This is a genomic window from Dethiosulfovibrio peptidovorans (assembly GCA_002748665.1).
In the GTDB taxonomy this organism is placed as follows: domain Bacteria; phylum Synergistota; class Synergistia; order Synergistales; family Dethiosulfovibrionaceae; genus Dethiosulfovibrio; species Dethiosulfovibrio peptidovorans_A.
This window is the reverse complement of record PDTB01000024.1, coordinates 1-57,671: the sequence shown is the minus strand read 5'-3', so window position 1 is coordinate 57,671 and position 57,671 is coordinate 1. Positions and strand designations below refer to the sequence as shown.

General features: G+C 54.0%; 51 protein-coding genes and 2 tRNA genes (1 of these 53 running past the window's edge). 50 read left to right on the top strand and 3 right to left on the bottom strand.

The features are described 5' to 3' along the window. From CSA35_07405 to CSA35_07385, 5 genes are all read left to right on the top strand, one after another. Positions 1 to 67, top strand: partial view of an aminomethyl-transferring glycine dehydrogenase gene (locus CSA35_07405; protein PIE54208.1) — the end only. Its footprint begins 1,340 nt before the window's first position; only the last 67 of its 1,407 coding nucleotides appear in the window; its start codon lies beyond the left edge, outside the window; its stop codon occupies positions 65 to 67. Then, the gene (locus tag CSA35_07400) at positions 67 to 1,644 is read left to right on the top strand and encodes a glycine dehydrogenase subunit 2 (GenBank protein PIE54207.1); all 1,578 of its coding nucleotides are present in this window, start codon (positions 67 to 69) and stop codon (positions 1,642 to 1,644) included. The genes CSA35_07405 and CSA35_07400 overlap by 1 nt, the downstream gene beginning before the upstream one ends. 3 nt (positions 1,645 to 1,647) lie before the next feature. Next, positions 1,648 to 2,835, top strand: coding sequence for an ATP-NAD kinase (locus CSA35_07395; GenBank protein PIE54206.1), 1,188 nt, complete (start codon positions 1,648 to 1,650; stop codon positions 2,833 to 2,835). A gap of 299 nt (positions 2,836 to 3,134) precedes the next feature. Next, entirely contained in the window at positions 3,135 to 4,619 is a 1,485-nt protein-coding gene (locus tag CSA35_07390; protein PIE54205.1) for a hypothetical protein, read from the top strand. A gap of 8 nt (positions 4,620 to 4,627) precedes the next feature. Next, the gene (locus CSA35_07385; GenBank protein PIE54204.1) at positions 4,628 to 5,449 is read left to right on the top strand and encodes a histidinol phosphate phosphatase; all 822 of its coding nucleotides are present in this window, start codon (positions 4,628 to 4,630) and stop codon (positions 5,447 to 5,449) included. A 251-nt stretch (positions 5,450 to 5,700) separates the two neighbouring features. Here the strand turns inward: CSA35_07385 and CSA35_07380 are convergent. Both CSA35_07380 and CSA35_07375 read right to left on the bottom strand, forming a co-directional pair. Further along, positions 5,701 to 5,776, bottom strand: a tRNA-Glu gene (locus CSA35_07380). Positions 5,777 to 5,779: 3 nt separating this feature from the next. Beyond that, positions 5,780 to 5,853: transfer RNA gene (locus tag CSA35_07375), tRNA-Gln, on the bottom strand. 441 nt (positions 5,854 to 6,294) lie between these two features. Between CSA35_07375 and CSA35_07370 the strand changes: the two genes are divergently transcribed. Genes CSA35_07370 through lptB form a run of 3 tightly spaced genes read left to right on the top strand, consistent with a single transcriptional unit; the run spans position 6,295 to position 8,207 of the window. Continuing rightward, the gene (locus CSA35_07370; GenBank protein ID PIE54203.1) at positions 6,295 to 6,720 is read left to right on the top strand and encodes a hypothetical protein; all 426 of its coding nucleotides are present in this window, start codon (positions 6,295 to 6,297) and stop codon (positions 6,718 to 6,720) included. Next, positions 6,710 to 7,456 carry a hypothetical protein gene (locus CSA35_07365; protein ID PIE54202.1) on the top strand — a complete coding sequence of 249 codons (747 nt, stop codon included), beginning with the start codon at positions 6,710 to 6,712 and terminating at the stop codon, positions 7,454 to 7,456. The genes CSA35_07370 and CSA35_07365 overlap by 11 nt, the downstream gene beginning before the upstream one ends. Then, entirely contained in the window at positions 7,446 to 8,207 is a 762-nt protein-coding gene (lptB, locus tag CSA35_07360; GenBank protein ID PIE54201.1) for an LPS export ABC transporter ATP-binding protein, read from the top strand. Before CSA35_07365 ends, lptB begins: the two co-directional genes overlap by 11 nt. Here lptB and CSA35_07355 read toward each other — a convergent pair. Further along, positions 8,197 to 8,697, bottom strand: coding sequence for a hypothetical protein (locus CSA35_07355; protein ID PIE54200.1), 501 nt, complete (start codon positions 8,695 to 8,697; stop codon positions 8,197 to 8,199). The two genes, lptB and CSA35_07355, sit on opposite strands and share 11 nt — an antisense overlap. Position 8,698: 1 nt before the next feature. On the opposite strand from CSA35_07355, the gene mviN reads away from it, so the two are divergent. The 42 genes from mviN to CSA35_07145 all read left to right on the top strand — a co-directional run. Continuing rightward, positions 8,699 to 10,255 (top strand): murein biosynthesis integral membrane protein MurJ, encoded by a 1,557-nt coding sequence (mviN, locus tag CSA35_07350; protein PIE54199.1) that lies wholly within the window; start codon positions 8,699 to 8,701, stop codon positions 10,253 to 10,255. 16 nt (positions 10,256 to 10,271) lie between these two features. After that, positions 10,272 to 10,814 carry a hypothetical protein gene (locus CSA35_07345; GenBank protein ID PIE54198.1) on the top strand — a complete coding sequence of 181 codons (543 nt, stop codon included), beginning with the start codon at positions 10,272 to 10,274 and terminating at the stop codon, positions 10,812 to 10,814. A 179-nt stretch (positions 10,815 to 10,993) separates the two neighbouring features. Then, a complete protein-coding gene (tsaD, locus tag CSA35_07340; protein PIE54224.1) occupies positions 10,994 to 12,010 on the top strand; it encodes a tRNA (adenosine(37)-N6)-threonylcarbamoyltransferase complex transferase subunit TsaD in 1,017 nt (338 codons plus the stop codon). Between the two features lie 191 nt (positions 12,011 to 12,201). Further along, positions 12,202 to 12,492 (top strand): co-chaperone GroES, encoded by a 291-nt coding sequence (locus CSA35_07335; protein ID PIE54197.1) that lies wholly within the window; start codon positions 12,202 to 12,204, stop codon positions 12,490 to 12,492. 46 nt (positions 12,493 to 12,538) lie between these two features. Then, complete coding sequence (gene groL, locus CSA35_07330; GenBank protein PIE54196.1) at positions 12,539 to 14,182, top strand: chaperonin GroEL; 1,644 nt, start codon at positions 12,539 to 12,541, stop codon at positions 14,180 to 14,182. A 157-nt stretch (positions 14,183 to 14,339) separates the two neighbouring features. After that, positions 14,340 to 15,872, top strand: a complete 1,533-nt coding sequence (locus tag CSA35_07325) for a glutamine-hydrolyzing GMP synthase (protein PIE54195.1) — start codon at positions 14,340 to 14,342, stop codon at positions 15,870 to 15,872. A 125-nt stretch (positions 15,873 to 15,997) separates the two neighbouring features. Then, on the top strand, positions 15,998 to 17,956 hold the full coding sequence (locus CSA35_07320) for a sodium-translocating pyrophosphatase (protein ID PIE54194.1): 1,959 nt from the start codon (positions 15,998 to 16,000) through the stop codon (positions 17,954 to 17,956). A 98-nt stretch (positions 17,957 to 18,054) separates the two neighbouring features. Further along, positions 18,055 to 19,785, top strand: coding sequence for a DNA primase (locus tag CSA35_07315; protein ID PIE54193.1), 1,731 nt, complete (start codon positions 18,055 to 18,057; stop codon positions 19,783 to 19,785). A 16-nt stretch (positions 19,786 to 19,801) separates the two neighbouring features. Beyond that, positions 19,802 to 20,926, top strand: coding sequence for an RNA polymerase sigma factor RpoD (gene rpoD / locus CSA35_07310; GenBank protein PIE54192.1), 1,125 nt, complete (start codon positions 19,802 to 19,804; stop codon positions 20,924 to 20,926). A 12-nt stretch (positions 20,927 to 20,938) separates the two neighbouring features. Further along, a complete protein-coding gene (locus CSA35_07305) occupies positions 20,939 to 21,229 on the top strand; it encodes an RNA-binding protein (protein ID PIE54191.1) in 291 nt (96 codons plus the stop codon). 38 nt (positions 21,230 to 21,267) lie between these two features. Continuing rightward, positions 21,268 to 22,548 carry a phosphopyruvate hydratase gene (locus tag CSA35_07300; GenBank protein PIE54190.1) on the top strand — a complete coding sequence of 427 codons (1,281 nt, stop codon included), beginning with the start codon at positions 21,268 to 21,270 and terminating at the stop codon, positions 22,546 to 22,548. A 52-nt stretch (positions 22,549 to 22,600) separates the two neighbouring features. Beyond that, the gene (locus CSA35_07295) at positions 22,601 to 23,236 is read left to right on the top strand and encodes a redox-sensing transcriptional repressor Rex (protein ID PIE54189.1); all 636 of its coding nucleotides are present in this window, start codon (positions 22,601 to 22,603) and stop codon (positions 23,234 to 23,236) included. Positions 23,237 to 23,329: 93 nt separating this feature from the next. Beyond that, positions 23,330 to 23,674, top strand: coding sequence for a preprotein translocase subunit YajC (yajC, locus tag CSA35_07290; protein ID PIE54223.1), 345 nt, complete (start codon positions 23,330 to 23,332; stop codon positions 23,672 to 23,674). Between the two features lie 96 nt (positions 23,675 to 23,770). Beyond that, on the top strand, positions 23,771 to 25,165 hold the full coding sequence (gene secD, locus CSA35_07285) for a protein translocase subunit SecD (protein PIE54188.1): 1,395 nt from the start codon (positions 23,771 to 23,773) through the stop codon (positions 25,163 to 25,165). A 16-nt stretch (positions 25,166 to 25,181) separates the two neighbouring features. After that, positions 25,182 to 26,060, top strand: a complete 879-nt coding sequence (gene secF / locus CSA35_07280; protein PIE54222.1) for a protein translocase subunit SecF — start codon at positions 25,182 to 25,184, stop codon at positions 26,058 to 26,060. Between the two features lie 107 nt (positions 26,061 to 26,167). Next, positions 26,168 to 27,814, top strand: coding sequence for a single-stranded DNA exonuclease RecJ (locus CSA35_07275; protein ID PIE54187.1), 1,647 nt, complete (start codon positions 26,168 to 26,170; stop codon positions 27,812 to 27,814). A gap of 13 nt (positions 27,815 to 27,827) precedes the next feature. Then, a complete protein-coding gene (locus tag CSA35_07270) occupies positions 27,828 to 30,089 on the top strand; it encodes a (p)ppGpp synthetase (protein PIE54186.1) in 2,262 nt (753 codons plus the stop codon). A 3-nt stretch (positions 30,090 to 30,092) separates the two neighbouring features. After that, positions 30,093 to 30,542 (top strand): D-tyrosyl-tRNA(Tyr) deacylase, encoded by a 450-nt coding sequence (locus tag CSA35_07265; protein PIE54185.1) that lies wholly within the window; start codon positions 30,093 to 30,095, stop codon positions 30,540 to 30,542. 2 nt (positions 30,543 to 30,544) lie between these two features. After that, positions 30,545 to 31,171, top strand: coding sequence for an MBL fold metallo-hydrolase (locus tag CSA35_07260; protein PIE54184.1), 627 nt, complete (start codon positions 30,545 to 30,547; stop codon positions 31,169 to 31,171). Continuing rightward, entirely contained in the window at positions 31,165 to 31,824 is a 660-nt protein-coding gene (locus CSA35_07255) for a DNA repair protein RadC (GenBank protein ID PIE54183.1), read from the top strand. Before CSA35_07260 ends, CSA35_07255 begins: the two co-directional genes overlap by 7 nt. A 27-nt stretch (positions 31,825 to 31,851) precedes the next feature. Continuing rightward, positions 31,852 to 32,898: a rod shape-determining protein gene (locus CSA35_07250; protein PIE54182.1), complete on the top strand. Its 1,047-nt coding sequence runs from the start codon at positions 31,852 to 31,854 to the stop codon at positions 32,896 to 32,898. 22 nt (positions 32,899 to 32,920) lie between these two features. Continuing rightward, the gene (locus CSA35_07245; GenBank protein ID PIE54181.1) at positions 32,921 to 33,709 is read left to right on the top strand and encodes a rod shape-determining protein MreC; all 789 of its coding nucleotides are present in this window, start codon (positions 32,921 to 32,923) and stop codon (positions 33,707 to 33,709) included. After that, complete coding sequence (locus CSA35_07240) at positions 33,706 to 34,170, top strand: hypothetical protein (protein PIE54180.1); 465 nt, start codon at positions 33,706 to 33,708, stop codon at positions 34,168 to 34,170. The genes CSA35_07245 and CSA35_07240 overlap by 4 nt, the downstream gene beginning before the upstream one ends. Further along, the gene (gene mrdA / locus CSA35_07235) at positions 34,163 to 35,914 is read left to right on the top strand and encodes a penicillin-binding protein 2 (protein ID PIE54179.1); all 1,752 of its coding nucleotides are present in this window, start codon (positions 34,163 to 34,165) and stop codon (positions 35,912 to 35,914) included. The genes CSA35_07240 and mrdA overlap by 8 nt, the downstream gene beginning before the upstream one ends. Position 35,915: 1 nt before the next feature. Beyond that, a complete protein-coding gene (gene minC, locus CSA35_07230) occupies positions 35,916 to 36,608 on the top strand; it encodes a septum site-determining protein MinC (protein ID PIE54178.1) in 693 nt (230 codons plus the stop codon). After that, positions 36,580 to 37,449 carry a septum site-determining protein MinD gene (minD, locus tag CSA35_07225; GenBank protein PIE54177.1) on the top strand — a complete coding sequence of 290 codons (870 nt, stop codon included), beginning with the start codon at positions 36,580 to 36,582 and terminating at the stop codon, positions 37,447 to 37,449. Before minC ends, minD begins: the two co-directional genes overlap by 29 nt. A gap of 11 nt (positions 37,450 to 37,460) precedes the next feature. Further along, a complete protein-coding gene (minE, locus tag CSA35_07220; protein ID PIE54221.1) occupies positions 37,461 to 37,736 on the top strand; it encodes a cell division topological specificity factor MinE in 276 nt (91 codons plus the stop codon). Further along, positions 37,729 to 38,850, top strand: coding sequence for a rod shape-determining protein RodA (locus CSA35_07215; protein PIE54176.1), 1,122 nt, complete (start codon positions 37,729 to 37,731; stop codon positions 38,848 to 38,850). Before minE ends, CSA35_07215 begins: the two co-directional genes overlap by 8 nt. 28 nt (positions 38,851 to 38,878) lie before the next feature. Further along, positions 38,879 to 40,702, top strand: a complete 1,824-nt coding sequence (locus CSA35_07210) for a B12-binding domain-containing radical SAM protein (GenBank protein ID PIE54175.1) — start codon at positions 38,879 to 38,881, stop codon at positions 40,700 to 40,702. Then, positions 40,703 to 41,326, top strand: a complete 624-nt coding sequence (locus CSA35_07205; protein ID PIE54174.1) for a radical SAM protein — start codon at positions 40,703 to 40,705, stop codon at positions 41,324 to 41,326. A 14-nt stretch (positions 41,327 to 41,340) separates the two neighbouring features. Beyond that, positions 41,341 to 42,843 (top strand): ribonuclease E, encoded by a 1,503-nt coding sequence (locus CSA35_07200; protein ID PIE54173.1) that lies wholly within the window; start codon positions 41,341 to 41,343, stop codon positions 42,841 to 42,843. Then, positions 42,818 to 46,231, top strand: a complete 3,414-nt coding sequence (smc, locus tag CSA35_07195) for a chromosome segregation protein SMC (GenBank protein ID PIE54172.1) — start codon at positions 42,818 to 42,820, stop codon at positions 46,229 to 46,231. The genes CSA35_07200 and smc overlap by 26 nt, the downstream gene beginning before the upstream one ends. After that, positions 46,228 to 46,965 carry a methyltransferase gene (locus CSA35_07190; GenBank protein PIE54171.1) on the top strand — a complete coding sequence of 246 codons (738 nt, stop codon included), beginning with the start codon at positions 46,228 to 46,230 and terminating at the stop codon, positions 46,963 to 46,965. Before smc ends, CSA35_07190 begins: the two co-directional genes overlap by 4 nt. Next, the gene (rsmI, locus tag CSA35_07185) at positions 46,956 to 47,771 is read left to right on the top strand and encodes a 16S rRNA (cytidine(1402)-2'-O)-methyltransferase (protein PIE54170.1); all 816 of its coding nucleotides are present in this window, start codon (positions 46,956 to 46,958) and stop codon (positions 47,769 to 47,771) included. Before CSA35_07190 ends, rsmI begins: the two co-directional genes overlap by 10 nt. A gap of 53 nt (positions 47,772 to 47,824) precedes the next feature. Next, a complete protein-coding gene (locus CSA35_07180) occupies positions 47,825 to 49,765 on the top strand; it encodes a methionine--tRNA ligase (protein PIE54220.1) in 1,941 nt (646 codons plus the stop codon). A gap of 74 nt (positions 49,766 to 49,839) precedes the next feature. Beyond that, positions 49,840 to 50,625: a hydrolase TatD gene (locus tag CSA35_07175; protein ID PIE54169.1), complete on the top strand. Its 786-nt coding sequence runs from the start codon at positions 49,840 to 49,842 to the stop codon at positions 50,623 to 50,625. Further along, positions 50,625 to 51,740, top strand: coding sequence for a tRNA guanosine(34) transglycosylase Tgt (locus CSA35_07170; GenBank protein ID PIE54168.1), 1,116 nt, complete (start codon positions 50,625 to 50,627; stop codon positions 51,738 to 51,740). Before CSA35_07175 ends, CSA35_07170 begins: the two co-directional genes overlap by 1 nt. Then, positions 51,740 to 52,723 (top strand): threonylcarbamoyl-AMP synthase, encoded by a 984-nt coding sequence (locus CSA35_07165; GenBank protein ID PIE54167.1) that lies wholly within the window; start codon positions 51,740 to 51,742, stop codon positions 52,721 to 52,723. Before CSA35_07170 ends, CSA35_07165 begins: the two co-directional genes overlap by 1 nt. A gap of 49 nt (positions 52,724 to 52,772) precedes the next feature. Continuing rightward, positions 52,773 to 53,207 (top strand): transcriptional regulator, encoded by a 435-nt coding sequence (locus tag CSA35_07160; protein PIE54166.1) that lies wholly within the window; start codon positions 52,773 to 52,775, stop codon positions 53,205 to 53,207. Between the two features lie 160 nt (positions 53,208 to 53,367). Beyond that, the gene (gene rny / locus CSA35_07155) at positions 53,368 to 54,906 is read left to right on the top strand and encodes a ribonuclease Y (protein ID PIE54165.1); all 1,539 of its coding nucleotides are present in this window, start codon (positions 53,368 to 53,370) and stop codon (positions 54,904 to 54,906) included. A gap of 4 nt (positions 54,907 to 54,910) precedes the next feature. Next, the gene (locus CSA35_07150) at positions 54,911 to 55,696 is read left to right on the top strand and encodes a TIGR00282 family metallophosphoesterase (protein ID PIE54164.1); all 786 of its coding nucleotides are present in this window, start codon (positions 54,911 to 54,913) and stop codon (positions 55,694 to 55,696) included. A gap of 703 nt (positions 55,697 to 56,399) precedes the next feature. Beyond that, a partial coding sequence (locus CSA35_07145) for a hypothetical protein (protein PIE54163.1) occupies positions 56,400 to 57,671 on the top strand: 1,272 nt, incomplete at its 3' end.

Genomic DNA, 57,671 nt, shown 5'->3' with positions numbered 1-57,671 from the left:
GCAAGACATAGAGAGGCTTGCTGACGAACTTGAAAAGATCGTAGCCGATGGAGGGAGGAGCCAATAATGGAGAGAGCCGCCAGAGATCAGATATTTCACCAGGCCCGGTGGAACGAGCCTATCGTGTTTGAACTCAGCGAACCGGGACAGAGAGGAATTATCGTACCCGAGGTGGGGGCAGATATGGAGGCCTCTGTAGGTGATGGAGTGTCGTCCATTCCGTCGTCGGTTCGTCGGGACGATCTTCCAGATCTGCCCGAGCTTGGGCAGCTCCAGGTTCTCCGTCATTTCAACCATCTGGCACAAGAGAATTTGGGCGTAGATCTCAATATCGATATCGGTCAGGGAACATGTACGATGAAGTACAGCCCAAAGGTGAACGAATCCTTTGTCTCCTCTCCCAAGATGGCCGATATTCATCCTCTTCAGGATGAGACCACGGTCCAGGGAGCGCTGGAAATCATGTACCGTCTTGGCGAATTTTTTAAGGAGATATCGGGCCTTGATTACTTTAGTCTTCAACCCGGAGGCGGCTCCCATGGGGCGTTGGCTATGGCGTCCATGGTACGCGCTTATTTCAAGGATCAGGGGCAAGAGGATGTCCGTGATCAGGTGATCACCACTTTCTTCTCTCATCCGGCCGACGCAGCCGTACCTATCGTGAAGGGGTATTCGGTGACGGTTGTTCCTCCTGACGAATACGGTCTGCCTGATCTTGAGGCCTTTAAGGCGGCTTTGTCCGAACGAACTGCGGCCATCTTCTTCACCAACCCTGAAGACACGGGTATTTTTAACAGTAGAATCACGGAATTCACCAGGTTGGCGAAGGAGGTCGGTGCCCTTCGATGCTACGATCAGGCCAATGCCAACGGACTTTTGGGTATCACCCGAGCCAGAGAGGCTGATTTCGATATCTCCTTTTTTAACCTACATAAAACCTTCTCATCGCCCCACGGATGTGGCGGGCCAGCTACCGGTCTTGTCGCTGCGAGAGAGTTTCTCCGGGAGTATCTCCCCGCCCCTGTCGTGATCCGACGAATGGACGGGGAATATGGGCTGGATTGGGATCTTCCCAGGAGTTGTGGAAAGGTCAAGTCCTTTTATGGTACGCTGCCGGCTATCGTCCGGGCCTACGCCTGGATTATGAGCCTGGGAGCTGACGGCCTGAGGGAGGTCTCCCGTGTCGCCGTTTTGAACAATAACTATGTTATGAAGAGATTACTGGCCATACGGGGCTGCTCCATGTCATTCCCAGATCACGCTCCCAGAGTCGAGCAGGTTCGCTATAGTTGGGAGAAGCTCAAGGAGGAGACGGGGTTTGGAACCGGAGATGTCCAACGTCGGACCGCCGATTTCGGGACACACTACTGGTCCAGTCACGAGCCATGGGTCATCCCCGAGCCGTTCACCATCGAACCCAGCGAGTCCTACTCTAAGGCCGATCTCGACAGGTACTGCGATATTCTGACCCGTATAGCCAGCGAGTGTTATTCCGACCCTGAGGTTATACGACATGCGCCTCACAATAGCTCCATCCATCACGTGGATCACGACGTTCTGGACGATCCTGAGCGTTGGGCCATCACGTGGAGATCGTACAGGAAGAAATACGACGGATATTTTGAAAAAAAAGACGACCGTTGATATATGGGGCCCCGGTGTGGAGTTTGTCTCCACGACGGGGCCCTCTTTGTCGTCGGGGAGGATGAATTCGTGAAGATCGGGCTGATCGTGAATCCCATCGCAGGACTGGGGGGTACTGTCGCTCTGAAAGGGACCGATGGAGACGGCAATTCTCGTCGAGCTCGGGAGTTGGGGGCATCCCCCATGGCCTCCGTACGAGCGTCTCTCGCCATCACTACGGCTGTCAGGGAGAGTTCCGGCATTCCCGTCGCCTGGATGACCTCCTCGGGAAGTATGGGGGGGCAAATCCTGGACTCTCTCGGTATCGTTCCTGACCTGTCCGTCCCCGTGGACGAGCCGTCGTCCAGGGAGGATACCCTGAGAAGTGCGGCGATCATGGCTGAGAGAGGAGCAGATCTCTTAGTTATCGTTGGAGGTGATGGAACGGCTCGAGATGTCTGTTCCGTGATTGGTCAGTCGATTTCGGTCATAGGTGTTCCCGCTGGCGTCAAGATTCACTCTGGGGTTTTTGCTCGAACACCTCTTCTGGCCGGAGAGCTTCTGGGCAGAATTTTAAGAGGTTATGACGTGGAGTATGGCCTCTCCGAGGTAATGGACATCGACGAAAAGGTCTTTCGAGCGGGAAGGCTTGACGTCAGGCTTTTCGGATATCTCTCTGTTCCGGTGGAGCCTCGAGCGATGCAGGTGAGAAAATCGGGAAGACATCAAGATACTGCGGCTTTTGCTCTTGATGAACTGGCGGCAGCGATGATCGAACTCATGGAGGATGGGGCTCTCTATCTTATGGGGTCGGGGTCGACGGTTAAAGCCGTGACAGACCGGCTCGGTTGCCCGGGAACCCTTCTGGGCATTGACGCCGTTTTGAACGGTGAGACCGTCGCTTTGGATATGACCACCGGAGATATCGTGGAATGTATGAAGCGCCACCAAAATCGAACCCATATCGTCGTAAGCCCTATCGGTGGGCAGGGATTTCTCTTTGGTCGAGGTAACCAGCAATTCAGCCCTGCGGTGATCCGTTCCGTAGGGAGGAATCGAATCCACGTGATTGCCGCTCCCAGTAAGATGACAGAGCTATTCGGTCGCCCCTTCAGTGTGGACACGGGAGATCTTCAGCTTGATCGGTATCTCCAGGGTATGTACAGGGTTCTTACCGGATACGGCCGCTACCTCATGTGGCCTATTCGGTGAAAAGGGAACCGTTCGTCTCGTGTGGAGAAAAGCGAGAAAGGAGGTGTCGTCCTCTGGAGTCTGGATATGGTTTATAGGTGGCTTTGCCGCTGCTTGTAGTGTTGGTTCGGCTCGCATCAAGAATTGTGCTGTGGGCTGGATACAGATGGCGGAGTGTTTTGAGAAGCGAACCACCTTCCTTGAGCATCTCTTGAATAGTTCTATGTTAAATTTTAGGGTAGGGGGTCGATGTTTCGTTTTGCCGCCTATATTTTCGTGCATTTTATTAAAAAAATCGACTTGAAGAGGAGGGGGATACGATGACCGATTTGTTAAAAAATAAACGGATAAAACGTAAACCGACTCGAGCGGAAGCGATATCTACCGTGCTTTTCCTTCTGGTAACTTTCGGTGCAGGTGCCGCATACGGGTTGAATTATGTGCCGCTTATGGTCGTTGTGGCCGCCTATTCGGCGATTATCAGTTACCGATGTGGCTACACTTGGAGCGAAATGGAAAGTGCCGTTGGTACTCGTATCGGAAGATCTGTGCCAGTTATCATGATTCTGCTCGCTATCGGTTTTATGCTGGGCGGCTTGATGTTTTCGGGGACCTTGCCTATGCTGATTTACTATGGCCTGCAGATCATCTCACCCCGTTGGATTGCTCTGTGTGCGTTTATGCTTTGTGCTGTATTTTCAACCGTTACGGGCACATCAAATGGCTCGGCGTCGACGGCCGGACTGGCAATGATGGGGTTGGCCCTGGCTATGCAGAACGTCAATCTCGGTCTTGTCGCCGGTGCCTGTTATGCCGGTTCTCAATTTGGAGACAAGCTATCGCCTCTGTCGGATACCACCGTTCTAGCATCGCTCGTGACGGATAACGACATTTTCGATCACATCGTCAACATGGCTAAGACGGTCGTTCCTGCGGCTCTTATCGCAATCGGAATCTACGTATTTCTTGGCATGAGAGCACCTGCAAGCGGTGACGTCGTAAGCAAGGATTCCGTGGAGTTGCTTGCCACACTGAGCCAGATGTTTAAGTTCGGCCCCACACTGTTGATCCCTGTTCTTTTCCTGCTGTGGGGGTCTTTTACCCGTAAGCCATCGGCGCTGATCCTTTTCGGCGCTGGGTTTATTGCAGTCGTTATCGGTGTTCTCTATCAAGGATTTTCGCCTCGTGACGCTGTCAACGTGCTGTATGGCGGCTTTAAATCCAAGATGGTTCTGGCTATTCATCCTGACTTCGATATCTCGACGATGAGCTCTGCCGCTAAAACCCTCCTTGAGCGTGGGGGTATTAGCGACATGAATAAGACGTTTGTGGCTACGTGGTTGTGCTTCTGGTTTGCAGCCATTGCTGAACAGTGCGGATGTCTTGATGTCTTGCTCGACTGTCTCACCGGTTTTGTAAAAAACGCAGGCTCGCTTATTCTCACTACGGGAGTTTCAATGGTCGTATTGACGGCGATCGGCGGATCTTCCACCGTTTCGCTGTTGATCGGTGGCAGTATGTTCAAAACCAAATTTAAAGAGATGGGGGTCAATACTCTGAATTTATCGCGCACCTTGGAGGACTTCGGTACAGGCACTTCAGGTTTCTTCCCATGGACCTCTTCGGGAATCCTGTACTCGGGTGTGCTTTTTACAAGCAACTTCACCATGTTTAGGTATGCCTTTTTCAGCTGGCTTGTCTGGATGCTTGCTATTCTATACGCGTTCACCGGTATCTGTATGCGCGTCACGCCGACGAAAAAACAGCTTGAGCATGAGGCACAGTTAGCGGAAGCTGATGTTTAGTCGGTAGTTTGATCATGTATAACGACGTACACGTTCATACGTTTTTTTCCAGTGATTCAGAGGTCGCAGTTGAGGAGCAAATTGAGCGCGCCATCCACATGGGTATGGAGTATATCTGCATTACCGATCATCAGGATTACGACTATCCGGAGTGGAAAAACTACACCTATCAGGTCGGTGAAAATGCGGATATTGGTGCTTATTACGACTATATGAGTGTTGTGCGCGATCGCTATGTTGGGCGCATCAATATGCTTATTGGTATGGAATTTGGGTTGCAGCCGCATCTCGGCCCTGTATACGACGAGGTGTATGAAAAATATCCTTTTGACATGTGCATAGGTTCCACACACGTGTACGAAGGACGCGACACAGAAGATCAGACTCTGTATTCAGGACGCTCCAAGGAAGAATCCGTCCGTGCGTATTTTGTGGAAGAGATGAAAAACCTCTCAGTGACTCATGGTTACGACACGGTCGGACACCTTGACTATGTGTTGCGAGATATCCCCGGCAAGAACAAAGATTTTTCATATAAACGTTATGCCGATATTCTTGATGAACTGCTTCTTTTGCTGATTAATCGCTACAAGGCCATTGAGCTGAACACGAAACCACTTGTGGTCGGTATGCGTGACTCCAGCCCTGGGCGTGAGGTGTTCAAGCGCTATCGGGAGCTTGGGGGAGAGCTCGTCACTCTGGGATCGGATGCTCATTTTCCTGAGCGAATTGGTGCTTGTTTTGATATCGCAACGGACATTCTTAAAGATGCTGGGTTTAAGTATTACTGTGTGTATAAGAAACACGAACCTCTTTTTTTCCCGCTGTAATTGTTTTTTTCGGTCCTGCCTCGCGTATGCGTGATGGGACCGATTTTTGTCTGGGGACGTCGTGCCTGTACGATTTCTGGGATAATCTAGTGTCGTTATATGTTCTGGAGTTTAGAACAGAGGTAGAAAAGACCTAGAAAAACATCTGGAATGGAGATCAAAGGCGTTCTATCGTCTCCAAAGATTTTGTGTAGATTTCAGAGCATAAATAAAGTCTTCCAACGATGCCCGTTGGAAGACTTTTGCTGTCATGGCAGTCCCTAGGGGATTCGAACCCCTGTTACCGGGCTGAGAACCCGGCGTCCTAGGCCACTAGACGAAGGGACCAGTTGGCTGGGGAACAGGGATTCGAACCCCGATTTCTTGATCCAGAGTCAAGCGTCCTGCCGTTGGACGATTCCCCAGTGCGGAAAGTATGATATCATGAGATTTCTGAAGGTGCAACCCTTTGAAATATCAGCTTCCCACAAACTAGAGCTTTTTTAGCTCGACCATTTTTAGTTTCAGACTTGCAGTTCCATAGGAGATGTCTGTACATCTTTATCTAATCTTGGGCAAGCAAAATAGTGCGATTTTTTCATAAGCGAATGTATCTGGTGAGAACCTGGACCCCGACGCAACGTATGACGGACTTATCTATTGGGACTTTGTCTGTAATATAAGGGCTTTTTGTTGAATGTATTTCTTTGTGCGTGTGACCTGCCTGTGGTTTTTGTGTGTCGAGTTTTTGAAAAAACAGGAGTGTAGGACGTTTCCTCTAAATATAATATAAATCTGTACATATGAGGTCTTTTGAGCCTGTGAAGCGATAATCTTGATCCGAGCGGAAGGAGGGGCTGTGGCGTATGGAGAGAGAGAGAACGATTCGCCTTGAGGGGTATTTTCTGAATGTCTTGGCTGTCGAGATAGTAAACTACGAGAAAATTGCCCATGTCTTCGACGAAATGGAGGCAGCCAGAGCTGCCGTGGATCCGATAGTCGTGGATATCAGAAAACTGAACGCTGGATATATACGGCGTCATAGGGTCCCTAAAGATGGGCAAGCTCCTTTCGTGGTCTATTGTCGCATCCGGAAGAAAGGGCCTCATAAAGATCTGCTGGAAAAATCTGTTTCTTTGTGGTATGGAGAGGAGATGATCTCTCGGGCTATAAAACGGATAGTCCAACGAGGTTTTTACACCCGGCTCCAAATTGAGGAGACGGTGGAACGATTGGGTGCTCTGGGATGGAGACCTTCGGAATCAATGCAGGGGGTTGCAGATGATGACTAAGCGAATCCTGCCTCTGATCGTGTTTTCCATCCTGTGGGTTGCTCCCGTGGCGTGGGGGCAGGGATTCCAAGCCGGTAGAGTACAATTGACCGCCGACAGGATGGTTTTCGATACCGAGACAGAGTTGCTTCGGGGATCGGGACATGTGACGCTTCGAGAGGAGAGAATGTCCGTGACCTCCGATCGGTGTGAGGGGAATTACAGGAAAAACACGGCTCGTATGTGGGGGAATGTGATGGCGGACGGTGAATGGAGAGGTCAACCCCTTTCTTTTTCGTGTCAGGAGCTGAAGGCCTCTTTTTCTTCGCCGAGACGGCTGGCCATGGTTGGGTCGGTGGATGGCCATTTTGGACAGAGTCGATTAATTTGCTACGATGCTGAGCTTGTGGGGGATCGGTTTATCGCCACCAAGGTGGAACGATTTGAGGATCAATCTGAGGGAATAATCCTCTCCTGTCAGACGATCCGCGGGGCCTTGGACGATGAGGGGCTTGAGGAGTTTGAGGCTGAGGGAAGCGTTCGTTTGGAGATCGTCAACCGCAAGGATGGGAAGCTCTCTCATATCTCAGGCGGAAAGGCTGTCTATGCCCGGGGACGGGGAACTGTCGTCATGAGTGGCGGTGCCCTGGCAGTTCAGGATGGACGGCGGATCTCGGCTCAGAATGTGGTGTACTATCCGGCGACGGGGAAGATTGAGGCCAAGGGAAAGCCTCGGGTTACCTTCGATGTCGAATAAAGAAACGGAAAGAACCAGGAAGCAGGAGGGAACGATTCTTCGAGCTGAAGGACTTTCCAAAAGCTATAAACGCAGGGAGGTCGTCGCGGGGGTCAGCCTGGAGATCCCTATGGGAAGCATTGTCGGACTCCTTGGACCGAACGGTGCGGGAAAGACGACGAGCTTTTACATGGTGGTGGGGTTTGTTCGTCCTGACTCTGGTCGGGTGTTTCTGGATGATCAGGATATCACAGAGCTCCCCGTATATCGACGTGCCCGGATAGGCGTGGGCTATCTTTCCCAGGAAAGCTCGGTGTTTCGCAACCTGACTGTTCGGGAAAATCTCGATTTGGTTCTTGAAGAGCGCCGACTTCCGACGGCTCAGAGGCGCCAGATTGCTGAGCGGCTCATTGACGACCTCGGGCTTGAGGCGTTGGTGGGGGTGGCGGGGTATGCCCTGAGTGGTGGAGAGCGGCGTCGGCTTGAAATTGCCCGATGTCTGGCCATTATGCCCGATTTCCTTCTTTTGGATGAGCCTTTCAGCGGGATCGATCCCATTGCAGTGTACGATATTCAACAGATCGTCTTAGGCCTCAGAGACAAGGGGTACGGTATCATGATCACAGATCATAATGTTCGGGACACGTTGGCAATTACCGATAGAGCCTCTCTCATCCATCGCGGGAAGATCGTCATTGAGGGAGCTCCTGAGACCGTTGCCCAGAGCGAGGTGGCCCGCAAGTTCTACTTGGGCGAGCGATTTACGTGGTAACTTCCAGAAAGGGAAAACGATCCAGGTCGTCGTTTCTCAGGGCCTCAAGAACTTCCTGAGCTGAGTTTAAAACCGCTTCTGTCAAGGGTGCCCCCAGGTCAGTTCGTTGGGGCTGGATGCCGATGACCGTTACCGATACAGAGAAAGAGGCCAGCATGAGTTCCAACGGCATGTCGTGATTGCTGAAGGACACGTCGGCGGTTCGTCCCAGAGGAAGGCGTCGCACCGAACCGGGGGGAAGCCCCATATCGGCGCTGTCGACGAGGATCAGGCGTTCGGGACGTTCTCGTCGCAGGACGGCGACGTAATTTCCCGGTACGGTGAAGCATGTGTGGACGAGACCTTTCAGGGACGGATCCTGACGCAACCGCTCCGAAATCCACACGCCCACGGCGTCGTCACCGCGGAGTTCATTCCCCAGGCCCCATATCATAGGTATACTCATGCTTGCCGCCTTTCGTCTCGTTCTCTCGTCAGATCGGAGGAACACCGTGTCCAGCAGTCTCTCCCGTATGGTACGAAATGCTTTAACGATGATGATCGGAACCTTGACGAGTCGAGTCCTTGGTCTCGTTCGGGAGATCATCACCGCCGCCCTTTTTGGAGCTTCCCGAGGCCTCGATGCTTTCTACGTGGCGTACACTTTATCGAATATTGCCCGACAGTTGTTGGCCGAGGGGGCTCTATCCGCCGCTTTTGTCCCGGTGTTTACCCAAGCCATGGAGCACTCCGGTCGAGGGCGTGGCCGGGCTCTGGCGCAGCAGGCTTTGACCGTTCTGTTACTCTCCTGTCTTGCAGTGATCGTCCTTGGGATTATGATGAGCCCGTGGCTGGTGAATCTCATGGCCCCGGGGTTTGATCGGGAGAAAGCCGCCCTGGCCGTCTCCTTAACCAGGTGGATGTTTCCATACCTTCTTTTGGTCTCGGTCGCTGCTCTGGCGATGGGGGTTCTCAACAGCCTGGATCGGTTTTTCGTTCCAGCTGTAGCTCCCGCATTGTCGAACATCGCTTATATTATGGTGGTCCTGCTTGGGGCGTCAAGGATGGGTGTGTGGAGCCTCGTATGGGCGGTGCTCTTTGGGGGGCTTCTTCAGATGGCTCTCCAGGTGGGGGTGGCCTGTCAGGAGGGCATTGCCTTGGTTCCGGCTCCTCCTGATCGGGGGGACCGGGATCTTCGGCGGATGTTGGCCCTCTTTTTGCCCTATGCTGCCGGACTGTCCCTCAATCAGATCAATCCTGTCATCAGCCGGGTATTGGGGTCATTTCTTCAGGATGGTGCGATCTCAATCCTCAACTACGCCAACAGGGTGATCCAACTTCCTCTGGGGCTCGTGGTCATCGCTATATCGCAGGCTGTTCTTCCCGAGCTCTCCCGCTGCCTTCTTCGGGGAGAGGAAGCTTTTGTTCAGACCGTCAGGGACTCGGTGCGTTTTGCTCTGTTTGCTATTCTACCGATAACCTTGGGCGCCTGCCTGGTGGCCTCTCCGGTGGTTCACCTTTTATTTTATCGGGGGGCATTCGACAAGTGGGCTTGGGAGAATACAGCTCAGGTCTTAACTATGTATGCCCTGGGACTTCCGGGCATGGCATGCACTACGGTGATCATGAGGGCTCTCTATGCCAGCAAACTGCCAAAGCAGGCTATTGTCGTGACGGTATCCAGCGTGGCCGCAACACTGGGGTTCAGTGTACTCCTTCTGAGTCCTCTGGGGGTTGCCGGTCTGGCTCTGGCGTCTTCCTTGGCCTTTTCCTGTTCGGCGGGGGTCGGAATTGTTCTGCTGAGACGGAGCCTTGATCACTCCATAGAGGTTTTTCAGGTGGCTTGGGTGATTCGAATGATTGGAGCCCTCGGAGCTCTCTATCTGGGGGCGGAAACGATGACTTGCTTGTGGTCCTATCCTGTACATAGGGGGCTGGGGGTCCGTTCTCTCTGGTTCCTGATTTTTTCAGGTGTTGGCGCCTTAGCCTACCTGACAGTAGCGATGTTGATGAGGTTCCCTGAATTGGTGTGGATCAGGGAGGCTTGTACAAAGAAGAAAAAAACATGAGAAGGGGAATGATGACATGAGAAAATCAGCGATCTTTTTATGGGGGCTGCTTTGCGTGTTGATGTTTGGCTCGACTTCCCTGTTTGGGGCGACCGACTCCCAAGAGAAAATAGTTCAGGATCGCTTAGCTTCCCTTTGGGTAGAAGGGCAGGTTCTCGGCGATATGATCTTGGGAGCCAGGGGACGGATTACCCTGATCTATATGGATCGACGAGCCTGCAATGCCGTCAGAGAGCAGGGGGCCTCGTTGCCTTCATGGGTGAGTTGGAACAATCAATATGAGACCAGGGCTCGTCGAGGCGGGCGGGGTTTTTTTTTAGTTCATTATGAGGCCAAAAAAAATTGGATTTTCGATCCAACGGAGATCATTATTGGAGATTACAGACTTACCGAGGATGATGTCCTGACCAGGAAAGATTTTCAGAACGTGGGGGATTTGGCATCTGGTACGGAGGCAACCTTGGCAATCTCGGTTCCTAAGAAATCGGTGCTTCCGGGCAGGACGATCACGATCTCCTACGGAACGTTTGCAACTGAGTGGACGGTCCCAAGGAGGTGAGGTGAAAATGCACGTTTTTCAATGCGCATCCTGCGATGCCCGCTTCGAGAGCTGTAAACGAGAGAATCGATGTCCTCATTGTGGCGCGTCGGTGCTGATCCACGTGAGCGGAGAGCAGTTCAAATCCAAATCCTGTGGTGGCTCGTGCAGTGGATGCAGCGGGTGCGGACGGTGATCCTGTGTCGTTCGTAACCTTGGCCATTGAGAGCAGCTGTGACGATACGGCGGTGGCCATCCTGGAGGGGCAGAGAGTCATTCGGGCCTCTGTGTTGTCGTCTCAGGTTGAGTGCCATGCCGACTTCGGCGGTGTGGTTCCAGAGTACGCCTCCAGGATGCACCTGGAGGCGTTTCTTCCTTTAATTCATCGGGCTCTTAAGGACGGGGGAATTGTCGATCCCTCCAAGGAGATCGATCTGGTCGCTGTGACCGCTGGTCCTGGTCTCATGGGGTCGCTGTTGGTTGGGTGTATGGGAGCGAAGGGCCTGGCCCAGGCGTGGAAAACCCCTTTACTGGGAGTCAATCATCTTGAAGGGCATATTTTCGCTAATGTGGTGAACCACCCCGACCTTGAAACGCCTTTTTTGTCCCTGCTCGTCTCTGGAGGGCACACCGAGATCGTTTTGGTGGAGGACTTGGGACGATACGAGCTCCTTGGAGAGACCCGTGATGATGCTGCTGGAGAGGCCTACGATAAAGTGGCCCAACTACTGGGATTATCCTACCCCGGAGGGCCGGTTATCGATCAACTGGCTCGCTCAGGCAACCCGAAGGCATTCGAGTTCCCCGTCCCTTTAGGTAGGTCTGATAGTGTAGAGTTCAGCTTCAGTGGTCTGAAGACGGCGGTTCTCTGGCAGGTTGATCGCCTCCGATCACAGGGGGTCTCTCTTCCCCTGGAGGATATTTGTGCTTCCTTCCAGTTGGCGGTCGTGCGCTCCCTTATGGGAAAGCTTGAATTAGCTTCAAAGCTCACCGGTGTTCGATCGGTAACTTTGTCCGGAGGGGTGGCAGCTAACAGCGCCCTTCGGGAAGTGCTTCAGACCAAGAAAGGGTGGAAAACGTTTGTTCCCGATCTCTTTTATTGTACCGACAATGCCGTTATGATCGCCGCTGCTGCCTATCATGGCTGGCATCGAGGGCGACGATCTGGTCTGGAGCTGGCACCGGCTCCCTCTTGGAGCATAATCGACGGTGTTTGACCAATTGTGATTATGGAAAAAATAAGAGGTAAAACGGAGAAAAAGGCTTATTATGTCTTCTAATCCACTTTAATTGCCTCTATCCCCTGTTGAGATTTAGGAGCTTCCGCCGTATCATTCCATAAGTCGATTAGCACTCGTAGTTGTTGAGTGCTAATATCGTCAGAGATATTCTTAAGGAGGCATTTAGCGTGAATCTCAAACCACTTGCAGATCGCATCGTCGTCAAAGTCGTCACCAGTGAGGAAAAGACCAAAGGGGGTCTCTTCCTGCCTGATACGGCCAAAGAAAAGCCCCAGGAGGGCGAGGTCGTCGCCGTTGGTAGCGGAAAAGTCCTGGAGAATGGTCAGAAGCTCCCTCTTGAGCTTAAGGTCGGTGATCGGATCATCTTCAGTAAGTACGCTGGAACCGAGGTCAAGATCGATGGTGATGAGTACGTAATCTTCAGCGAGCGGGATGTCCTCGCTGTCATTGAGAAGTAGACCGGATATTTTCGGTCTGTGCGAGAAAAACGGGAGGTTTTAACAAATGGCCAAAATTCTTTCTTTCGGTGAAGAAGCCCGTCGCGCCATGGAGCGCGGCGTCGACAAGGTTACCGATACCGTCGGTGTAACTCTGGGCCCCAAGGGGCGCAACGTAGTTCTGGAGAAGAAGTTCGGCTCTCCTGCGATCACCAACGACGGCGTGACCATCGCCAAGGAGATTGAGCTGGACGATCCATACGAAAACATGGGTGCCCAGCTCGTCAAGGAGGTCGCCTCCAAGACCAACGACGTCGCCGGCGACGGAACGACCACTGCCACGGTCCTTGCTCGGGAGATTATCCACGAGGGTATGAAGAACGTCGCTGCCGGTGCCAACGGCATATTCCTTCGAAGCGGTATTGAAAAAGCTGTAGCCGTCATCACCGAGGAACTCAAGAGAAAGTCCATTCAGGTGAAGGGCAAGTCCGAGATCAGTCAGGTTGCCTCCATCTCGGCCAACGACAGTGTTGTGGGTAAGCTTATCGCTGAGGCCATGGAGAAGGTCGGCGAGGACGGCGTTATCACCGTCGAGGACAGCCAGACCATGGGGACCACCCTGGAGACCGTTGAGGGCCTCCAGTTCGACAAGGGCTATATCAGTCCTTATATGGTTACCGATCCCGAGCGGATGGAGGCGTCCCTTGAGGATGCGTATGTCCTTGTTTTCGATGCCAAGATCAGCAATATCAAGGACGTGCTTCCTATCCTGGAGAAGGTCGTCCAGACAGGTAAACCTCTTCTCCTTATCGCCGAGGACGTGGAGGGTGAAGCCCTGGCGACTCTCGTCGTCAACAAACTGCGCGGGACCATGCAGGTGGCCGCTGTCAAAGCTCCCGGATTTGGCGAGCGTCGTAAGGCCATGCTTCAGGATATCGCCATCGTCACCGGAGGCGAGGTTATTACTGCCGACTTGGGCGAGAAATTGGAGAACGTGGAGCTGTCCAAGCTGGGACAGGCCAAGAAAGTCCGGGTCACCAAGGAAGAGACGACCATCGTCGAGGGGGCTGGAAACTCCGATGATATCAGGAAACGTGCCGCTCAGATCCGTAAGGAACTTGAGGATTCCACCTCCGACTACGATAAAGAGAAACTTCAGGAGCGGCTCGCCAAAATCGTTGGGGGTGTGGCCGTGATTCAGGTTGGCTCTGCCACGGAGACCGAGCAAAAAGAGCTTAAGCTTAGGATCGATGACGCTCTGTCGGCTACCCGGGCCGCTGTTGAAGAGGGTATTGTGGCCGGTGGTGGTGTGGCACTGGTGAGCTGTATCGACGCCTTGGCTAAGGAGATCGACTCTCTGTCCGGTGATGAGAAGACCGGCGCGAGCCTGGTGCTCAAATCTCTTGCATCCCCGTTGCACCTCATTGCGACCAATGCGGGGCTTCAGGGCGATGTGGTTGTCGAGAAGGTTCGGGGGTTGGAGGACGGTTTCGGTTTGGATGCCGCCACGGGCGAGTACGTGAACATGATCAAAGCCGGTATCATCGATCCAGTCAAGGTGACCAGAAGTGCCTTGGAGAACGCCGCATCTGTGGCTAAGATGGTCCTGACCACCGAGGCCTTGATCGCTGATAAGCCTGAGGAGAAGAACGAAGGCATGGGTGGTGGAATGCCTGGTGGAATGCCCGGCGGTATGGGCGGTATGTACTAACAGTAAAATAAGCGACATCAAAAGGAACCTCCGGCTGTGCCGGGGGTTCCTTTTCCGTTATGAACGGCACTCCCTGAATCCCTTCTTTCTGGTATCATGAGTGTTGTGTACGACGAATATCTATGGCACTGGATAACGTGGGAGGACGTGAATACTCATGGATAACATCGTCATTTTGGACTGCGGCTCTCAGTTTACTCAGCTGATCGCCCGAAGAATCAGAGAGCTCAAGGTCCACAGTGAGATCCTGCCTTGGAACGTTCGTGTTCAGGATGTTCGGGCTCGAAGCCCCAAGGGGATCGTCATATCAGGTGGTCCCAGGAGCGTGTTGGAGGACGATGCGCCTGTAATCGATGGCGATATCCTGAGGATGGGTGTTCCTGTCCTTGGTCTCTGCTACGGTATGCAGTATATCTGTCGGGTTATGGGTGGCTCAGTTCGCTCATCCACCAGGAGGGAATATGGTCGGGCCCATATTGTCGTTGTCGATCGTGAAAGCCCCATCTACGATGGGGTGCCTGATCGAACCCAGGTCTGGATGAGCCACGGCGACGATGTGGAGAAAATTCCCGATGAGACGGTTCTCCTCTCTGAGACTGATGATGGGGTGGTCGCTGGTTTTCGAACCCCCGATAACTCCATCCTGGCTTTTCAGTATCATCCCGAGGTTGCCCATACGGAGCATGGCTCTGCTATGCTCTCAAACTTCCTGTTTTCCGTATGCCGTTGTTCTGGCGACTGGAATCTGGGAGATTGGATCGAGAGCTCTGTTCAGGCCATTCGATCCTCCGTTGGGGACGATACCGTGATCTGTGGCCTCTCCGGCGGTGTGGACTCATCGGTGGCCGCTGCTCTCGTATCTCGAGCACTTGGGGATCGGTTACGGTGTATTTTTGTGAACACTGGCATGATGCGAGACCGGGAGGCTCAGGAGGTTTTGGAGAGCTATCAGGCTATGGACCTGAATGTCCGTTATGTGGATGCCTCGTGCCGTTTTCTCAAGGCATTGGAGGGGATTACCGATCCTGAGCGTAAGAGAAAGGTCATCGGTGAGCTCTTCGTTCGAGTGTTCGAAGAGGAGTCCTCGAACATCTCCGGAGCTCGCTGGCTTCTTCAGGGAACCCTGTATCCTGATGTGATTGAGAGCGGTCATCAGGGCGTCTCTGCAGCGGTTATCAAGAGCCATCATAACGTGGGAGGCTTGCCGGAAGACATGGATCTCCGGGTTCTCGAGCCTCTTCGGGATCTGTTCAAGGATGAGGTTCGACACATCGGACGACTTCTGAAGGTTCCCGAGGCCATCATCTCGCGACATCCCTTCCCTGGCCCCGGACTCGCCGTTCGATGTCTGGGTGAGATCACTCAAGGGAAGCTGGATATCTTGAGGAAAGCTGACCGAATCTATCTGGGCGAGATACGAAAAGCTGGCCTGTATGACCAAATATGGCAGGCTTTTGCCGTGCTTTTGCCGGTGTACACTGTGGGGGTGATGGGCGATGATCGGACATACGCCCGGGTCCTTGCTCTTCGGGCCATCACGTCCTCCGACGGCATGACCGCTGAGTGGTTTCGATTTCCTTTGGATGTGTTGGATCGAATCTCCACCAGGATCTGCAACGAGGTCCCCGGTATCAATCGGGTTGTCTACGATATTACGAGCAAACCGCCCGCCACTGTGGAGTGGGAGTAGCCCTGTTAGCTTGTCTTTGTGCGAGGCCTTGATATAATGTTAAGTACTTTGAGGCAGTGGAATCCTCAAGGAGAGTCTTTGCGAAGATGTGTGATGGTAGAGAACGAGGAGGAGGTTTTCGTATAATGGGATACACGCTTGTTCTTGTCGGGTTGTCCGGCATCCTGGCCCTGCTCTATGCAACTGGAGCGTATCGTAAGGTCAACGGTTTCAGAGTAGATAACGAGAGGGTCAACGAGCTCTCGGAGATCATTCACCAAGGGGCTATGGCCTTTTTGAACAGGGAATATCGCTGGTTGTTTCCCTTCGTTATCGTGGTCGCTTTGCTTTTGACGTGGAAGCTGGGCCTTCCTGTTGCCTTGGCTTTCGTCCTTGGTGCCGGGTGTAGTGCTGTTGCTGGCTATATTGGCATGAACGTTGCCACCAAGTCCAATGGCAAGACTGCGTATGCCGCAACTCGGGGGACAAACGCCGCACTGAACGTGGCCTTTAAGGGCGGGAGCGTTATGGGCATGGCCGTGGTCGGCCTCGGTGTTATCGGTATCCTGATCTGTTACTTCCTGTACCGAGATCCCAGTGTCATCACGGGCTTCGGTTTTGGTGCCAGCTCCATCGCTTTGTTTGCCCGTGTGGGGGGGGGAATCTACACGAAAGCGGCCGATGTCGGAGCTGACTTGGTGGGCAAGGTCGAGGCGGGGATCCCCGAGGACGATCCCAGAAACCCGGCTACTATCGCCGACAACGTGGGTGACAATGTGGGCGACATCGCCGGCATGGGAGCTGACCTCTTTGAATCGTACGTCAACTCCATCATCGCTGCCATGGCCATCGGTGTGGTGGTAGCGGGGGCTGTTGGAGTGGCCTATCCTCTGGTTTTAGCCGGTCTTGGCATCGTGTCCGCGATTCTTGGAACGGTCGTCGTCCGGGTAAAGGAGGGGGGAAACGCCCAAGTCGCCCTTCGAAAGGGAACTTTCCTCACTGGCGGGATCATGATCGTGGGTGCGTTCCTCGCCACCAAACTCATGTTGGGCAAGATCGACCTGTTTTGGAGTGTCCTTTCAGGGATTCTTGTCGGTGTCCTCATCGGCTGGGTGACCGAGGTCTATACGTCCTCCGACTATAAGCCGGTACAAAAGATCGCTCAGGCTACCGAGACGGGGTCCGCCACCACAATCCTGTCGGGTATTGCCGTGGGGATGATCTCCACCGTGGTTCCTGTGATCATGATCTGTGTGGCCACCATGGTGAGCTACTCATTTGGAGGGCTCTTCGGAATTGCCTGTGCTGCTGTCGGCATGCTTTCCATCACTGGTATGACTCTGAGCGTGGATGCCTATGGACCCATCGCCGATAACGCTGGTGGTATTGCCGAGATGAGTAAGTTACCTCCCGAGGTCAGGAAGATCACCGATAAACTGGACGCTGTGGGGAACACGACCGCCGCTATGGGCAAGGGACTGGCTATAGGATCGGCTGCTCTTACCGCTCTTTCTCTGTTTGCTGCCTACGCTGGGGCTGTCAACCTGGAGTCTATCGACCTCAGCAATCCCACGGTCATGACCGGTCTCTTCTTGGGTGGTATGTTGCCCTTCCTCTTCAGTGCTCTGACCATTCAGGCCGTCGGAAGGGCTGCTGAACATATGATAGACGAGGTTCGCCGCCAGTTCAGGGAGATTCCGGGCATAATGGAGGGGAGCGCTCGTCCTGAGTACGAACGCTGTGTGGAGATCTCTACGGGAGCTGCCCTGAAGGAAATGATTGTTCCCGGTCTTCTCGCCATCGTTTGCCCTGTTTTGGTGGGAGTCTTCCTCGGTCCCGAGGCTTTGGGAGGCCTTCTGGGCGGTGCAATCGTCACAGGTGTTATGCTGGCTATCTTCATGTCCAACTCGGGTGGTGCTTGGGATAATGCCAAGAAATACATCGAGGAAGGGCATCACGGTGGCAAGGGGACCGAGCAACACGCTGCCGCAGTAGTTGGCGATACGGTGGGCGATCCGTTCAAGGACACCTCCGGGCCTAGCCTGAATATCCTTATCAAGCTTATGTCTGTCGTGGCCGTTGTTATGGCCCCCTTGTTCCTGTAGGGGCTCCTCCAAGTAGGCTGAGAACGTCGAGAATAATCCATGCGGGGAGGGCGAAAGCTCTCCCCGTTTTTTATTGATGAAAAAGGAGGTGATAGCCTGTGGGAGACGATGTAGGACGTATCAAAGCCCGACTTGATGTGGTGGACGTGATAGGCGAGTACGTCAGACTCACCAAAAGCGGCAAAAACTACAAGGGGCTCTGTCCTTTTCATGATGAGAGGACCCCGTCGTTTCATGTCTCCCAGGAGCGTCAGAGCTGGCATTGTTTTGGATGTGGCAAGGGAGGCGATCTGTTCAGTTTTGTTATGGAGCGAGAAGGGGTGTCGTTTCCCGAGGCTCTGGAGCTTCTGGCTCGGAGAGCGGGGGTCTCTCTTGAGGCACGTTCAGGCAAGGGAAAAACATCCAACCTGTTCGACGTTATGGAAGCAGCCTGTTCTCTCTTTCAGAAATGTCTCCATGATCGCCAGGGCTTGACCGCTCAGGGATACCTGGATCGTCGGGATGTATCTCCAGAGAGCCAAAGTTTTTTTGAGCTTGGATGGGCCCCTCCCTCCTGGAATTTTCTCACAAGGGAACTTCCGAAACGGGGAATAGCTTTGAAGCCGATGGAGCGGTGCGGTCTTGTGATCCGAAGCGAGCGGGGGCTCTATGATCGGTTTAGAGGCCGGGTAATCTTTCCGATTCGAGACATCTCCGGTCGCTTGGTCGCTTTTGGTGGTCGAATTATCGACGGCGATGGTGCCAAATATCTGAATAGCCCCGAGACGGATATCTACAGCAAGAGAAAAACCCTGTATCTGATTGACAAAGCCAGGGCAGCCATTCGGGAGAAGGGACACTCCATTCTGGTCGAGGGGTATATGGATGCCCTGAGGCTCCATATGAAAGGCTTTACGCAAACGGTGGCGACCCTTGGAACGTCTCTGACGGAGGAACAGGCCGAGGTTCTTCGTCGTCTAGCTGATCGAACCTACATCTGCTATGATGCCGACGGAGCCGGTCAGGCTGCGGCTTTACGGGGGATGTATGTCCTTCAGAAGGCGGGACTCTCCGTGTGGGTTGTCTCTCTCCCTGAGGGGGAGGATCCCGACGATCTTCTGAGTGCTTCAGGAGGAGTCGAACGGTTCGAAGGGTGTCTTAAAAAGGCTTTGCCACTCGTGGAATATCACATTCGCCTTTCGACACCTCTTATTGAGGATCCCAAGACGAGAAAGGGCGCCATCAGCGGTCTTTTTGATGGACTGGCCCAGGTGGAGCCCGTGGAGATATCGCCCCATCTTCCCCTCTTGGCGGCTCTGTTAGGTGTGCGGGAGCTGGAGGTTTTAGACGCTTTGGACTGCCGACGAAAGGATTCCCGTCCCATTCGATCGTCTTTTGCGAGCGAGGAAGAAATTCTTCCTGAGGATGAGGCTCCTCCTCCTTTGCCTGAGATCGCTGTGGTTACGTTACTTTGGGAGGAAGCATCCCTTCGAAAACGGATCTCTGCAGACAAAGTGCTGCCTTTTCTTTCCGATTCTCGGCTTAAGAGGATGGCAGGGGCTATCCTCTCGGGGGAATCTCCGGCCTTTTTGGAGAAACGTTGGCTGAGTATGAATGATACCTTTCCTCTCTTCGTCTTGGCCAAGGGCGGTTCTTACCTTGACGAGTTCGATCACGATCTTCATTGGAAGTGGAGGCATTTTTGTCAAATCCTCTATCGCCAAAAAGCTCAAATGCGGTATAATGAACTTCGTGTAAAACTTCTCAGGGGCGAGGCCGATGTTGCAGATATTCAGGAACTTGAACAGGTACGACAGCGGTTGGTGTCTCAAAAGGGTTTCCGGGCATGAAGGGGGGGGGCCACGTATGGAGCGCCTTGTCGATTCTCAGGGTGATCTGAATATCGGGATGGATGGTACCGAGGCCATGTTGGATCAGTATCTTGATAAGATCAAAAACATACTTCTGGAGGGACAGAGTAAGGGGTACGTTACCAAAGAGGATATTGAGCGGCATATGACACCCCAGAGCCTCAACGAGGCCCTGCTGAGAAGAATATACGAGAACCTTATGGCGTTGGACATCGATATCCAGGGAGCTGATAAGCCTGAGGACAATCCTATGGCTGTTTGTGCCAACTCAGAGGGTGGCGAGAATCTCATCGGTGGTAGTGATCCAGTTAGGGTGTACCTTCGGGAGATCGGTAACATCCCCCTTCTGAACCAGTCCCAGGAAGTTGAGCTGGCCAAGAGGATCGAGGCTGGTGACGGACAGGCCAAGTCCTATCTGATTGAGGCCAACCTGCGGTTGGTAGTGAGTATTGCCAAGAAATACATGGGGCGGGGAATGCTGTTTTTAGACCTGATTCAGGAGGGAAATCTGGGACTGATCCGCGCGGTTGAGAAATTTGACTACACTCGAGGCTACAAGTTCAGTACCTATGCTACGTGGTGGATTCGACAGGCCATTACCAGAGCCATCGCAGATCAGGCTCGAACCATACGGGTTCCGGTCCACATGGTGGAGACCATCAACAAGGTTATGCGCGTGTCTCGGAGTTTGGTTCAAAATCTTGGGCGGGAACCTACCGACGATGAAATTGCTGCCGAGATGGGAATTGATCCTGCCAAGGTGGTTCAGATCCGAAAGATAGCTCAGGAGCCCATATCCCTTGAGTCACCTGTGGGGGAGGAGGAAGATAGCCAGTTGGGGGATTTCATCGAAGATAAGGACATGATAAGTCCAGATGACTCCACCTCAATGGAATTTCTCAGGGGGCATTTAGAGAGCGTTCTGGAGAGCTTGACCGATCGGGAGAAGGAAGTTCTTCGACTTCGTTTCGGCTTCGAAGATGGTCAAATTTACACGTTGGAGGATGTCGGGCGTCAATTTGGTGTAACTCGCGAGCGAATTCGACAGATTGAAGCCAAGGCTTTGAGAAAGTTACGACATCCTAGCCGTAGTATTCCTCTTCGGGACTACATGTCGTAAGGGAAGGTCTCTATGGCTATCAGGATCGACCTCTATCTGAAGCTTGCCCGGCTGGTGAAACGTCGGACCGTGGCCCAGGAGATAGTCACTGTTGGAGCGGTGCGAATTAACGGGCGGAAGGTGAAACCATCCACGGTGGTTCGATCGGGAGATACGGTGGACATTGCCTTTCCTCGAAGACTCTTGATCGTTCGGGTACTGGTGGACGATGAGGCCCTTTTAAAAAGAAAAAGAGGCGCCCCCTATGCGTTGCTGGAGGATCGGCAGGTTGAGCCTGAGACCAGGCTTTGGGAGGGCGAGTGAAGCGATAGTGTTTATTTTATGGAAAGGAGCGATGAACGATGAGTACCATCATCGGGATACACGGTAGAGAGATTTTGGACTCCAGAGGGAATCCCACCGTGGAGGTGGAGGTGGGATTGGAATGCGGTATCGTGGGGCGCTCTGCTGTTCCGTCTGGAGCCTCTACCGGTAGTTTCGAGGCGGTGGAACTTCGGGATGGGGGGCATCGGTTCCTGGGCAAGGGCGTTTTAAAAGCCGTCGAGAATGTGAACGAAAAAATAGCCTCGGAGATCGTTGGAATGGATGTCTCTGAGCAAGCCTATATCGATGAGGCAATGATTGATCTGGATGGAACCGCCAATAAAGGAACCCTGGGCGCCAACGCTATCCTGGGGGTCTCTATGGCGGTGGCCCGGGCTGCGGCCGAATACTATGAAATGCCTCTGTGGGCGTATCTGGGCGGTTTAGGGCCTTTCTCCCTTCCTACTCCAATGATGAACGTCATCAACGGTGGCGCTCATGCCGACAACAACCTAGATATTCAGGAATTCATGATCATGCCCTACGGAGCTGGGAGCTTCTCCGAAGCTCTTCGAATCAACGTGGAGATCTACCATACCTTAAAATCCATGCTCAAGGCCAAGGACTACTCTACTGCCTTGGGTGACGAGGGAGGATTTGCTCCCAACCTGGAGAGTAATCGTGAGGGGTTTGATGTCTTGGTAGAGGCGATAGAGAAAGCGGGGTACTCCCCGGGAGAACAAGTAGGCATCGCTGTGGATGTGGCTGCAACCGAGATCTATTCCGATGGTCGCTACAGCTTTGCCGGTGAAGGGAAGGTCTTTACCTCTGCCGAGCTCAACGACTACTACAAAGAGCTTTGCGGTACCTACCCCGTCGTCTCCATTGAGGACGGCATGGCCGAGGACGACTGGGAGGGCTTCGCTCTGATGACCAAAACCCTTGGGGAAAGAGTACAGATCGTCGGTGATGATCTTTTTGTTACCAACAGAGTGCGTCTGAACCGGGGGATTGAGGAGAAGGCGGCTACGGCGGTGCTTATCAAGCTCAACCAGATTGGGACTTTGACAGAAACGCTGGAGGTCATCGCCCGAGCCAAAGAGGCCGGTTTTGCTACCGTGATTTCTCATCGTTCCGGGGAGACTGCCGACACGTTCATTGCCGATTTAGCCGTTGCAATCTCTGCCGGTCAGATCAAGACGGGAGCTCCTGCCAGGACTGATCGGGTTGCCAAATATAATCAACTTCTCAGGATCGAAGAGGCCGTCGGACATCACGCTCCGTATGCTGGTCGGTATGGCCTTCGGTTTGCCAGGTAGGGGCTGGGCGTAATTTGCTGTTCTATCGATTGTTTTGCGAAAGGGGAGGAGCATGAAGGTTGCTGAGCCCACTGTAGAACGTCTCATCCAGTATCGAAGACTTCTGGATCGTTTGAACTCCGAGGGCGTACACGTTGTTTCGTCCAAGGAGATGGGGGAGATGCTGGGATTGAAGGCCAGCCAGGTTCGAAAAGATCTTTCCTATTTTGGAGAAATAGGAAAGCGAGGTGTTGGGTACGACGTAGATCGTCTTCGAGAGCATATCTCAGAGATTTTGTCTCAACCCCAGAAGTGGAATATCGGTTTAGTGGGAGTGGGGCGTCTGGGAGAGGCCCTTGTGGATCACAACGCTTTTATCTCGGAAAAGTACGAAATCGTGGCCCTGTTTGACGTGGCGGAGACGAAAGTGGGGAGAGTTTTTTGGGGACGACGATGCTATCATGTCGCCGATATGCCTCGAATAATTGACGAGCTTGATATCGAGATCCTCGTTCTCACCGTTCCCAAAGATGCAGCTCAGCAGTGTGTTGATTCCGCCATCAAAGCCGGTCGAATCAAGGGTATCCTGAATTTTTCTCCCACTTCGGTGGTTGTGCCCGACGGGGTGATCGTCTACTCTGTGGATATTACGGTGGAGCTTGAAAAACTTCTGTTTTACCTGAAACACGGCGGAGTTCAGAGTGTGTAAAAGTCGGTAAAGCCATGATACAATAAGGAATCTGAGCAACGAACATATGATTAGGAGGCGGTATCATTGGGTAATGCCGGACAGGCGGGGGCCATGCAGATGTTTTTCCCTCTGGTTATCTTCGTGGTCGTTTTTTACTTCTTCATCATCAGGCCACAGAAGAAGCGCCAGAAGAAGCATGATCAGCTTTTGGGGTCTTTGAGCAGAGGTGACCGAGTGGTCACCGCAGGCGGGTTCGTCGGTACCGTACGGGAGGTCAAGGAGGACAGTCTGATTCTGGAGATCGCTGATGGCGTTAAAGCCAGGGTTCTCAAAGGGTCGATCTCCACGAAGATGGTCGATGAGGTGCCCCAGGCGGAAGCTCCAAAAGTCGAAAACAACTCCGACGATGGGGAGAAGGGGCCCCAAAAAACTGAGACTGTGGACGAGAGTCGGTAGATACTTGCCCATCGTTTTGGAGTGGGTGTCTATTAAAACATCCACTCCTTTTTCGTTGATGCTCTGTTGGGTATCACAAGGAGGTAGTGGGTTTCTATGTTAAAGAAGGATCGTTGGCGGTTAGCTTTAGTTGCCGTCGTCGTTGTGGCTGCCCTGGCGTCGGTATTTCCGATTAAGGGACGGGTTCATTTGGGGTTAGACCTCAAGGGGGGGGCTCACATTCTCCTGCAAGCCAAAGGGATACCGGAGAACCCCCTGACCAATGACAGTGTGGAACGTCTATTGGCGGTTTTGAGAAACCGAGTTGATCAGTATGGGGTCTCTGAGCCCGTTATCCAGAGAGAGGGCGAGAATCGAGTGATCGTGGACCTCCCTGGAGTTGAAAATCCCGAACAGGCTCTGGAGCTTATCGGGAAGACCGCTTTGCTGGAATTCCGGCAGGTGCTCCAGGCCACGGCTGCGCTGCCTCCTCAGGCTGAGAGGAAGAATTACGACTCCGATGAGGAATATGAGCGGGCCGTCTCCCGCTGGAACGAGGTCAAGGCCCAAAGGGACAGTCTTGAAAAGGACTTGCGGGCTCGAGCTGAAACCAAAAGTGGCGGCGTTGTGGCCGACGATGACTCTGGGAGGATATACCTTCTGGGGGAGGTCTACGTCAGCGGAAAGGATCTAAAGGGAGCTAAGGCGACCTACGACAATCTGGGACGTCCTGTAGTAAGTCTGGAGTTCAACGATACCGGAGCTAAGCTTTTCGATGCGGCTACGGAAACCAACGTGGGAAAACAGATCGCCATTGTTCTGGATGGCATGGTGGTATCGGCTCCTGTCGTGCAGGAACGGATCAGTGGAGGCTCTGCCCAGATTTCCGGTAGTTTTTCACCGGAAGAGGCCAGAAACCTGGCTATTATGCTTCGAGCCGGAGCTTTGCCCGTTCCCGTCGAGGTTCTGGAAAATCGTTCCGTGGGGCCAACCTTGGGCACTGACTCCATCAAAGCTGGTCTCAAGGCAGGCTTCATCGGCTGCGTGCTCGTCGTTTTGTTCATGCTTATCTACTACCGGGTTCTTGGTCTTGCTGCTGATGTCGCCTTGGTTGTGACTATGCTCCTCCTCTTTGCTCTTTTGATTAGCTTCAAGGCAACGCTGACCCTCCCGGGTATCGCGGGTATTATTTTGACTATTGGCATGGCCGTGGATGGAAATATCCTGATATACGAGCGAGTAAAAGAGGAGTATAGAGACGGTAAAACCCCTCTGGCTTCCTTGGATTCAGGCTTCAAAAAAGCTTTTAAAACCATTTTGGATGCCAATATCACTACCTTGATCGCTGCGGCAGTCCTCTATTATTTTGGAAGTGGACCCGTCAGAGGTTTTGCTTTGACCTTGGCCTTTGGTATCGTCGCCAGCGTCTTCAGCGCTGTTTTGGTAACCCGTGTTCTGCTACAGATCATGGTGAGCCACAACAGCATTCCTTCCCTGGCACGTCGAAGGTAACGGGAGGCCGTTGATGATGAATACGAATCTGATGTATAAGTTCAACTTTATGAGGTTTCGCCGTCAGGCCTTGGGATTGAGCGCCCTTCTCGTTCTCCTGAGTTTGGGGCTTTTGCTGACTCGGGGGCTGAATCTTGGTATTGACTTCACCGGAGGAAATCTGCTTCAGCTTGAGTTCCCCGCTCCCGTTCAGGTCAGCGAAGTCCGTGGTGTCTTGGGGCACCTTGGCCAGAGCAAGGCTGTTATTCAGGCCTACAGTGATCGAGGAGTTATCGTTCGCCTCCAGGCAGAGGAAGAGGGGGTTCGAAAGGACGTTTTAAATGCTCTTAAGGCCAAGTTCAACGGTCTGTCTGTTCTTCGATTTGAAAAGGTCGGTCCTGTTGTGGGAGAGCAGCTTCGTCGAGAAGCCTGTGTAGCGTTGCTTGTGGCTCTTCTGGGGATCCTGATCTACATAACCATCCGCTTCCAATTCCGCTTTGCTGTGGTTAGCGTAGTGGCTCTTCTTCATGACACTATAATTACCTTGGGACTGTTTAGTCTTATGGGACGAGAGATTTCCATCACCTTCATCGCCGCGATCTTGACCATCGTGGGCTACTCTCTGAACGACACCATTGTCGTTCTTGATCGGGTTCGAGAGAACTGGAAACACCTTCGGGGATGGGGTGTGGATGGCCTCATGAACGTCTCCATTAACCAGACGCTGTCTCGGACCATCAACACGTCTCTGACCACGTTTCTTCCTGTTCTGGCATTCTACATCTGGGGAGGACCGGTTCTGGCCAACTTCTCTTTTGCTCTTATGACGGGGATCGTGATAGGAACCTATAGCTCTATCTATATTGCTGGTGCCCTTCTTGATGAGTGGTTCACAGGGGTTCCTGTTTCGAAATAGACATCGTCAAGGAGGGGGGCCTTGCTGCTCCCCTCCTTCTGTCATATTCACGAAGTACGGTTTGAAGTTCTCCCACTTATGCACGTAAGAGGAGGTGTTTTGTCCGGATGCTCCCGACATGTTCTTCTCGGCAGATACAGCGACTCTCCGTTGACGATGATCCCCTTGCTCTTTCCACTCATCTCGGCTGCTCCAACCTGCTGGCTACGGTTATGCGTTCCCGCTGGGGAGACGATCCTGATAAGCTGAGCTCCTTGTTGGTTGATGACCTGCCCGGTAGTCTTCAGAATCTGGATTTGGGGCCCGATGTGGATCGGGCCCTCGAGCTTTGGAACAAAGCAGTTCCCAATCAGAAGGTGCTGGTTTATGGTGATTACGACGTGGACGGTGTGTCCTCCTCTGCACTGGCTATTGAACTCGCTGGCCTTTCTGGGGCATCCTCGGTGAGCTATTACCTTCCCCATCGGCAGAATGAGGGATATGGCGTCCACAGATGGGTGATCCAGGCTGCCGTGGTTAAAGGCTTTCAGACTCTGATCGTTGTGGATTGTGGCTCCAAAGATGTGGAGGCCATAGACCAGGCTGTCCGTTCGGGTATGACCGTGATCGTTTTCGATCATCATTCAGTGGACGGAGACGTCATAGCAATTCCAGGCTTCGTGAATCCCCAGCGAGGGGGGTGTGCAGAGGCTTGTCGCCTATGTGCCACGGCGGTCCTCTGGGCTTGGGCGTTTCGCTGTGCTGTTGCTCCCCGGGAATGGCTCTTCGATCGTCTTGACCTTGTTGCACTCGCCACGGTAGCTGATTGTATGCCCTTGGGACCGTTAAACCGTGCTTTGGTCGGCCAGGGACTTGATGTCCTTCGTAATCGGCCTCGTCCTGGCCTTTTGGAACTTTGTCAGCGGCTTTCCGTTTCGCCGGCGATCCTGGACGAGGAGACCTTGTCCATGAAACTCGTTCCCTGTCTGAATGCTGCTGGTCGTCTGGATGTGGCAGATCGGGCGCTTGATGTCGTTTTGGGGAACGGGGATGTCGCTCATTTGTATGAATTAAACCAACATCGGAAGGAAATTTCTGCAACTATCACCTCCACGATAGTACAAAAAATCGAGAGATCGATGATGCAGGTCCATTATGATGAGAGCTGGCCTGTGGGAGTCCTCAGCGCTGTGGCCAGTCGCCTTTGCTACGGATATGACCGGGCTTTTGCCCTGGCAGCTCCCTCCGGCAACGGTATTCGTGGTACGCTGCGGGTGCCTGAGGGAGGTAATGCGGTCCAGATTCTCTCGGATCTCGACAACCTTCTGGAGGGGTGGGGTGGTCACCAATACGCTGCGGGTTTTTCCGTGACTCCTGATCGTTGGGACCTCCTGACGATCGAGTTAGACCGCCGTTTGAAGGCGATTATCTCTCCGGAGAAGGTTGACGTGGTTATCGACTGGGATCCCTCTCGCTTCGATATGGGATTATGGCATGACCTCCGTCGGATCGGCCCTTTTGGGCATTCCCATCCTTTTCCAGCGTTTTTCGTGCCCCGAAGGGGCGGAGAACGGCTTCAGCCTTTGGGAAAGGGGGGGCTGCACGGCAAGATTGACGTAGGCTCCGGGACATTACTGGCCTTCAACGGTGCTCGTCAGCATTGCTCCATGGAGGATATTTACGGATGGGTCTATCGACCAAGGCTGAACGAGTGGAAGGGGCGACTGAGTCTCCAATTTGTGGTGGAAAAGATAGTTTTGGCCGATGGCGCTTAGGGGAGATGAGGCCATGAGTGAGGTGGAGCACAAGAAGTTCAGCAAAAGGAATCTCATTTCCCTTCGGGACAGTTTTATGGGGAGGTTGCCTGAGCAACAGCGATCAGTTTCGGTAAAATTTGCTTGGCAAGAGCTGTGGTCCAAGGTCGCCCGATACTTTACCCCAGATGAGCTGAAGGAGCTGGGAGAGGCTCTGGTGTATGCAGCCGAGGCCCACGGCGATCAGAAGCGGGGGACTGGTGAACCCTATATCATCCATTGTATCTACGTGGCTTCCATCCTGGCCGAGATGAAAATGGACATTCAGACCATGGACGCCGCCTTGCTTCATGACTGTATAGAGGACACTCACGTGACCAAGGACGATCTGGCGAATAGTTTCGGAGCTGAGGTGTCAGTGTTGGTCGACGGTGTCACCAAGCTTGGAAAGCTTCCCTTCAAGTCTTTCGAGGATTACCAGGCGGAGAACCTGCGAAAGATGTTTCTCGTCATGGCGAAGGATATACGGGTGGTCCTCATCAAACTGGCCGATCGTACTCACAATATGAGGACCTTAGGCGTCCTTCGTCGAGATAAGCAGCAGCGAATTGCCAAGGAGACCCTGGAGATTTACGCTCCTTTAGCTCATCGCCTGGGGATCTATCAGGTGAAGAGGACCCTTGAGGATCTGGCATTCAAGTATTATGACCCTGATATGTACTATGAGATCAAAAAGAAAGTGCAGAAAAGGCTTCCCGAGCGAGAGACAACCATCAAAAAAGCTATCGAGGTCCTGGAGGCTCGACTTAAGGAGCACGATATCGAAGCCCTTATCAAGGGCCGAGCCAAGCACTTTTATAGTATTCTTGAGAAGATGAATCGCAAGGGCTTATCGGTGGATCAGCTCTACGATCTTCTGGCTATGAGGATCATCGTCGATGACGTCACGTTGTGTTATACCGTTTTGGGCATTGTGCATACAATCTGGAAGCCAATTCCCGGTCAATTCGACGATTATATTGCCAATCCTAAAAACAACATGTATCAGTCTCTCCACTCCACGGTGGTGGGGCCGTCTGGTGAACCTCTTGAGGTGCAGATACGGACCTGGGAGATGAACTGGCTTGCAGAATATGGGGTAGCGGCTCACTGGCGGTACAAGGAAGGTTCCCAGCGGATGGACGATCTGGATACCAAACTCGAGTGGATCCGGAAGACCATCGAGGAGAGCCAGGAAGTTCGTCCAGAGGAGTTCATGGAGCGTCTGAAGGATGACGTCCTCACATCGGATGTGTTCGTCTTCACCCCTCAGGGAGACGTAAAATCCCTGCCCCGAGGTGCTGCCCCTATCGATTTTGCCTATGCTGTCCATACTCAGGTTGGCAACCAATACGTGGGAGCTATGGTCAATAACCGTATTGTCCCTACGGACTATGAACTGCAAAACGGTGACATCGTCAGAGTCCTTACATCTCCTCAGGGGAAGCCCTCCCGGGATTGGTTAAAGGTGGCTAAGAGCAGCAAGGCCAAGGGGAGGATCCGAGCTTATTTCAAACATCTGGATACCGTGGCCAAGACGGAGACGATTCAGAGGGGGCGGGAGCTTCTGGATCGAGAGCTTAAGCGTCGCTTGAGCGACAAAGGTGCCCCCAAGCACCAAGCGGATGAAATATCATCGGTTTTAAACAGAGTTGCTCGGGATATGGGGTACAATAACGGAGATGATGTTTTCTTTGCTGTAGGGGCCAATAGCCAGAACCCCGGGACAGTGGCGTCCAAAATATGTTCTCTTCTCTCCTCTATGAAGTCCAAAGAAGAGTCCCCGCCGGATTCGAAACCCCATCGCTTGGTCCAGAAGGATCGTATGGACATCGTTGTCGAAGGGGCTGAAGGAGTTTTAGTCTCTCTTTCCAACTGTTGTAAGCCAGTTCCTGGTGATCCCATAGTGGGGTTTGCTACAAGATTGAGGGGTATCACAGTCCATCGGGAAAACTGCTCCAACGTGACCGGGATGTCCTCCGACCGATTTATCCAGGTGGATTGGGGGCATGTCGGGAAGAAGCGATATGAGGCTCGTATCGTCGTCGAGTCTCTGGACAGGCCAAGCTTGTTCTCCGACGTAGCCCAAGCCGTGGCCAACGCCGAATCCAGCCTGGCTGCTGTCAAGGCCAGCAAGATCGGCGGAGGACAGGCTCGTATGAAGCTCGACGTCTTGGTCCGAAACCTAGAGCATCTGTACGCGGTTATCGCCAAGATCAACACTGTTCGAAACGTTATAGACGTCACCAGGGGGTAAAGCATGAGAGCGGTAATACAGCGGGTTGCACGAGCTCGGGTTTCGGTGGACGGTACATCGGTGGGCTCTGTTGAGAAAGGGCTCTGTGTTCTCTTGGCTGTAGCATCCGGTGACACCGACGATCATGCTCGGTGGCTGGCCGAGAAGATTGTAGGGCTTCGGATCTTTGAGGACGATAATGGGAAACTGAACCTTTCCGTAAAAGACGTTTCCGGGGGACTCTTGGTCGTCTCTCAGTTCACCCTGTATGGCAATTGTCGGAAGGGACGACGTCCTTCTTTCGTGGGAGCGGCCTCCCCTGATCATGCCCGAGAGCTTTATGGTCGCTTTATGGAGCATCTTCAGGAGCTGGGTGTCCCCGTGGAATCAGGGACCTTCCAGACTCACATGGTCGTCGAGATTCATAACGATGGTCCGGTGACCCTGATTATCGATACTCCAGAGGTGCTGTAGACATGGAGTGGAAGCGCTTTCCCTTGGGGCTCTTGTGGACGAATGGATATCTCTTGTGGGGGCAGGATAAAGTGGGTTTTTTCGTGGATCCCGGTGGAGATCCGCGAGAGGTCGTACAGTGGATTGAGGAGCGGGAAATTTCTCTGTATGCCGTGGTCTTGACCCACGGCCATGCCGATCACATCGCAGGTGCTGCTGCTTTGTCCAGTCGTTTTGGTTCTCAGGTGTGGATCCACCCTGAGGACGAGGAAATGCTTTCAAGAGGAGATAAAAACCTCTCGATTCAGTTAGGGGCTGACTGTCCACCGGTAGAGGCGACAGGGTACCTGAAGGACGGTGTAGCCTTGTCCGTAGGAACCTTGATGTTGTCGGTGATCCATACGCCAGGGCATACCAGGGGAAGCTGTTGTATCCTGGTTCGAGACGGTGATCAAAAGCTCCTCTTGGCTGGTGATACCTTGTTTGCCAGGAGCATCGGTCGAACCGATCTTCCTGGGAGCGTCCCCCAGTTTATGGAGGCCTCTTTGGCGAGGTTGGCTGTATTGAACAGCGATCTGTTGGTCCTCCCAGGGCATGGTCCCGAGACCACCATTGGGATAGAAAAACGGGAGAATCCCTTTTTATCGTGACGGACGATCAGCTCCCCCGTGAGAGGCTCTTCGAAAAGGGGCCATCGGCTCTCAGTGATGTGGAACTTCTGGCTATCCTTTTGAGAACCGGTGGTGCCGGGCGTAGCGTTTTGAGCCTCTCCGAGTCGCTTCTGGACGGATTTGGTGGTCTTGGTGGGTTGCTCAGGACATCGGTGAGGGAGTTCCTCTCTTTTAAAGGGATTGGAGCAGCCAAGGCCGCGACTGTGTCTGCTGCAGTTGAGCTGGGGCGTCGTCTGGCGATGGTCGAGACGGACCGACCGAAAGGGGCTACGAAGGTCTCCCCGTTGCGTCGGGAGCTGGAGAAGGTCAGAGCCCTTTTGGCTCACGAGGAGCGAGAGTTCATCGTGGCTCTTTTCGTTGAACAGGATGGCGGTGTTTTGGCTGTGGAGCGACTCTCTTTTGGAGGAGTCGACGGGGCTGTTCTGGATCTCAAGTTTTTTTTGCGAGTTGCTATTCGGCTTGATGCCGATGGTCTGGTCCTCGTCCATAACCATCCTGACGGAGGGCTGGAAAGCAGCCTGGAGGATCGACGGTTAACCGCTGTCGTTCGAGGCCAGGTGGAGGCGTTAGGTATACGATTTTACGGTCATTATATCGTCTCAAGGCGAGGAATTACCGCCGTTGAGGGGTAGAGACAGGGAACAGAGGAGGATACATAGGTGGGGTTCTTTGGTTTTCTCGGCAACGAGGTGGGCATCGATCTGGGGACATCCAACGTTGTAGTCTACCAGTGCGGCAAGGGGATCGTCATGAACGAGCCATCGGCTGTGGCCGTCCGGAAGAAGAAGCGGGGAGGTCAGCTTGAGGTTATCGCCTTTGGTAACAGAGCTAAGGCTATGGCTGGCAAAACCCCGGAAGGAGTGTCCACGATCCGTCCTTTGAAGGACGGGGTTATCGCAGACTTTGACATGACCGAGGCCATAATTCGCCATTTCCTCCAGCGCACTGGAGGCTCAGGATTTCGTTCTCGTCCGAGAGTCGTCATATCGGTCCCTGCCAAGGTCACCGAGGTGGAGAAAAAAGCCGTCATTGATGCAACTCTGGGAGCGGGAGCTCGGGAGGCCTATGTTGTGGACGAGCCTGTTGCGGCAGCGTTGGGCGCTGGACTTCCCATACAGGAGCCCAGGGGAAGTATGATCCTGGATGTTGGCGGAGGTACCAGCGAGGTTGCGGTCCTCTCCTTGGGTGGGATCGTGGTGAATAATTCTCTCAGGGTCGCCGGTGACGATATGGACGATGCCATCGTGGCCATGCTTCGTCAGAAACATGCCATTTTCATCGGCAATACCACGGCTGAATCGGTCAAGATCGATGTAGGGTCGGCGCTGCCCATGGAGCAGGAGGTCGACATTGAGGTTAAAGGACGGGATCTTGCCGACGGTCTGCCAAAGGTAACGACCGTTTCGTCGGTGGAAATTCGGGAGGCCTTGGATCCTTTGATTTCACGCGTTGAAGATATGGTTAAGGTGGCTTTAGAGCAGACTCCTCCTGAATTATCCAAGGATATTGTGGATCAGGGGATCGTCCTGACTGGGGGGATCTGTCAGCTGAGAGGTCTGGATGTCCGTCTTTCCAGATCGCTGAACGCACCGGTTATATTGGCGGAGGACCCCTTGCATGCTGTTGCTCGAGGAGTGGGACGGATCTTGGAGGATCTGAACGCCATGAAGCGAGTATTAATGTCGGTCGAAAAAGGGAGTCGTTGATCTCTCCCGAAGGGTGCTGCTTATGGCTGATATTCGTCAAAGACGGATTATCTCGGGCCTGTGTGCTGTGGCTCTGGGGCTGATCTTGACTTTGAGCACCGGGAGTGAGCCGGTACTCAAGGTCATGAGCCTTTGGGCCCAGTGGCTTGAGCTGATGGAACGTCCTGCTGTCATGATTCGCCATGGCTATCGGAGCGGTCAAATGTGGTTCCAGGAAAGACGGACCCTTATGGAAGAACTTGCTGGCTTAAAGAGAGAAAACGACTCTCTTTTTCTCGCTCTCCACATGAAGGATGCTCTCATCTTAAGAAAAACTCTTATGGGTGCCTTGGCCGACGCCCGAGTCGATCTCCGTCTCTCCAGGAGCTGGTGGAATGAATTTCGGATTGATCAAGGAGGCCTGGACGGCCTCTCTCCCGGTGATCCGGTTCTTCAAGAAGGTTTCCTTATCGGCAGGATATCCCGGGTAGACGATCATCGTTCATGGGTGAGTTTGTTGACCTCAACATCGGAAATGGTTCCAGTCATCGTTCGAGAGACTCGGGATGTGGGGGTCGTCGTCGGAGATGGACAAGGGGGGCTGTGGTTGTGCTACATTCCCGACAACTCGGATATTCAACCGGGCATGGCCTTGGATACCGCCTTGATCAGCGAATTTTTGCCTCCTGGGATTCCCGTGGGACTTGTTGCTGACGGAGATAGGGAGAGCGACTTGGGGACTAAGGAATATCAGGTTATCTCAGGAGGATCTCTCTCTCGGATCTACGGGGTTCGAGTCTTCCGGAAACGTTCAGTGAGGATCTCGCCATGATGCTTCCTGCCCTGATCGCCTGGTGTGCTCAGGACTTCCTTCAGGTCCTGTGTTCAGGATGGAGTTTGTCCCCCGATGTATTCTTTCTCACGGTGTTCACACTGGGGCTGTGCGATGAACGCCGAACTCAAGCGTGTCTCTGGGGGGGCTTGCTTGGAGGGGTCTTTTGGGATCTCCGTTGGACAGGCGTTCCTGGCCTTCAGGGGGCTTTGTTCAGTGCTGTCTTTTTGGCCTCAGAGATGCTCTGGTGGTCGGTTCCCAAGGAAGGGCGACTACCGTCGTTGTTTTTGCTCTTTTCGTCGGCTGCCTTGGTCGTCGTGTTCTTGCCCCGGTTCTTTCTCTCGGAGTTTGGAAGGAGCTTGAGTCTTACGTCTCTCGGGTGGTTTATCCTTCTGAGTATGCCATCTCTTTTGGGGGCATGGCTGTATTACGGCGTTATATACAGACGGCAGAATGTTTGATAACAGGACCATCGTGGACGAAAGGCTTCGAGGACTCCGTTGGGCTGTCTTGGCCTCTTTGGCGTGTCTTATTGCAGGGTTAGGCTATTTTCAGATTTTCCGTTCCGATCAATATGTGCAACTGGCGTTGTCCAATAAGCTGCGGGTCATTCGACTTCCTGCTACTCGAGGAAGTATTTCCGATGCAAACGGCGTTCTTCTGGCCACGAATGTTTTGACTTTCGATATCGTTGGGTATCCTTTGGACCTGAAGGAGAAAGGCTTGCTGAGAGCCTTCTCGACCCTGCTTCGTCGTCATGGCATTCCTTTGTCGGAAGAACTCTTGGCTCGTCGAGCTCAAAGTCAGTACGTGGTTCCTTATCGATCAGTAGTTTTGCTTCGAAACCTGACTATGGCTCAGATGACCGATTTGGTCGGAGATCCCGAGTTTCCCCCTCAGTTTTTTTATCTGCCGGTATGGCGTCGGATCTATCCTGGAGGAGCCTTGGTCTGCCATGCTTTGGGGTATGTGGGCGAGATCACCGAAGCTGAGCTTCAAAAACTGGGTCGAGATGGAGACACTTCGCGGTTTGCCGGGGGAGATATGACTGGAAAAGGAGGAATTGAGGCGTACTATGAGGATCGGCTCCAAGGGTATCCCGGGCATCGGGTTATTGAGGTCGACGCTCGTGGACGCTTCGTTCGTTCTCTATACGGTCAGAGACCCGTGGCAGGGGAGAACCTGGCCTTGACATTGGATCTGGGGGCTCAGCGTCTTGCTGCCGATCTTATGGGGGATCGACGAGGTGCTGTTCTGGCCATGGACCTTAAGTCGGGGGGGCTGAAAGTCCTTTATTCAAGTCCGACTTTTGACGTTAACCCCCTCGCTTGGGGAATCTCGTCTAAAGAGTGGAAAAAACTTCTGGGCGCTCCCAGTCGGCCTATGCTGAATAGAGCAATGTGTGGAGCCTATTCTCCTGGATCCGTTTATAAGCCCATAGTGGCCTATGCCGCTTTGGCGGAGAGGTCGGCCACCCGGAGGACTGCGGTTGTATGTACGGGAAAATTTATTTTGGGGAACCAGACGTACCGATGTCATCGTCGGTGGGGACATGGCAGTGAAAACGTCATCGAGGCTCTCCGGGATTCGTGCGATGTCTATTTTTATGAGATAGGCCAGCGAGTGGGGATTGATACCCTCGTGAAATGGGGCAAGGTCTTTGGCGTGGGGAAAAAAACGGGAGTTGATATTCCAGGAGAGGTCGAGGGAACCATCTCAGGCAGGGAATGGAAAAAACGGAAGTTCGGTGATCGATGGTACAAAGGAGATACCGTTAACTACTCCATCGGTCAGGGTTTTTTGCTTATGACTCCGATCCAAATCCTTCATGAGTTTGCTGTTCTGGCTACAGGGCGCTCCTTTCGCCCTCACCTTCTTCAGGATGGTGATTTCCCGTCGGTGGACCTGAAACTTGATGCTCAGCTTCTGCGGATTGTCCAAAAAGGTTTAGAGAAAGTTGTGGAACCTGGCGGTACCGGCTGGCGTGCGGGGAGCTTCGGTGTTTCTGTGGCCGGGAAAACCGGCACCGTACAAAACTGCCAGGGGGACGACCACGCTGTTTTTGGGGGGTATTCTCCTGTGGAAAAACCTCAGTATGTTGCCGTTGCCTTCGTTGAGGAGGGGCTTCATGGCAGCTCCACTGCCGCCCCCATCGTTGGCCAGCTTCTGGCATATCTGGTGAAAAACAACGAAGGAGGTCTCTAAAATGTCCATGTCCCCGGAAAACAGTGCTGTGGTCATAAAAGGACATGGCACAGGGGTCCGGCTCATCATACCGACTGATTTAGCTTTGGACGAGGCCCTGAATCAGGCTGTTCGAGTGGTGTCTGAGGCAGAGTCCGTGATCAAACAGATGACTATCATCGTCGATACCGGAGCTCGTCCTCTGGATTCGGCCGTGCTCCTTCGGGTTCTTCAGGAGATCATCTGGCCCATGGATTTGTCCATATCGTTTTGGAGAAGCGAGCACCAAGAGGCGCTTGCCTTTTTACGCCGTTCTGGGTTTCGCGTTGAGGATGAGAGAAGGGGTGAGAAGGAGCTCCTTATCGAACGCTCTGAAAAAACTGATGGCGAGCCTTTGGTGGTCAATCAAACCTTGAGATCAGGTCAGAAGATTGTTCATTCAGGGGATGTCTTGATCTTGGGGGATGTCCATAGTGGTGCTGAGGTCATGGCCTCCGGCAACGTCTGCGTGTTCGGGCGCTTGTCCGGGGTCGCTCATGCTGGGTGCGACGGGGATGAACGACGATTCATTGCCGTGGACTCCTTTAAGGCTCGGCAGGTTCGGATCGGTCGGAAGGTCAGCAACGACCTGAACTCGTCGGAACAGCTGTGGTGGGGAGGGGCTGTGATCGTCTCCATCGATCGAGATGCCTTCGTCGTCACGGAGCGGCGTTGACTTTGGACGAATTTTTTCGAGAATAGGAGATGTTTTTGTGGATGGACGGGTAATTGTTGTAACTTCAGGCAAGGGTGGTGTCGGAAAGACCACCACGACCGCCAACGTATCTATGGCTCTGGCCCAACAGGGGTACAGGGTTGTAGCTGTGGATGCCGATATTGGACTTCGGAACCTGGACGTTATTCTGGGTCTTGAGAACAGAATCGTCTATAACCTGGTGGACGTGGTTGAAGGAAGCTGTGATCTTCGCCGAGCTTTGGTGAAGGATAAGCGTGTGGAGGGGCTCCATCTCCTTCCAGCGGCTCAGACCAGGACCAAGGACGCTGTGAAACCGGAGCAAATGAAGGCCCTATGCGATAAGCTGAAAAAGGAGTTTGACTTCGTCCTGTTGGATAGTCCGGCAGGAATTGAGGGCGGTTTTCAGAACGCTGCCATCGGGGCTCGGGAGGCTTTGGTGGTTACTACCCCTGATGTTTCAGCGGTGCGGGATGCTGACCGAATCGTTGGAATGCTTGAGTCCCTGGGGAAAATGCCCATTCGACTTATCGTCAACCGTATTCGTCCCCAGATGGTCGAACGGGGGGATATGCTCTCGGTGGACGATGTCCTGGAAATTCTGGCAGTGGATCTCGCCGGTATCGTTCCAGAGGATGAGTCGGTTGTTACCTCGTCCAATAGAGGTGAACCCCTGACCATGGGAGAACGCTCCCCGGCGGCACAAGCGTTTGCCAATATAGCCGGTAGACTGGTGGGGGAGAATATTCCTCTCATTGACGTGACAGCCCTCGGCAAAAAAAGCCTGTTCGATGGCCTCAAGAAAATTTTTTTGGGGAAGTAGTGAGGGTCGTTATGGGATTTCTCGATAGATTCTTCTCCAAAAAAGGTTCCCAACAGGTAGCAAAAAATCGGCTTCAGGTCATTTTGGTCAACGATCGATGCGATATCTCTCCTGCCATGCTGGAGGAACTCAGAAAAGACCTGATAAAGGTTATCTCAAGCTACATGGATGTCGATACCGACCATATAGAGATGGACTTTGACAGAGAAGGTAACAAAGTGGCACTTGTGGCCAACATACCTGTAACCAGTATCAGAAGGGGGTCTCGAGGCACCAACGATGTCTGAGGAACGCCCCACGTTTTTCCAGACTCTTTTGAGGTACGTCGATTATCCGCTTGCCCTTTCTATGATCGCTCTGTACGTGATCGGGGTTATCTCCATCTACAGTGCTTCCGTGGGAGGGGGGCGAGGCCACTGGGGGTATGCCTATCGGCAATTGGTCTGGGGAGGTATCTCTCTTCTCGCCATCCTGGTGGTGCTCAGGATCGGTTATCGTTCCGTCCTTCAATGGGCATATCGGATCTACGGGGTAATCGTATGCTGTCTGGTTCTGGTTCTGGTCTCGGGAACGGTTGCCAAAGGCGCCCAGTCCTGGTTTTCTCTGGGAGGTCTCCATCTCCAACCGTCCGAATTAGGGAAGGTCGCCTTGGCTCTCCTCCTCGGACGATTTTCCGAGTATGGCAAACCCGAGACCTTTTGGGGTTTTGCTGTGCTGTGGGGGCTCGTGGGCATCAGCCTCGTTCTGGTGTTGCTGCAGCCCGATTTGGGAAGCGCTTTGGTCTATGGGGCGATGGCCTTTGTCGCCTTTTTGGTCGCTGGAGCACCGAGAGCGTATCTTTTATCCCTCGTTGGGGCTGGAGTCGCCATGCTTCCTGTTGGATGGGAGTTTCTTAAGCCCTACCAGCGCCAGCGTCTTCTGGTTTTCATCGATCCCTCTCGGGACCCTCTGGGGGCTGGATATAACGTTATTCAGTCCAGGATCGCCGTGGGATCCGGTTCCATCTGGGGGAAGGGGTTTCTTCAGGGGACTCAGAGTAAGCTTCGCTTTCTTCCAGAGCCCCACACGGATTTTGTCTTCAGCGTCTGGTCTGAGGAGTGGGGATTTGTGGGGGCTGCTTTGGTGCTTCTTCTTTTTGGAATTCTTCTCTGGCGCATGCTCGGGATCGCCGTTCGGTGTCGGGACAAGCAGGGAAAAGTCATGATCTCCGCTCTGATGGCCTGGGTATGGTTTCAGGTCTTCGAGTGTGTTGGGATGAGTATGGGGATCCTTCCGGTCACCGGACTTCCCTTGCCTCTGCTCAGTTACGGTGGCAGTGCCTTGCTGTCGAACGCTTTGGCTTTTGCTCTGGTTATGAGCGTTGGTGTCGCTGACGAGCTGGAACGACGAGAGTTTCATTGATGGTCGTTCGAGAGAGCATGGATGGAGCGTGATTCCTATCTTTGAGGAATGGGATGACCCCCGGTGGGAGGCCTGGGCCTCTGTGAAGCGGCCATCCCGGTATGTCGGGGGCGAGTGGGGTGATGTGAAGCCCAAGGACGATGCTTCGGCTCGGATCTGTCTGTGTTTCCCCGACGTGTACGAGGTTGGGATGAGCTATCTGGGGTTTCAGATTCTGTACACAATGATCAAAGCTCTGGACTCTATCGACGTGGAGCGGGCATACTGTCCATGGGTGGATATGGAAGAGATTATGAGGGCCCGTAAAATCCCCCTGGGATCCATCGAATCGAATCGACCTTTCAAGGATTTTCACGTCCTGGGTTTTACGCTTCAGTATGAACTTTCCTTCTCAAACATCCTTACGATGCTGAATCTGGGAGGAATTCCTCTCCGGGCAGCGGACCGAGACGATCGTGATCCTCTGGTGATCGCTGGTGGGCCAGGAGCTCTGAGCCCTGAGCCTTTGGCTGATTTTATCGACATATTCTGTCTGGGGGACGGTGAGGTTATGTTGCCGCCCCTTCTTCGGCTGATCTCAGAGACCGTCGGGATGGATCGATCACGGAGGCTCGCCATGGCTTCGGCCATCCCTGGGGTCTACGTGCCTTCGATGGTACGTTGGACGTACGATGAGCGGGGAGCATCCTGGTCAGGAAATGGAGTCCCTGTACAACGTGTCGTGGCTCCTGATATGGACGTTATCTGTCCTGAGACCGTCATCGTTCCCTCGGCGGGGATACTCCATGACCGGGTGGCTGTGGAGGTCTTCCGAGGCTGCTCTCGAGGGTGTCGTTTTTGTCAGGCGGGAATGATCTATCGTCCTGTTCGTGAGCGCTCCCCCGAGATGGTTTTGGATACCGTTCGCCGTCTCTCCGAAGCTTCAGGCTGGGAAGAGATCAGCCTTGTTTCTCTGGCCAGTTGCGACTATTCTCACATTCAAAGGACCATCCTGGAGCTGGGGCCATATCTGGAGGAGCGAGGTATGAAGCTCAGTCTTCCGAGTCTCCGGATGGACAATTTTGCCCTCTCTTTAGCTGCTGGGTTGGAGATCATGAAGAAAAGTGGCCTTACCCTCGCTCCAGAGGGGGGGACGCAGAGGATTCGGGACGTAATTAACAAAGGTGTCACTCAGGATAATGTGAGGGAGACTCTTCAGGCTGCTTTTGAGCACGGCTGGGATCGGATAAAACTGTACTTCATGATGGGGCTTCCCACCGAGACGGAGGAGGACTTGGCGGGTATTCTCCAGATCGCCGAAGACGCTGTTCGGATCGGGCGCTCCATGAAACGGAAGGCCCAGGTGACAGTGTCGGTTGCCGGTTTTGTCCCCAAGCCCCACACTCCTTTTCAATGGGAGGCACAGGATACAATAGAGAGCTTTCGGAGCAAAGGACGGTGGCTTAAAGGGCACGTCAGGAATCGAAAGATATCCCTCAAATACCACGAGCCGGATCAGTCTTTTTTGGAGGGCGTCTTCGCCAGAGGGGATCGCCGCCTTGGTGTCGTTATCCTCCGGGCGTGGACCCTGGGGGCTCGGTTCGATGGATGGTCCGATACGTTCAGTTTAGAGCGGTGGCTTCGGGCCTTCGACGACTGTTCCGTGGATCCTGAAAAGTATAACCTTCGGGAGAGGAGCCAGAATGAGATGTTCCCCTGGGATCACATAGACGTAGGGGTAACCCGGGATTTCCTCTGGCGGGAACGGTGTCGATCTCGGGAAGGACGTATAACGCCGGATTGTCGGGGTGGAACCTGTTGTGCATGTGGCTGGCAGGACAGGGGCTGTCTCTGGGCCAAAAGGGATAGATAGATCGTGCGAATACGGCTGTTGTTCTCCAAACGAGGGCCTTTCTGTTTTATTCGGCATGTTGAACTTCCCCAGATATTTGCCAGAGCTGCCAAACGGGCGGGGTTGAATATCCAGCGTACCGAGGGATTTTCTCCCCATCCTCGTATATCTCTGGGGCCTGCGCTTCCCGTGGGTGTGGTTGCCTGTGCCGAGCCGGTAGAGATCTGGTTTTGTCGGTGGGAGGACTCGTTCCTGTCTTTGTTGAACCAAGTTCTCCCGGACGGATTGACTTTTTCGGTGGCCGAGCCCGTGGACGGACGAGCGCTGAATAAAATGTGTAATGCTGGTGAATACTTGGTTCGTTTTGAACGCCTTGAGGCAGTCAAGCAATTGAAGGCGCTCCTCTCGATGGGCGAGAATCCTTGGGAGGAGTACCTTTTGAGATGGAGTTGGGATGGTCGTTTTTTGAAATGTGTCCTGGCCGATCCAGCCCAGAGAGGTCCTGGCGCTATGGTCAAGGACCTGGTCTCCGCCGGTGTCGTGACTGGTTGGCCCGATCTTCGTTTGGCCCGACTTGCCGTTGGGAGCTGGGATTCCTCTCGAGCGCTGGTGATACCCTTGGTCGGTGACGAAAAACTTTCATAAGGGAAGGTGGTCCCGTGGCGGACTGTGGTAAAGACGTTCGGATAGTCGCCAATACGATGGACCCCGAGGAGATGCGGGTAGCGATCATCCAGGGCGACAGGCTTCGAGAGCTGTTTGTCGAGCGGATGTGGGAGCGTCAGCGAAGCGGTGAGATATACAAGGCCAAGGTCGAGAGCGTCCTGCCGGGTATGAACGCCTCCTTCGTCAACCTGGGAGACGGACGAAACGGTTTTTTGTATCTCAAGGACGCCAAGGGGTTGGACCTGAAACCGGGCAACGATGTCCTGGTCCAGGTGACTAAATCGGCTCGCAAAAACAAGGGTGCTCGAGTGACCACCAGGATCTCCATCCCCGGTCGGTATTTGGTCCTGGTCCCGGGAGGCAAGGAGACAGGGGTGTCCAAACGAATCGATGACGATGAGGCTCGAAGGCGCCTGAGAAAGATGGCTCGTGCCTTTCTTCGGGAGGAGGGCATGGGGATAATCGTCCGTACGGCCGCTGCTGGGGCTGGCTTGGAGGCTCTTGAGAGTGATTTCGAGGGATTGGTCTCCCTGTGGCGAGAAATTGAGCGCAATGCTCAAGTTCAGTCGGCTCCCTGCTTGCTCTATCGGGACCTCGGGCTTACCGGTCGAGTTCTGCGGGACGAGTTCAACGACGACGTGTTCGATATCGTTGTGGACACCAAAGACGAGCAGATTCGGGTCGAGGAGTGGCTTCGGATGTATGGCGGTCCTAACGTCCCGGATGTGTCGCTCCACCGGGGCAAGACCCCCATCTTCGAATATTACGACCTGGAAAAACAGGTGGAAGCGATTCTGGCACAGAAGGTCTGGTTGCGATCAGGAGCGTATCTGGTCATCGAACAGACCGAGGCTCTGACCGTGGTAGACGTGAACACGGGTAAGTTTGTGGGAACGAGCGATATGCGGGAGACCGTTCTTCAGACTAACCTGGAGGCAGCTGATGAGATCGTCTGGCAACTTCGTCTTCGGGCTATTGGGGGTATCGTTGTCGTGGACTTTATCGACATGGAACTTCAGGAGGACCGTTGGACCCTGGTTCGCCGTCTTGAAGAGCTTCTGGCGAGGGACCGTTGTCGATCCAGGGTGTTTGGCGTGACCCATCTGGGGTTGGTGGAGATCACAAGAAAGCGTGCCAGACCCGACATTCGCTTCGTGCTCACCAGAGGATGTCCCCTGTGTGGCGTATCGGCCCGAGTCCTCAAGGAGGACTCAGTAGCTGTGATCCTTAAGCGATTTCTGCGGAAAGTGATCCAGTCTAATCGATCTCAGGCTTTTCTTTTGGAGTGCCATCCCGAGGTCGCTCAATACGTGGAGGAGGCGTACCGGCGGGGATGGGAGGACGAGTTTGGACGGGTTATTGCCCTGTGCGCTATGCCCTCCATGGCGTGGGATCGTTGTCGCCTGGACTACCAAGGATCGCTGGACGGTCTGGAGAAGATGATAGCTCGTCGTCAGAGGGAGGGCTTCGTTGTATATCGCACGACTTCAGCTTAAAAACTTCAAGAGCTTCGGTGGTACCCACGATCTTCCCCTGCCTCCGGGCTTCACGGCCATTGTAGGTCCTAACGGCAGCGGTAAAAGTAACATTCTGGACGGTCTTCGTTGGGGATTAGGAGACAGCTCGGGGGGGCGGCTTCGGATCACTAAACAAGCAGACCTGCTTTTTCAGGGGACGGCCACCCATCAGCCCGCCCGAGCCACCGAGGTTGTTCTGGAACTTCGAGATGGAACGGTCTCCTCGCTCATTCGTCGCCGCTACTCCGATGAGACCGGTGCTGTGACCTTGGTGGACGGTGACCGCTATCGGCTTCAGGATCTCTCCGAGGTCAAACGTAGGTGGCGTCTTGACGGGGATCGATTTGCCTTTATAGGACAGGGTGATGTGACCGATGCCATAACTCAGCGTCCCATGCAGCGTCGTAGCCACCTGGAGGAGCTCTTTGGCATCGATGTTTACAGGAAAAGACGGGACGACGCTTTAGCGAAGATCGCTGCTGCCAGTGAGGAACTCATCCGTCTATCCGCTTTGAGTGCCGAATTGGAGGCCCGAAAAAACGAGATCGCTCCGCTTGTGAGTATTGCTCACAAAGCTCAGGCGTTGGAGGAAAAACTGTCACAGGTTCGATCACGATGGTATCGTCTTCGCCGTATGAACCTGGAGGCTCTCTTGCTTGATCTGAAGTTGGGCCTTGCGAACGCCACGGACCGTTTGAGGGTATTGGAGAGATGGGCTCTGCTCTGGGAACGAGGTTTTGAGGGGCTTAAAGGACGCTCTGCTGGCATGGAACTCCGGAGGTTGGATATCCGTGAGAAATTGCTCGGGTTCGATGAAGCCTTGGATGCCAAAACCAGAGAATCTTTCGAGGCTGAGACTGCTCTTCGACTGGATGCTGATCGCTTGGATCGTTTGAATCGTTCGACGAAGGATCTTCGAGATCGAGAGGAACAAACCCGGGAAGAGTTGACCGAGGCCGAGATTCTTCGATCTCGAATGACGGATCAGAGAAACGAAAAACGTCAGGAACTGGCAGAGCTTGAGGCGCGAGCAGCCCGAATAGAGCAGGAAATAGAAGCCCATCGGCTTCGAAGGGAGGAACTGGTACTTCGTCAGGAAACCCTTCGAGCGTCTTTGGAATCTGCAGTAGGCAGAAAGGAAGCCCTGACCGGTACGGGGCCCTCTCGTAGAAGAGCCATGGAGGCTCTGGATAGGGAGATCGCCGAACTGGAAGTTGAACTTGCCGGGGTTCAGGAGCGTGAAGAAACGGCTCGGAGAGCCTTCGAGGCAGCCGAGGCCGATCATCGAAAGGCCGATGAAAGATGTCGAGATCTGGCAGCCAGGATCCAGCCCCTGAGAAAAAAAGTATACCAGCTTGAGAGAGAGCATGATACCCTATCGGACGTCGCCTCAGGAGAATTGTACCCTAGGCAGGTAAGCCATCTCATGGGTGCGGCCGATCTCGGTCGTTTGACCGTGCGGCCTATCCCGGTACTGGAGGCTTTCGACTGTCCCGAGGATCTGGTTATCGCCATGGACGCTGCCTTGGGAGCACGGCAGTTCTGGCTCTTGGTGGAGACCATGGACGATGCCCGAGAAGGTATTGAAGAACTCAAACGGAGTCAGGTCGGCAGGGTCACCTATCTCTCTTTGGATCGCTCTCGACCCAGAAAACCCGATAAGGCTCTTCTGCCCGATCGGGGAGTTGTGGGGTGGGCTGTAGATCTGCTTGAACTTCGGGAACTGTGGCGTCCGGCGCTGGAACATATCTTCGGTGATCTTCTTATTGTGGAGGACTACTCCGTTGGAGCTTCCCTACTCTCCCGGGGGATTCGGTATCCCGTCGTCACGCGGGAAGGAGAGGTCTTTGCTCCAGGAGGAACGGTGAGCGGCGGCCAGAGCAGACGATCAGGCAGAGCTATTCAGGCTCGGGGAAAGCTCCATCAGGTGGAGGACTCCCTTCGGCAGCACAGGAGAGAGCTTAGGCAATTAGAGGAATCTCTTAAGGAAGCCGAGGCTGAGGAGGAACGGGTCAGGGGCCTTGAGGAGGTCCTTCGTCATGACCTGGCCGAGGTGTCAACCGAGTTGCTTCGTGAGAAGACGCTCCTGGCGGAGCACTGTCGGGACAGGGACCTTCTACTCTCCGAGGAGGAGAACACCCGATCTAAATTAGCAGGGCTGGAGTCGAAGATAAAAACGTACAGAGATACCCTGACGTTGATTGAGGAGGATTTGGCTCAACTGCTTGCTCCTGAGGGTCAGGACGTTCAGGGGCAATTGGCTGCTCTTCGCCCCGAGATGATGCTATGGGACGAACGCTTGGTCTTGGCGGACAAACGAGTTGGGAAAGCGGCAGCAGATCTCTCGTCCCTTCAGGAATCTCTCAAAAAGGCCTCGGCTGAGCTTCTGTCGCTCAGGGAGCACCTGGATACTGAGACGGTGAATCTAAACGGTCTTAAAGCCTCTATTCAGGGGATCTCTCGGGAGCGGGATATCCTTCGAGCCGAGCTTGAGAGTACAGAGTTGAGAGGCAGCCTCGCTGGGAAGACCCTGGATCGATGTCTTAATCGGTACCAGGAGGCGGCGAAGGCTGCGGATGAGGCAAAAAGCGTTGCTGTGAGGATCGAGCAGAAACTCGATCGCGAGTCGGAGCGTCTGGAGGATTTGATCGTTTCCTGGGATTCGGTTTGTAAACAATTTGAAGAGACGGGCTCCCTCTCAGAGGGGGAGAATGAACTGACTTTGGAGCGCCGCGCTCGGCGTCTGGAGGGTGCCATTGCTTCTTTGGGCGACGTGAATCGGGGCGTGCTGTCGGAGGATATCTCTTTGACCGATCGAATCGAGTTCTACAGCGAACAAACCGATGATGTCTCGTCGGGCATCGCCGAGCTTCGGACCTTGGTGGACGAGATGGATCGTCAGGCAGGAACCCTCTTCGGCGATGCTCTGGAGCGAATTGACCGGCGATTTGATGGCCTGTTTCAGAGACTTTTTGGAGGTGGCGAGGCCCATCTTCGGCTTCAGGAAGGCAGTGGTCTCTGGGAGGCTGGTGTGGAAATTGTCGCACGTCCTCCCGGCAAGGTGCCGGCCTATCTTGCTCAGCTCTCAGGTGGTGAGCAGACTTTGACGGCGTTGTCTCTTCTCTTTGCCGCCATGGAGGTTGCTCAGGTTCCAGTGGTCGTCCTGGACGAGGTGGACGCTGCATTGGACGAGGTGAACCTCCACCGATTTGCTGATATTATCACGGATTATGCCTCTTCCTTACAGATAGTTGCCATGACGCACCGTCGACAGACTATGGAACGGGCTGACGTTATGTATGGTGTGACCATGTCCGAGCCAGGGCTTTCACAGATCGTTGGGGTGAAACTGGAGGATTGGCGATGAAGGACATGACCGTGGACGAGCTTAAGGGGCTCAATCTGCACCTCAGACAGCCGGTTCAGGGGCCTCGGGTGAACGTGGACACGGTTCTCCTGGCGGGATTCACCAAGGTCAAATCGGGGGAACGGGTCTGTGAGCTCGGGTGCGCTCACGGTGCGGTCTCCCTGATCCTGGCGAAACGTCGTGCTATCTCGATGGTGGGAGTCGATCTTCAGGAACACCTGACAGCTATGGCAAGGAAGAACGCTCAGGCGAACAGCTTGGACGACAAAGCCGATTTTCTTTGCGGAGATATTCGAGATGTTCGCTTGCTGCTTCCGCCTCAGAGTTTTGATGTCGTGGTGAGTAACCCGCCTTACGGTGACCCCCGTTACCATAGGATTGGTGATTCTCCCGAGAAAACCTTGGCTTGTCACGGGGTTCGCTGTTCGGTTGACGACGTGGCGTCAGCGTGTCGGTATCTACTGAGACAGAGGGGGCGGGCGTATTTTGTCTTTTCGGCTCAACGGCTCGTGGATCTTCTCGTAAGCCTTCGGAGCCACGAGATAGAGCCTAAAATCCTCAAGCCGGTTCATCCGAGGAATCACCGAGAGGCCACTGTATTTCTCGTTAAGGCCCTCCGGGGAGGTGCTCCGGGACTTCGCCTTCTGCCGCCTTTGATCGTTGCCGGAGAGGAGACTCAATTTTCGGAAGAACTTCTGGCTTACTATACCCCGGAGGGATCGCCATGCCCTTGATGGTGGTTCCCACGCCGGTGGGCAATCTGGAGGATATCACTCTCCGAGCCCTTCGGGTTCTCTCAGAAGCCGACGTGGTTGCCTGTGAGGACACTCGGCATACCGGGATGCTTCTTCATTGCCACGGGATTCGGGCCAAGCTCCTGTCGTACCATCGCCATAACGAGGTGGCACGGACTCGGGAGATCCTGTCCATGCTTCGAGATGGGATGACCGTGGCTCTCGTATCCGACGCCGGTACGCCCGGTATCTCGGATCCAGGATACGAGCTTATCAAGGAAGCAGTGAATGAAGGCGTTCCGATGGACATCCTCCCGGGAGCCACGGCTTTCGTCCCGGCCGTTCTTCTCTCGGGATTGCCACCTCAACCCTGTTTGTTCTACGGCTTTTTACCCGACAAGACCGGCGAAAGGGGAAAATGTCTTCGCGAACTTTCTCGATTTCCCTGGACCGTTGTATTCTATGTCTCACCCCATAAACTTCTCTCTCACATGAATCATGTTTTGTCGATCTTCGGAGATCGTCCCTGCGCTCTGATCAGGGAGATCAGTAAAATACACCAGGAGCCCCTTCGAGGGCTCCTCTCCGAGGTTCGATCAAAAGTGTCCAATGGCGTTAAGGGTGAGCTTGTTCTCGTGGTCGGAGGAGCATCTGATAATCATGCTTCTGAGGACTGGAGGCCGAAAGCTCAGGAGCTCCTGGAGAAGGGGCTCTCCGACAGGGAAGCCCTGGCTGTACTGGTTGAGCTTGGCATCCCAAAAAATGCGGCTAAAAAGTGGATTCTAGAACAAAAAAGGGTACAATGAGCAAAGCATTCGAGGATGCTCAGGACTGGAAGTTTTTTTGGGAGGTTGAACCTATGGCAGAAAAAAAGAGTTTTTACATCACGACCCCGATCTATTATGTTAACGATGTCCCCCATATCGGCCATGCGTACACAACTATCGGAGCGGATGTTATGGCCCGATACAAGAGGATGACCGGTCACGACGTGTTTTTTCTGACCGGGACGGACGAACACGGTCAGAAAATCTACGAGAGCGCTCAGAGCAAGGGGATGACCGCTCAGGAATTGACCGACGCCATGGCGGAAAACTTCAAGAGGCTGCTTCCGGTCCTGAACATATCCAACGACGACTTTATCCGTACCACGGAGAAACGTCACGAGACGGCGGTCCAGTCCATCTTCAAGATCCTTATGGATCAGGGAGATATCTACAAGGGAACCTACAAGGGGCTGTACTGTGTGCCCTGTGAGACGTACGTCCCAGAGAGCAGCGTGGGAGAGGCCAATACGTGTCCTGATTGCGGGCGTCCTCTGGTGGAGATGGAGGAGGAAAGCTACTTCTTCCGCACCTCTGAATATGCCGATCAGCTCCTGGCGTTCTACGAGGACAACCTGAAGGCCATCATGCCCAAGAGCCGATACAACGAGATTGTCAGCTTCATCAAGAGCGGCCTGAGAGATCAGTCTGTTTCCCGTACCACAATATCCTGGGGGATCCCCGTTCCTGGGGACGAAAAACACGTCATCTACGTCTGGTTTGACGCTCTCATCAATTATCTGACGGCCTGCGGCTACGGTGTGGACCAGAAAAAAATGGAGGAGTACTGGCCCTCGGTGCATCACCTTATGGCCAAAGATATCATTCGATTTCATTGTGTTATATGGCCCATCATGCTTATAGCCCTGGGACTCAATCCGCCGGTCAGGGTATTCTCCCATGGTTGGTGGACCATGGAGGGGGAGAAAATGTCCAAGTCCAAGGGCAACGTAGTAGACCCCTTTCAGATGGTGGAGCTCTACGGTGTCGATGCCTTTCGGTATTTTCTTCTTCGGCAGGTTCCCTTTGGGACGGACGGTGATTTCTCCGAGGCAGCCATGGTTCAGAGGATAAATTCGGATCTGGCAAACGACCTGGGGAACCTTCTGAGTCGAACCGTCTCGATGATCGTCAAATACAGAGGTGGCATCGTACCCATCCCCGAGGGTCTCTCTCAGGTGGATCTGAACCTCTCTGAGATTGCTCGTGAGTCGGTGAACCGCTATGGGGAGGCCATGGATGATTACGGGTTTGACGAGGCCTTAAAAGCTGTGTGGTCTTTGGTGGGGCGAGCCAATAAATATATCGATGAGACTATGCCCTGGAAGCTGGGAGCCGACGGTGACGTGCATCGGCTGGATGCGGTGCTTTGGGGGTTAGTGGAGAGCCTGAAGGTCGTCTCCATGATGGTCTCTCCCTTCATGCCGGAGACGGCAGAGATTATCTGGTCCCAGCTGGGCTTCTGCGGTGAGCCAGCTACACTTCAGTGGTCACACTACAAATGGGGCGAGCCCACTACAAAAAACTTGACGGTTCGTAAGGGACCGGCTCTCTTCCCCCGGATTGACATGGAGGCCTGGCAGGAAGAGAAGAAAAAACGGGATCAGGCCAAAAAAGGCCTGGCGGTCGACCCGGGGCAGCACGAGGATGAGATCTCCATCGACGACGTGACCAGGGTGGAGCTCCGAGTGGCCAAGATCCTTTCTGTGGAGGATGTCCCCAAAGCCAGAAAACTGTATAAGCTGGAAATCGACTTGGGCTACGAGAGACGGACCATCGTTTCGGGGCTCAAGGAGCAGTTTACCCCCGAGCAGCTTCTGGATCGAAAGATCATCGTGGTGGTTAACCTGAAACCGGCTAAACTCTGTGGAGTTCAGAGTAACGGAATGCTCTTAGCGGCCTCCCTGCCCGGCTATGATGGACTCTCCCTTCTGGGCCCCATTGAGGATATCCCCTTAGGGAGCCGGGTTCATTGATCCACGACAAATGAGTGGAACAGGACAGGCCCGCTTTTAGCGGGCCTGTTACACGATAAGGGGAGGATCTCGTAATGACAGCGTACATTGATGGACATTGTCATCTCAACTCGGAGGAGTTTGAAACTGACCTGCTTCTTCATCTGGATCGGGCCAGGGCGGCTGGTGTGGGACGGATGTTGGTGGTGGGAACCGACGAAGCCAGCAGCTGGAAAGCTCTGGAGATGGCCCGAACTTACGGAGAGCGAGGGGTATGGGCTGCTGTTGGTGTTCATCCTCATGATGCTCTGTCAGTGGCCCAGGGTCTTCCCAGGTCCCTTTGGGATTTGGCCTCCTGCTCAGATGTCTGTGCCGTAGGGGAGATCGGGCTAGACTATCATTACGAGTACTCGCCCCGGTCGATTCAGCGAGAGGTCCTGATCGAGCAACTTGAGTGGGCTCGGGAGGTGGACCGTCCTGTGGTCTTCCACGTCAGGGAGGCCTTCGACGATTTTTTCGCTATTCTGAGAGATAATCCTGTTTCCCGAGCCGGTGGCGTCGTTCACTGCTTTACCGGGACCTGGACCCAGGCTAAGGCATGCCTGGACCTGGGGCTCTACTTGGGATTTGGGGGTATGATCACGTTCAAGAAAGCCGACAACTTGCGGTCCTGTCTGGCTGGCGCCCCCCTGGATCGGATCATTCTGGAGACGGACTCTCCCTGGCTGGCTCCGGTCCCTTATAGGGGTAAGCTCAACACCCCGGCGTTCATGCCCTTGATCTATGGCGCTGCTGCTCAGGTTACGGGACATTCGGAAGAAACCGTTGTGAGGGCCGTATGGGATAACGCCATGGACCTGTACGGGTGGGGAACTCGGTGATGTTCGAATTTCGAATCCTGGGGATCTGTCCCGAGACTGGGGCACGGGCCGGAGAACTCATTACCCCTCACGGTGTTATACCTACGCCGGTCTTCATGCCGGTAGGAACCCGGGCCACAGTGAAAGCCATGTCCCCCCGGGAGATGCTGGAGATCGGCACGTCCATTCTGTTGTCCAACACGTATCACCTGTACCTCCGTCCGGGAGTGGACCTCATCCGAAAAGCCGGCGGACTCCACAGGTTTATGAATTGGGACGGTCCTATCCTTACCGACAGCGGTGGTTTTCAGGTTTTCTCTCTCTCGGGGATCAACCGGGTTCTGGACGAGGGCGTGGAGTTTGCATCCCATCTGGATGGGAGTCGTCACCTCATGACCCCCGAACTGGCTACGTCGGTTCAAGAAGGGTTGGGGAGCGATATCGCCATGTGCTTCGATCAGTGTGTCGAGCTTCCCTGTGCTAAGGACGAGGCCAGACAGAGCGTTGAGCGAACCCTTCGATGGGCACGGCAGTCACAGGAGGCCCATACAAGGGAGGACCAGGCTCTGTTCGGCATCGTTCAGGGGGCGCTTTTCGATGATCTCCGGAGTTTCTGTGCCCAGGAGCTCATACAAATGAAATTCCCTGGGTATGCCATCGGGGGACTGTCTGTGGGGGAGAGTCATGACGAGATGTATCGTATCCTGGATCTTCTCAACCCGGTCTTGCCCCAGGATAAACCTCGATACCTCATGGGTGTGGGGTATCCCACCAACCTCGTCGAGGGCGTGGCCCGTGGAGTGGACATGTTTGACTGCGTCTTGCCTACCAGGAACGGTCGAAATGGGACGATATTGACGTCTCAGGGACGGTATAACATAAAACACGGACGCTTTACCGAGGATTGGGGGCCTCTGGATCCTCACTGTGACTGCTACGCCTGTCGGGAATTCTCCCGGGCGTACATCCGGCACCTGTACCGGTCAGGCGAAATTCTCGGAGCCCGGCTATGCAGCTGGCACAACCTGCGGTATCTCATAAGGCTTGTGAAGGGTGCCCGGGAGGCTATTCTAAACGGGACTTTTCCGCTCTATCGGGCGTCCTTTCACCGTCTTTTCGAGGGAGGCGAGTCCTGATGATCATCTCAACGGTGGATCGATGGAACCCGGACGAGACTGTGATTCACCGGGCGTCCCAAATCCTGGGCTCAGGAGGGCTGGTGGCATTTCCGACCGAGACTGTCTATGGATTGGGTGCCAACGGTTTGGACGGCTCAGCGGTCTCATCCATCTTTCGAGCTAAAGGCCGTCCCTCAGATAATCCCTTGATCCTCCACGTGGGACTCCCTGACGCTGTCTCCTTAGTGGCTGAGGTGAACCGACGCGCCAGGGTGGTGATGGACACCCTATGGCCCGGTCCTCTGACTCTTGTCCTTCCGGCTCGACCATCGGTCCCATCCGAAGTTACCGCTGGTCTGTTCACCGTGGCTGTCCGTATGCCGTCTCATCCTGTGGCCTTGGCGTTGCTTCAAGACTGCTCTTTTCCCGTCGCTGCTCCCAGTGCCAACTCAAGCGGTCGTCCGAGCCCGACCGACGCGGATGCTGTCTTGACGGACCTGGGACAATCGGTGGATCTCATCGTGGATGGCGGTTCGACGGATCTGGGGGTGGAGTCCACTGTTTTGGATATGACGGGCCAGCTTCCCGTTCTTCTTCGGCCTGGGGGAATGCCCTTGGAACTCCTTCGGGACGTGGTCGGTCAGGTTCTTTTGCCCCAGGGAGCCATGGAGTTACGCCGATCTCCCGGAACGAGATACCGTCACTACGCACCTGTGGTGCCTCTTCTTCTTTGGATTCCCGATGAACCTTTTCCCGCCAGAGAGGGGATTGGGGCCTACATGGGAATGGTTCCGCCACCTGTGGTGGTTTTTCGATCTCTGGTGTTTGACTCTGTGTCGGCGTACGCTCGGGGGCTTTTCGCCGCTATGAGAGATCTGGAACGGGAGCCTGTGGAGTTCATCGTGGCTCAGCTTCCGTCGTTTGAGGGGATCGGATATGCTGTTCGAGATCGATTGTGTCGTGCGGCCGGATCTGCGGTATGCAGCAAAAAGGAAGGATAGTTGACAAGATCAATTTATTGTATAATTTTTTTCTAAGGAGGTGATGTTCTTGAAATTGTCCACAAAAACCCGATATGGACTGAGGGCTCTGATCCAGTTAGCTCGGAACTATAATGGCAATCGGCCTGTAACAATCAGCCAGGTCGCCAACTCTGAGGCCCTTCCCGAGAACTACCTGGAGCAGCTCTTCTCCAAGCTTCGCCGGGCCGAACTGGTCTCGAGCGTTCGAGGTGCCCATGGGGGGTATTTCCTGAGCCGACATCCCAGAGACATCGTCGTTTCAGATATCATAGGGGCTTTGGAGGGAACGATCCACCTGGCAGATTGCGTCGATTACGGCGAGTGTAAAAGGGACAGTTATTGTCCTGCGAGGATTCTTTGGGAAAAACTCAGTCGAAGTATTGACTCCCTCACATCTCAGATGACACTTCAGGACGTTATCGACGAGTACGATCAGCGACGATGCGAGTTGGAGTTACCTTAGTCGTAAACGATAAACGAATAGTTCTTGACGGGGAGGAAGGTTCTCAGAAATCTTCCTCCCCGTCTCTGTTTTGTCTGGCTTGGGGACTTGTTGGGCTTTTATGGAACCTGTACAATAGGGAACATCGTTGTCACATAATAAAAGGAGTTGAGATCTGTCTATGGATTTTACGACGATTCTCGGGGTCCTGGCGGGGCTGGCTATCGGTTCTGTCGGTGGTCTCCTCGTTTCCAGATCTCTCGGAGGGCAACATCTCGCCAACGCCAGAAAGACCGCGGAGGACATCATACAGAAGGCGAGTTCGGAGGGAGATCATCTCAAGAGGGAAATGATTTCTGAGGTTAAGGAAGAGCTTTTCCAGATGAAACAAGGGGTTGAGGTCGAGGTCAAGGAACGTCGGGTCGAGCTTCAGAGGACTGAACGCCGTCTCGAGCAGAAAGAGGAAAACCTGGAACGGAAGTTGGATAAGATCGCTCGTCGAGAGGAAGACCTCAAAGAGAAGCTCGAATCGGCTGATCGACGCCTCCAGGAAGCGGATACGTTGAAGCAAGAGCAGATCCTTCGTCTTGAGGAAGTAGCCCAGCTCTCTCGGGACGATGCTCGGGACATCCTCATGAAGGGAGTGGAGGAGGACGCTCAACACTCTTTAGGCATGCTGGTGAAGGATCTGGAGGAGAAGGCCCGCCGAGAGGCGGCACGAAGGGCCAGGGAGATCGTGGTGACGGCTGTGCAGCGTTGTGCTGTGGAGTCGTGTTCCGACGTAGCCGTGAGTGTGGTCAACCTCCCGTCTGATGAGATGAAGGGGCGAATTATAGGGCGTGAAGGCCGAAATATTCGGGCTTTTGAGACGGAAACAGGCGTCGATCTCATCGTGGATGACACGCCTGAAGCTGTAACCTTAAGTTGTTTTGATCCCATCCGAAGAGAGGTGGCTCGTCGAGCTCTGGAGCGTCTTGTTACGGACGGGCGAATCCATCCGGCTCGGATCGAGGAACTGATTCAGAAAGCCACAGTCGAAGTTGAAGAGTCGGTCGTAGAGGCCGGTGAGCAATGCCTTTTAGATTTGGGGATCAAACACATGCACAGCGAGCTGGTTCGTCTGGTGGGAACGCTGCGATATCGGTTCAGCTACGGACAGAATGCTCTCAAGCATAGTATGGAGGTCGCCCATATCTCGGGAATCATCGCCGCTGAGGTTGGGGCCGACGAGGAGATGGCCCGGCGGGCTGGGCTGCTCCACGACATAGGCAAGGCGGTAGACCACAAGATCGAGGGGCCCCACGCCATCATCGGTGCCGACTTGACCAAGAGATACAACGAGCCTCCAGAGATCGTCAACGCCGTGGGCTCTCACCACGAGGATATGGAGGTCCAGACGGTCTACGACGTCATCGTGGCAGCAGCAGATGCTATCAGTGCTGCCCGTCCCGGAGCTCGTCGGGAGAGTCTGGATGCGTATGTGAAGAGGCTCGAGAAACTTGAAAGTCTGGCCCAGTCCTTTAAGGGAGTCAGCAAGGCATACGCTATTCAGGCTGGTCGTGAGGTCCGAGTCATGGTGGCTCCTAATCTCTCTGACGAGGGCGTTATCGCCAAGCTTGCCTATGACGTGGCCAAGAAGATCGAGGAGGATATGAAATACCCCGGTCAGATCAAGGTCACCGCCATCAAGGAATTCAGGGCGGTGGAATACGCTAAGTAGGGCCATGAGAGTACTGTTCATCGGTGACATGGTGGGAAAGCCGGGCAGAGCTATGGTTGCTCAGGCTTTGCCTGAGTTGCGCCGTGAGCTTGGGCCTTTTGATTTCGTTTTGGCCAACGGTGAGAACGCCGCTGCCGGTCGGGGGCTCACGAAAAAAGTCATGGACGAGCTGTTTCGGATGGGAATCGATGGACTGACGTCGGGAAATCACATCTGGGACAAGCGGGAGTTCTATGAGATCCTGGACCAGGAAGAGCGGGTAGTTCGTCCGGCCAACTACCCCGAAGGCTGCCCTGGCCGGGGGGGAATGATCCTTCGTAAAGGAGAGCACTCTCTGGCTGTGTTGAACCTTCAGGGGCGGGTCTTTATGCCGGTTATCGACTGTCCTTTTCGTTGCGTTGACAGGCTTTTGGAGAGTGTGGAGGATCATCCGATCCTGGTGGATTTTCACGCTGAGGCCACGTCGGAGAAACGGGTTCTGGCTGCCTATCTGGACGGTCGGATCTCGGCTTTTTTAGGTACCCATACCCACGTCCAGACCGCCGACGAGGAAGTGCTTCCCGGCGGGACCGCCTATATCTCAGACGTGGGGATGACCGGCGCCTTCACCAGTGCCATCGGCATGACCCTGGACAGCGTCATGCCCCGATTCCTGACAGGACTTCCCTCACGATTTGAGGTGGCGACAGAGGATGTTCGCCTTAACGCGGTGGTCATTGATATCGATGAATCAACCGGGGTTGCCCTGGATATCCGTCGGGTTCTCGCTCGAGACGGCCAGTGGGGTTGACGTTTTGTATGCACTCTTTTGTCTCACTTGTTTGAGGCTGTATGTCGTACTCTCGTAGATATCAACAAGAGGGCTCCATAGCCATTCATGATGAACTGAGCGGTTTTTTTAAAGTCTCATGCCCTTGAGTTTTTCAGCCACGACTTTCATCTTTTATCAGGTTTCTCTGAGCATCAGGCTTTTTTCTCGATCTCTGAGTTTCGGTCCCTTCTCCGTCCTTTGACGCACACGATGGGATCTCACTTTGCGTCTGAACGCTTTGCTTGCTTCTGATCCCCTCGACACTCCAACGGCTCATATCGATGCCCTCGAAATCCTTCAATCTGTCATTGAGATGCGAGACGATGAAACGTGATATTTTTCACGGCCTAGGTCGCTCATCTTCTCCTATATCTGCGCTTCCGAGTCGTTCGTTTTGAAAGCCTCTCCTGGTTGTCCTGAATGAATCGTCGTTATTCGCCCTTGATCTGCGTGTTATTGCCCGAGTTTGCTCATCAGTGTACTCATATCTCTCTTTCGACAGAGATCCAAGAACTCTCTCCCTTCCTTAATTGGTGATGTACTTCGTTGACCAGGACCTCCATGAGCCTGATATGCCTTGGTCGCTTCTACGATTCTCTCCCTATCCCCATTGTTGGTGCTATACTAAAATATATTGCTTGTTGTGTGTTTTTTGATAGAACTCACGAAAGGAGAGATCCATATGTGTGAGAACAGATGTGCACGAAGATGGGCGGCAGCGGGAACGCTGGTCATCCTTATAACGCTTCTGACGAGCTGCGCCTGGGCGGTGACGGTCCTGCGTGTCGACGCTACAAGCGTTGGTGGTGACGGTTTGAGCTGGGCTGCGGCTTTGGACGAACCTCAGTTTCGTGATGCTCTGAGAGCCGTCACCCCTGCGAGCGGCGAGGTGGAGTTCTGGGTGAAGGCGGGCGTCTACCGTCCCGGGAGCAGCAACACCGATTCCTTCGTGTTGTCGAACGACGTGGCGCTCTACGGGGGGTTCGCAGGAGGCGAGACAACCCTGGGAGAGCGGGACGTATCAGCTAACGTCACGGTCCTCACGGGAGACATCGATAATAACGATGCCAATAAGGTGAACGGAGCAACTGTGTCGGCGGATAATATCGTGGGAACGAACAGCTTCCATGTGGTGACCTCCATCAGTTGTGACATCACGGCGATTTTGGACGGATTTACCGTCTGTGGAGGTTCCGGAGTTGCTGGTGGCGGGATGGTCAACAGCCGTGACAGCAAGCCCAGCGTGAGAAACTGCATCTTCGTGGGGAACGCAGCGTTCGCTGGTGGTGGTATGGCCAACGTCAGCAACAGCACCCCCAGTCTGAGCAACTGCACCTTCTCTGGGAACATGGCAATTGGCGGCGGCGGGATAGCCAACCTCAACAGCAGCAGCCCCAGAGTGACGAACTGCACCTTCTCGAGGAACACGGCAATAGTTGGTGGCGGGATGGTGAACGCTGAACAGAGCAGCCCCAGCGTGAGCAACTGCACCTTCTCGAGGAACGTGGTGGGAGATTCGGGTGGCGGGATGCTAAACGTATTGTACAGCCACCCTGTCGTGACGAACTGCACCTTCTCGAGGAACGAGGGAGGGCAGGGTGGCGGGATGATAAACGGATTGTACAGCCACCCTGTCGTGACGAACTGCACCTTCTGGGGGAACGTGGCAACAGCGATTGACAGTGGCGGTGGGATGGCCAATATCATACACGCTAACCCCACCGTGACGAACTGCATCTTCTGGGATAGCATGAATGGGGATTTTTTTAACAAGGATGGTAGTACTCCCAAAGTGACCTACTCCATAGTGGAGGATATCTCCTCTCCAGACCTGTATGTCATCTCAGAGAACCCGTTCCTGAGTTCCCTGGCCGATAACGGCGGCTTCACGTGGACCATGGCGATAGATGAGAACAGTCCAGCGAGAGACGCCGGGACGGTGAGCAGCGATATA

What these genes read in the sequence shown, in the direction of transcription:
- CSA35_07400 (PIE54207.1), top strand. Translation starts at nt 67, where the DNA reads ATGGAGAGAGCCGCCAGAGATCAGATATTTCACCAGGCCCGGTGGAAC.
- CSA35_07395 (PIE54206.1), top strand. Translation starts at nt 1,648, where the DNA reads ATGGGGCCCCGGTGTGGAGTTTGTCTCCACGACGGGGCCCTCTTTGTC.
- CSA35_07390 (PIE54205.1), top strand. Translation starts at nt 3,135, where the DNA reads ATGACCGATTTGTTAAAAAATAAACGGATAAAACGTAAACCGACTCGA.
- CSA35_07370 (PIE54203.1), top strand. Translation starts at nt 6,295, where the DNA reads ATGGAGAGAGAGAGAACGATTCGCCTTGAGGGGTATTTTCTGAATGTC.
- CSA35_07365 (PIE54202.1), top strand. Translation starts at nt 6,710, where the DNA reads ATGATGACTAAGCGAATCCTGCCTCTGATCGTGTTTTCCATCCTGTGG.
- lptB (PIE54201.1), top strand. Translation starts at nt 7,446, where the DNA reads ATGTCGAATAAAGAAACGGAAAGAACCAGGAAGCAGGAGGGAACGATT.
- CSA35_07345 (PIE54198.1), top strand. Translation starts at nt 10,272, where the DNA reads ATGAGAAAATCAGCGATCTTTTTATGGGGGCTGCTTTGCGTGTTGATG.
- groL (PIE54196.1), top strand. Translation starts at nt 12,539, where the DNA reads ATGGCCAAAATTCTTTCTTTCGGTGAAGAAGCCCGTCGCGCCATGGAG.
- CSA35_07325 (PIE54195.1), top strand. Translation starts at nt 14,340, where the DNA reads ATGGATAACATCGTCATTTTGGACTGCGGCTCTCAGTTTACTCAGCTG.
- CSA35_07320 (PIE54194.1), top strand. Translation starts at nt 15,998, where the DNA reads ATGGGATACACGCTTGTTCTTGTCGGGTTGTCCGGCATCCTGGCCCTG.
- rpoD (PIE54192.1), top strand. Translation starts at nt 19,802, where the DNA reads ATGGAGCGCCTTGTCGATTCTCAGGGTGATCTGAATATCGGGATGGAT.
- CSA35_07305 (PIE54191.1), top strand. Translation starts at nt 20,939, where the DNA reads ATGGCTATCAGGATCGACCTCTATCTGAAGCTTGCCCGGCTGGTGAAA.
- CSA35_07300 (PIE54190.1), top strand. Translation starts at nt 21,268, where the DNA reads ATGAGTACCATCATCGGGATACACGGTAGAGAGATTTTGGACTCCAGA.
- CSA35_07295 (PIE54189.1), top strand. Translation starts at nt 22,601, where the DNA reads ATGAAGGTTGCTGAGCCCACTGTAGAACGTCTCATCCAGTATCGAAGA.
- yajC (PIE54223.1), top strand. Translation starts at nt 23,330, where the DNA reads ATGCAGATGTTTTTCCCTCTGGTTATCTTCGTGGTCGTTTTTTACTTC.
- secD (PIE54188.1), top strand. Translation starts at nt 23,771, where the DNA reads ATGTTAAAGAAGGATCGTTGGCGGTTAGCTTTAGTTGCCGTCGTCGTT.
- secF (PIE54222.1), top strand. Translation starts at nt 25,182, where the DNA reads ATGAATACGAATCTGATGTATAAGTTCAACTTTATGAGGTTTCGCCGT.
- CSA35_07275 (PIE54187.1), top strand. Translation starts at nt 26,168, where the DNA reads ATGCTCCCGACATGTTCTTCTCGGCAGATACAGCGACTCTCCGTTGAC.
- CSA35_07270 (PIE54186.1), top strand. Translation starts at nt 27,828, where the DNA reads ATGAGTGAGGTGGAGCACAAGAAGTTCAGCAAAAGGAATCTCATTTCC.
- CSA35_07265 (PIE54185.1), top strand. Translation starts at nt 30,093, where the DNA reads ATGAGAGCGGTAATACAGCGGGTTGCACGAGCTCGGGTTTCGGTGGAC.
- CSA35_07260 (PIE54184.1), top strand. Translation starts at nt 30,545, where the DNA reads ATGGAGTGGAAGCGCTTTCCCTTGGGGCTCTTGTGGACGAATGGATAT.
- CSA35_07245 (PIE54181.1), top strand. Translation starts at nt 32,921, where the DNA reads ATGGCTGATATTCGTCAAAGACGGATTATCTCGGGCCTGTGTGCTGTG.
- CSA35_07240 (PIE54180.1), top strand. Translation starts at nt 33,706, where the DNA reads ATGATGCTTCCTGCCCTGATCGCCTGGTGTGCTCAGGACTTCCTTCAG.
- mrdA (PIE54179.1), top strand. Translation starts at nt 34,163, where the DNA reads ATGTTTGATAACAGGACCATCGTGGACGAAAGGCTTCGAGGACTCCGT.
- minC (PIE54178.1), top strand. Translation starts at nt 35,916, where the DNA reads ATGTCCATGTCCCCGGAAAACAGTGCTGTGGTCATAAAAGGACATGGC.
- minD (PIE54177.1), top strand. Translation starts at nt 36,580, where the DNA reads ATGCCTTCGTCGTCACGGAGCGGCGTTGACTTTGGACGAATTTTTTCG.
- minE (PIE54221.1), top strand. Translation starts at nt 37,461, where the DNA reads ATGGGATTTCTCGATAGATTCTTCTCCAAAAAAGGTTCCCAACAGGTA.
- CSA35_07215 (PIE54176.1), top strand. Translation starts at nt 37,729, where the DNA reads ATGTCTGAGGAACGCCCCACGTTTTTCCAGACTCTTTTGAGGTACGTC.
- CSA35_07190 (PIE54171.1), top strand. Translation starts at nt 46,228, where the DNA reads ATGAAGGACATGACCGTGGACGAGCTTAAGGGGCTCAATCTGCACCTC.
- rsmI (PIE54170.1), top strand. Translation starts at nt 46,956, where the DNA reads ATGCCCTTGATGGTGGTTCCCACGCCGGTGGGCAATCTGGAGGATATC.
- CSA35_07180 (PIE54220.1), top strand. Translation starts at nt 47,825, where the DNA reads ATGGCAGAAAAAAAGAGTTTTTACATCACGACCCCGATCTATTATGTT.
- CSA35_07175 (PIE54169.1), top strand. Translation starts at nt 49,840, where the DNA reads ATGACAGCGTACATTGATGGACATTGTCATCTCAACTCGGAGGAGTTT.
- CSA35_07170 (PIE54168.1), top strand. Translation starts at nt 50,625, where the DNA reads ATGTTCGAATTTCGAATCCTGGGGATCTGTCCCGAGACTGGGGCACGG.
- CSA35_07165 (PIE54167.1), top strand. Translation starts at nt 51,740, where the DNA reads ATGATCATCTCAACGGTGGATCGATGGAACCCGGACGAGACTGTGATT.
- rny (PIE54165.1), top strand. Translation starts at nt 53,368, where the DNA reads ATGGATTTTACGACGATTCTCGGGGTCCTGGCGGGGCTGGCTATCGGT.
- CSA35_07150 (PIE54164.1), top strand. Translation starts at nt 54,911, where the DNA reads ATGAGAGTACTGTTCATCGGTGACATGGTGGGAAAGCCGGGCAGAGCT.